The sequence below is a fragment of the Pseudomonas sp. FW305-E2 genome (assembly GCF_058782925.1).
The window spans coordinates 1-57092 of sequence record NZ_JBYSYE010000037.1 but is presented as its reverse complement, the minus strand read 5'-3'; the positions used below and the strand labels follow the sequence as shown (position 1 = coordinate 57092).

Below are 57092 nucleotides of genomic sequence, written 5' to 3'. Positions count from 1 at the left end.
GCCCCCTTATGGCTATTGGTTGGCATAGATCTGGTCAAACACCCCACCGTCATTGAAGTGGGTCTTCTGCACGGTACGCCAGTCACCGAAGGTTTTCTCCACCGACAGGAAGTCCACTTTCGGGAAGCGGTCGGTGTACTTGGCCAGTACCGTCGCATCACGCGGGCGCAGGTAGTTGTTGGCGGCGATCTCCTGGGCTGCGGGTGACCACAGGTACTTCAGGTATTCCTCGGCCACGGCCTGGGTGCCTTTTCTGACCACCACCTTGTCGACCACCGTCACCGGTGGCTCGGCTTCGGCCGATACGCTTGGGTAGACCACTTCGAACTGGTCGCGGCCGAACTCGCGGGCGATCATCTCGGCTTCGTTCTCGAAGGTGACCAGCACGTCACCGATCTGGTTGGTCATGAACGTGGTGGTGGCGGCACGGCCACCGGTGTCCAGCACGGGTGCCTGTTTGAACAGCTTGCCGACGAAGTCGCGGGCTTTGCTTTCATCGCCGCCTTGCTTGAGTACGTAGCCCCAGGCCGACAGGTAGGTATAGCGGCCATTACCCGAGGTTTTCGGGTTGGGCACGATCACCTGCACACCGTCCTTGAGCAGGTCGGGCCAGTCTTTGAGGGCTTTCGGGTTGCCCTTGCGCACGATGAACACAGTGGCCGAGGTGAACGGCGCGCTGTTGTTCGGCAGGCGGGTTACCCAGTTGTCGGGCACCAGCTTGCCGTTGTCTGCCAGGGCGTTGATGTCGGTGGCCATGTTCATGGTGATGACATCGGCCGGCAGGCCATCGATCACTGCACGGGCCTGCTTGCTCGAGCCGCCGAAGGACATCTGCACGTTGACCTTCTCGTTGTGCTCGGCTTCCCAGTGCTTCTGGAAGGCCGGGTTGTAGTCCTTGTAGAAGTCGCGCATCACGTCGTAGGAAACGTTGAGCAGGGTGGGGGCGGCCTGGGCGAGGTTGCCCAGGGCCAGGCCTGCGGCGAGCAGCGAGGCGGTGAAGAGTTTTTTCACGTTGCTTCCTTGTTCTTGAAGGGTGTTGGGGCAGATTGCCAGCGACTATAGCGGGTGGGTTTATACGGGTTAAAGAACAAAAAATGCTTTGGTTATGCTTCTGCCTGTGCCGGCCTCTTCGCGGGTGAACCCGCTCCTACAGGGACCGCGCACGGTCCGCGCCTGTTGTAGGAGCGGGTTTACCCGCGAAGAGGCCGGCGCAGGCGCTATCATGCTTTGGGAAACAACCCATTCCCACAGCGAGAACAGAACGCTGCCCCATGCTCGTGGGTCTTCTTGTGGCAGGTCGGGCAATCATGCTGCAGCTGCTCCCCACGCATGGCATTGGCCAGCTCGGCGGTAAAGATGCCGGTTGGCACGGCAATGATCGAGTAACCGGTAATCATCACCAGCGACGACAGCACCTGCCCCAGCGGGGTCTTGGGCACGATGTCGCCAAAGCCCACGGTGGTCAGGGTAACGATGGCCCAGTAGATGCCTTTGGGGATGCTGGTAAAGCCATGCTCAGGCCCTTCGATCACGTACATCAGCGTGCCGAACACCGTTACCAGCGTCGATACTGTCACCAGGAACACGATGATCTTCTGCTTGCTGCCGCGCAGCGCCTCCATCAGGTAATGGGCCTGCTTGAGGTACGGGCTGAGCTTGAGTACACGGAAGATCCGCAGCATCCGGATGACACGGATGATGAGCAGGTACTGGGCGTCGCTGTAGTAAAGCGCGAGGATCCCCGGCACGATCGCCAGTAAATCGACCAGGCCGTAGAAACTGAAGGCATAGCGCAACGGCTTGGGCGAGCAGTACAGGCGGGTGATGTATTCGGCCAGGAAGATTGCGGTAAAGCCCCACTCGATGCCGGCCAGCAGGCCGGCGTAGCCCTGGTGCACCTCATCGATGCTGTCGAGGATCACCGTGACCAGGCTGGCCAGGATGATCAGCAACAGGATCTTGTCGAAGCGGCGACCGGCTACGGTGTCGGTCTGGAAGACGATGACGAAGAGCCGCTCGCGCAGGCTCGCTGGGTTGTTCATTGGCTCGTTCCACAAAAGCGATGGGCTGAGCCTAGGGGTTGCGTATCAGCCGTGCAAGCGGCTGGCGTTGCGCTGCCTGGGTTGCGCCAGGTGACTGCCCAAGTGCATCAGCCAGCAGGCGGCAACGAAGGGGGCGGTCAGGCCAGGCACTGGCAGCAGCTTGAACAGCGGTTGCAACAGCAGGGCCAACGCTATCGCCAGCAGCGTCACCCAAGGTTTTTCACCTTGCCTGCTGAAGGCCAGTGCCGCCAGTGCGCCATTGAAGCCATACAAACCCAGCCACGCTCCCTGTGCCTGGTCGGCGAGCAACGCCACCCCGCCGCCAATGGCCGAGCCGATCACCGCCCACAGCGCCGCATAGGGGTTGGCGATGAACATGCCCACGATGATCAGCAACCCGGCCAAGGGCTGGTCGAGCAGGAAGATCTGGCCCACGCCGCGGGCCAGCGCGTACAGCGGGTCAGCTTCGACGAAGCCGCTGGGTGAGGGGCTGACGACTAGCAGTGTGCCCCAGCCCAGCAGCACGAATGGCGCGGTGTAGGCGACCAGCAACTTGCCGCCGCGCTTGCGCCACTGGTGGGTGATGATGCTGGACAGGCCGCCGGCGGCGATGACCAGGGGGGGCAATATGACCGACCAGGGCAGCACGGCGCTGATCAGGATGCCGATCAGCACACCGTTGTAGCAGTACAGCCCGGCCTGGCGGTCGGCACGGTCATAGCCGCGTGCCTGGGCGGTGAGCAGGCCGGCCAGGGCGCCAAGCAGGGCGCCGCCGACCAGGTTGGGTGCGGTCAGCAGGATAGCCAGCAGGCAGCACAGGCCGCACAGGGGGTTGCGCAGCAGCAGCACTTGGCTGAAGCCGTTGAGTAACGCCGTGGCCCAGTCGGGGCACGGGTTGACGAAATTTTTGGTGTACATGGGGCAGTCAGTGAGGTTGATGGGGGAGCGGTGGGCCTCTTTGGGCCTCGGTTTTCCGCGGTCGGGTAAAGCGGTATTCAGGGAGGGCTTTGCCCTCCAATCGCGACACGAGGCCGCTCCCACAGGGATCGCATTCCCTTGTGCCAGCGTGGCCCTGTGGGCGGCCTTGTGTCGCGAAAGGGGCGCAACGCGCCCCCGGCAATCTCAGATCAAAGTCTCGATCCGCAGTGTGTTAGTCGTACCCGGCTTGCCGAAAGGCACGCCAGCGGTGATCAGCAGCGTGTCGCCACGGCTGGCCATGCCTTGCGCCTGGGCAATCTCCAGGGCGGTGGAAACCACCTCGTCGACCTGACGCAGGCGGTCGTTGACCACCGAATGCACACCCCAAGCCACGCTCAGGCGGCGCGCGGTGTTCAGGTTCGGCGTCAGGTTGAGGATCGGTGCCCGTGGCCGTTCACGTGCCGCGCGCAGGGTCGAGGCACCCGACTCGCTGTAGTTGACCAGCACCGCCACTGGCAGGATGCCGCTGATGCGGCGGATCGCGCAGCTGATGGCGTCCGACACGGTGGCCTCGGCCTTTGGCCGGCCGACGTCGAGCTGGGCCTGGTAGTCCGGGCCGTTCTCAACCTGGCGGATGATCTTGCTCATCATCTGCACGGCTTCCAGCGGGTAATCACCCGAGGCGGTTTCGGCCGACAGCATCACTGCATCGGCACCTTCGGCCACCGCGTTGGCCACGTCGGTGACTTCGGCACGGGTTGGCGCTGGCGAGAAACGCATCGACTCGAGCATCTGCGTGGCCACCACCACGGGTTTGCCCAGCTGGCGGCAGGTGCCGATGATGCGCTTCTGGATCTGCGGCACGCTCTCGGCCGGTACTTCCACGCCCAGGTCACCACGGGCCACCATGATCGCGTCTGCCAGCTCGGCGATGGCTTGCAGTTGCTCGACGGCCGATGGTTTCTCGATCTTGGCCATCAGGTAGGCGCGGTCGCCAATCAGCTGGCGCGCTTCGACGATGTCTTCAGGGCGCTGCACGAACGACAGGGCGACCCAGTCCACACCCAGCTCCAGGCCAAAGGCCAGGTCGCGGCGGTCTTTTTCGGTGAGCGGGGAGAGGTCGAGCACCGCTTGCGGTACGTTGACGCCCTTACGGTCGGAAAGCTCGCCACCGTTCAGCACCTCGGTGTCAATCGCGTCGCTGTGCTTGGCGGTCACGCGCAGGCGCAGTTTGCCGTCGTCCAGCAGCAGGTCCATGCCGGGCTCGAGGGCGGCGATGATTTCGGGGTGCGGCAGGTTGACCCGGCGGCTGTCGCCCGGGGTTTTGTCCAGGTCCAGGCGCAGGGCCTGCCCGCGTTGCAACTGCACTTTGCCTTCGGCGAAGCGGCCAACGCGCAGCTTCGGCCCTTGCAGGTCCATGAGGATGCCCAGCGGGTAGTTCAGTTGCTGCTCGACTTCGCGGATCCACTGGTAGCGCAGGGCGTGGTCGGCATGCTCGCCATGGCTGAAGTTGAGGCGAAAGATGTTCACCCCGGCTTCGACCAGCTGGCGGATATCGTCGATGCCGTTGATCGCAGGGCCAAGGGTGGCGAGGATCTTAACTTTTTTATCAGGCGTCATGATTGGGCAGTCTCGAGGATCAGGATGGCGCGGAAGTCGTTGACGTTGGTGCGAGTCGGTTCGGTGACGATCAGCGCATCCAGCGCGGCGAAGTAGCCGTAGCCGTTGTTGTTGTCCAGCTCGTCGCTGGCCGACAGGCCCAATGCTTCGGCGCGGTCGTAGCTGGTTGGGGTCATCAAGGCGCCGGCGTTTTCTTCCGAGCCATCGATGCCGTCGGTGTCACCGGCCAGGGCGTACACGCCCGGCAGGCCTTTCAGGCTTTCGGTGAGGCTGAGCAGGAACTCGGCGTTGCGCCCGCCACGGCCATTGCCGCGCACGGTCACGGTGGTTTCGCCACCCGACAGGATCACGCAGGGTGCTTTGAGCGGCTGGCCGTGCTGAACGATTTGCCGGGCGATACCGGCATGCACCTTGGCCACTTCGCGCGATTCACCTTCAAGGTCGCCGAGGATCAGCGGGCTGAAACCGGCCTGACGGGCTTTGACCGCGGCGGCCTCGAGCGACTGCTGGGGTTTGGCGATCAACTGGAAGTGGCTGCGGGCCAGGGCCGGGTCATCGGCCTTGACGGTTTCCGAGGCCGGGTTGTTCAGCCAGTCGATGACCGCTTTGGGCGCTTCGATGTTGTAGCGTTTGAGGATGGCCAGGGCGTCGGCCGAGGTGCTCGGGTCGGCCACGGTGGGGCCGGAAGCGATGACCGTGGCGAGGTCGCCCGGTACATCGGAAATGGCATAGGTGTAGACCGTGGCCGGCCAGCAGGCCTTGGCCAGGCGCCCGCCCTTGATCGCCGAGAGGTGCTTGCGCACGCAGTTCATCTCGCCGATGGTGGCGCCGGATTTCAGCAGTGCCTTGTTGATCTGCTGCTTGTCGGCCAGGGTCAGGCCTTCGGCAGGCAGGGCCAGCAGCGCCGAGCCACCGCCAGACAGCAGGAAGATGACGCGGTCTTCTTCGTTGAGGTTGCTGACCAGTTCCAGCACGCGCTTGGCCACCGCCAGGCCGGCAGCGTCCGGGACCGGGTGGGCGGCTTCGACCACCTCGATCTTCTGGCAGTTGGCGCCGTGGCCGTAACGGGTCACGACCAGGCCGGAGACTTCGCCCTGCCAGCTTTTCTCGACCACTTCGGCCATGGCGGCTGCGGCCTTGCCGGCGCCGATGACGATAACCCGGCCGCTGCGATCGGCGGGCAGGTAGGGTTCGAGGACTTGACGGGGGTGGGCGGCGGCGATGGCTGTGTCGAACAGTTCGCGGAGAAGTTTTTGCGGATCGACCGACATGGCAGGCTCCCAATTATTGTTGTTCTGCAGAATCAAAAACGCCCCTGGAACTGCCTCCGTGCAGGCCGAACCAGGGGCGGGTGTTGCTCGATGCCACCATTGGGCCTGTGGTCGCAGGTTCAACGGCGTTGGCTTCTTCGCGGACAAGCCCCGCTCCTACATGCACAGCTCTGAGCGATTGTGCGGTCTTTGGTAGGAGCGGGTTTACCCGCGAAGAGGCCAGTGAAGGCTAAAAACGTCTTATTTGTCGTCGCGGATCGAGAAGTTGGCCATGTGCTCCAGGCCTTTGATCAGCGCCGAGTGGTCCCAGTTGCCGCCGCCCAGGGCCTGGCAGGTGTTGAACACTTGCTGGGCATTGGAGGTGTTGGGCAGGTTGATGCCCAGTTCCTTGGCGCCTTGCAGGGCCAGGTTCAGGTCCTTCTGGTGCAGGTTGATGCGGAAGCCTGGGTCGAAGGTGCCCTTGATCATGCGCTCGGCGTGCACTTCGAGGATTTTCGACGAAGCAAAGCCGCCCATCAGTGCTTCACGCACCTTGGCAGGGTCGGCGCCGTTCTTGGCGGCGAACAGCAGGGCTTCGGCCACGGCCTGGATGTTCAGGGCGACAATGATTTGGTTGGCGACCTTGGCGGTCTGGCCGTCACCGTTGCCACCGACGCGGGTGATGTTCTTGCCCATGGCTTCGAACAGCGGCAGGGTGCGCTCGAAGGCTTTCGGGCAGCCGCCGACCATGATGCTCAGGGTCGCGGCTTTGGCGCCGACTTCACCACCGGACACCGGGGCGTCCAGGTAGGCGGCGCCGGTGGCCTTGATCTTCTCGGCGAAGGCTTTGGTCGCGGTGGGGGAGATCGAGCTCATGTCGATCACCACCTTGTTCGGGCCCACGCCTTCGGCCACGCCGTTTTCACCGAACAGGACGCTTTCGACCTGCGGAGTGTCGGGAACCATGACGATGATGAATTCGGCTTCCTGGGCAACTTCTTTCGGGTTGGCCAGGGCCACTGCACCGGCGGCGATCAGGTCGGCTGGCGCAGCGTCGTGGTGGGTGGAAACGAAGATGCTGTGACCTGCTTTTTGCAGGTTCTGAGCCATGGGCTTGCCCATGATGCCGGTGCCGATGAAACCGATTTTAGCCATGAGAAATTACCTCTTTGTAATTGTGATATCTCAAGCAAGCTTTGGCCCCCTGTGGGAGCGGGCTCGCCCGCGAAGCAGACAACTCGGTGGATGGCACCGGCTTTGCCGGTGTTCGCGGGCGAGCCCGCTCCCACAGGGTCCCGAGTTGTTCCTCAGATTGCGTTGTGGGTTTTCAGCCAGCCCAGGCCCGCTTCGGTGGTGGTCTTGGGCTTGTACTCCGCGCCCACCCAGCCCTGGTAACCAATGCGGTCCAGGTGCTCGAACAGGAAGCGGTAGTTGATTTCGCCGGTGCCTGGTTCATTGCGGCCGGGGTTGTCGGCCAGCTGGATGTGGTTGATCAGTTTCAGGTTGGCTTCCATGGTGCGAGCCAGGTCACCTTCCATGATCTGCATGTGGTAGATGTCGTATTGCAGGAACAGGTTGTCGCTGCCCACCTCGGCCTGGATTTCCAGGGCCTGCTGGGTGGTGTTCAGGTAGAAGCCTGGAATGTCGCGGGTGTTGATCATTTCCATGACCAGGCGAATACCGGCGCCCTTGAGCTTGTCAGCGGCGTAGCGCAGGTTCTCGACGAAGGTCTTGCGCACGGTGGCGCAGTCCGGGCCTTGTGGGCGGATGCCGGCCAGGGCGTTGACCTGGGTGTTGCCCAGCACCTTGGCGTATTCGATGGCCTTGTCGACACCCGCGCGGAATTCCTCGACGCGGTCAGGGTGGCAGGTGATACCGCGCTCACCTTTGGCCCAGTCGCCGGCCGGCAGGTTGAACAGCACCTGGGTCAGGCCGTTGGCTTCCAGCTGCTGCTTGATGTCGGCAGCGCTGAAGTCGTACGGGAACAGGTATTCGACGCCGCTGAAACCAGCATCGGCGGCAGCCTTGAAGCGGGCCAGGAAGTCCTGTTCGGTGAACAGCATGGACAGGTTGGCAGCGAAGCGAGGCATGAGTTGTCTCCTTGCGATGAAGGCCCCCAGGGCGTGCCTGGGGGCGTCAGGCGATCAGTCCAGCAGCGAGATGGCGGTTGGCGCGTCGTTGCCGACCAGGGCCAGGTCTTCGAACTCGTTGACCGCGTTGATCTCGGTGCCCATGGAAATGTTGGTCACACGCTCGAGAATCACTTCAACCACCACCGGCACGCGGAACTCTTCGGCCATCTTCTGTGCCTTGATCAGGGCAGGGGCGATTTCTGCTGGCTCGAACACACGGATGGCCTTGCAACCCAGGCCTTCGACCACAGCGACGTGGTCGACACCGTAGGTGGCAGCGTCGGTCGAGTTGATGTTCTCGAACGCCAGTTGTACACAGTAATCCATGTCGAAGCCACGCTGCGCCTGGCGGATCAGGCCCAGGTAGGCGTTGTTGACCAACACGTGCACGTACGGCAGGTTGAACTGTGCACCCACCGCCAGTTCTTCGATCATGAACTGGAAGTCGTAGTCACCCGACAGCGCCACAACCTTGCGCTTCGGATCGGCTTTGACCACGCCCAGCGCAGCAGGGATGGTCCAGCCCAGCGGGCCGGCCTGGCCGCAGTTGATCCAGTGGCGAGGCTTGTACACATGCAGGAACTGCGCGCCGGCAATCTGCGACAGGCCGATGGTGCTGACGTAGCAGGTGTCTTTGCCGAATACCTGGTTCATTTCTTCGTAGACGCGCTGCGGCTTGACCGGCACGTTGTCGAAGTGGGTCTTGCGCTGCAGGCTCGACTTGCGCTCCTGGCACTCTTCCAGCCAGGCCTTGCGGCACTTCAGCTTGCCGGCGGCTTTCCACTCACGAGCCACTTCGAGGAACACGTCCAGCGCCTTGCCCGCGTCGGAAACGATACCCAGGTCCGGGGTGAACACACGGCCGATCTGGGTCGGCTCGATGTCCACGTGCACGAACTTGCGGCCTTCGGTGTAGACATCGACCGAGCCGGTGTGGCGGTTGGCCCAGCGGTTACCGATACCGAATACCAGGTCGGACTTCAGCAGGGTTGCGTTGCCATAGCGGTGCGAGGTCTGCAGGCCGACCATGCCGACCATCTGGGCGTGGTCGTCCGGGATGGTGCCCCAGCCCATCAGGGTCGGGATCACGGGTACGCCGGTCAGTTCGGCGAATTCGACCAGCTTGTCGCTGGCATCGGCGTTGATGATGCCGCCACCGGCTACCAGCAGTGGGCGCTCGGCGTCATTGAGCAGGGCCAGGGCTTTCTCGGCCTGTACGCGGGTGGCGGATGGCTTGTTGACTGCCAGTGGTTCGTAGGCGTCGATGTCGAATTCGATTTCGGCCATCTGCACGTCGAACGGCAGGTCGATCAGCACCGGGCCTGGGCGGCCGGTACGCATTTCATAGAAGGCCTTCTGGAAGGCGTAAGGCACCTGGCCTGGCTCCAGAACGGTGGTCGCCCACTTGGTCACCGGCTTGACGATGTTAGTGATGTCGACAGCCTGGAAGTCTTCCTTGTGCAGACGGGCACGTGGCGCCTGGCCAGTGATGCACAGAATCGGGATGGAGTCGGCCGAGGCACTGTACAGGCCGGTGACCATGTCGGTGCCGGCAGGGCCGGAAGTGCCGATGCACACACCGATGTTGCCCGGGTTGGCGCGGGTGTAGCCCTCGGCCATGTGCGAGGCACCTTCGACGTGACGAGCGAGGACGTGATCGATGCCACCGACTTTCTTCAGGGCCGAATACAACGGGTTGATGGCAGCCCCCGGGATGCCGAACGCGGTATCTACACCTTCACGGCGCATGACCAGAACGGCTGCATCGATTGCTCTCATTTTGCTCATGGTTTGTGCCTCATCGATTTTGTAATTGTATACAACTTGCTTTGCGACAGAGTGTATTCACGCCTGGCGGCTCAGGTCAATGGGTTTTCATCGACTAAGCTGGCATTCGTCAGAGCGCCCGTGAAAACGAGGGTTTGCGTCATCGCATACGATCGTTTCAAAATATTGTATACAAAAATATCTCTCGTTGTGTTCTATTTGTTCGATCGGTTTTCAACTGCCCTCCGGGCTTCTCACAACAAGAAGAGGACCTTTCCATGAACGTTCTGAACCTGAAAATCGCCGTCAGCCTGGTGAATGCCGCGCTGGTGGCGGGCCGCAAGATCAATGCCGCGCCACTGACCGTGGCGGTGCTGGATGCCGGCGGGCACCTGCTGGCGCTGCAGCGCGAGGATGGCGCGAGCTTGATTCGTCCTGAAGTGGCCACTGGCAAAGCCTGGGGGGCGATTGCCCTGGGCAAGGGGTCGCGCTTGCTGGCGCTGGATGCGCAGCAGCGGCCGGCTTTTTTTGCCGCGTTGAACGGGATGGGTGAGCGGCCGGTGGTGCCGGCGCCGGGTGGGGTGCTGATTCGTGATCAGGACGGCAAGGTGCTGGGTGCCGTGGGGATCAGCGGCGATACGTCGGATATCGACGAGCAGTGTGCGATCAGTGCGATCGAGGAGGTGGGGTTGCGGGCAGATGCCGGGGTAGCGGCCTAAATCTCTATTGCCTGTTCTGGCCCATTCGCGGGCAAGCCCGCTCCTACAGGGACTCCACAACCTTCAGGCAAGTGGTGATCCTGTGGGAGCGGGCTTGCCCGCGAATGGCCCTTCGGGATGGTTCAGGCTGCCTCAGGCTCACAACCTTTCAAGACCATACGAATAATGGTTTCGGCCGCCGCGTCATAATCACTGTCGGCCAGCTTGGCCTTGCCGGTCACCGCAGAAATCTGCCAGTCGAAGTCCGCATAGGTCTGGGTCGCCGCCCAGATGCTGAACATCAGGTGATGCGCGTCCACATGGGCGATCTGCCCGCGGTCGATCCAGCGCTGGATGCACTCGATGTTGTGCCGGGCCTGCTCGTTCAACTGCTCTACCTGGTTCGGTGACAGGTGCGGCGCGCCATGCATGATCTCGCTGGCGAACACCTTGGACGCATGGGGCAGGTCACGCGAAATGCGAATTTTCGAACGAATGTACGCACTCAGCACTTCCTTCGGGTCGCCGTCTGCATTGAACGGCGTGGATGCCTGCATGATCGGCGCAATGATGCTTTCCAGGACCTCGCGGTAAAGGTTGTCCTTGGACTTGAAGTAGTAGTACACGTTCGGCTTGGGCAGGCCGGCCTTGGCCGCGATATCGCTGGTCTTGGTGGCGGCGAAGCCCTTGTCGGCGAATTCCTCGCTGGCCGCGCGCAGGATCAATTCCTTGTTGCGCTCGCGAATGGTGCTCATGGTCAGGGATCTTCCTCGTGTCTGGCCACCTCTAAGGGGGATCGGGCATGGTAGCACCGGCCTCGACGGGCGCTCAAGGCAGCGGCTTTGGGCTAGAATCCGGCACATTGACTTATTTGGATACAAGCAAACATGGCAGGAAGCAGTCTACTGGTACTGATCGACGATATCGCCACGCTGCTGGACGACGTCTCTCTGATGACCAAGGTGGCGGCAAAAAAAACCGCAGGCGTGCTGGGTGATGACCTGGCGCTGAATGCCCAGCAGGTCACCGGCGTGCGCGCCGATCGCGAACTTCCGGTCGTCTGGGCGGTGGCCAAGGGGTCGTTCGTCAACAAGGCGATCCTGGTACCGGCCGCGTTGCTGATCAGTGCGTTCATACCCTGGGCGGTTACGCCGTTGTTGATGTTGGGTGGCGCGTTCCTGTGCTTCGAGGGTTTCGAGAAGCTGGCGCACAAGTTCTTGCACAGCAAGGAAGAGGATGAGGCACAGCACGCGGCGCGCAAGGAGGCTGTTGCCGATGCCAGTGTTGACCTGGTGGCTTTTGAAAAAGCCAAGATCAAGGGGGCGGTGCGTACCGACTTCATCCTGTCGGCGGAAATCATCGCCATTACCTTGGGTATCGTGGCTGACTCGCCGCTGACCCAGCAGATCATCGTGCTGTCGGGCATTGCGGTGGTCATGACCATTGGTGTGTATGGGTTGGTAGGCGGGATCGTCAAGCTTGACGACCTTGGGCTGTGGATGGCCCGCAAAACCTCCAGGCTGACTCAGGCAGTGGGTAACGGCATCCTGCGGGCGGCGCCGTACATGATGAAAAGCCTGTCGGTGATTGGTACTGCGGCGATGTTTCTGGTGGGCGGTGGGATCCTGGTGCATGGCATCGAGCCGCTGCATCATGCCATCGAGGCGTTCAGCGAAGGGCGTGGCGGGGCGTTGACCGGCGCGTTGCTCAACGGCGGGGTCGGAGTCCTCGCAGGTGCTGTGGTGCTGGCGGTGGTAAGCGTTGCGGGGAAATTGTGGCGGGCGGTTCGGCCGGCCAATTGAGGCGCTTTGCCGGGGCTTTGCCCCGGTTCGCGGGTGAACCCGCTCCTACCAGGTACCGCGTTTGCCTTGAACCCGGCGCGTCCCCTGTAGGAGCGGGTTTACCCGCGAATGGGCCGCAAAGCGGCCCCGCTAACTCAGGTCAGAAGTGAACCTTGACCAAGAAGCTCATGGTGTTCTGGTCGGTAGTGAAGGCATCGCTGTCCTTGATGCCGTACTTGTTTTTCCAGTAGTCATACTCCACACCCACATACAGCTGTTTCTCACCCAGGTGCAATGCCTTGCCCAGGTCGTACTTGATCTGCGGGTTGAAGTGCAGGTTGGCCTGGTAGGTGCCGCGGCGGTTCTCGTCGTTGTCCACCACCCAGTCCATGAAGCCGTCGATCAGCACGTCGGAGTCACCGACCGGAATGGTGTACGACCACACCGGGGTGATCTGCCACACGTTGTCGCCCGCGCGGCTGCCGTCGGTGGTGCGGTTGTAGAAGTTCAGCTGGAAGTAGTCGAAGCCCGGGATGGCCAGGTCGAAGCCCGGACCGATCAGGTAAGACTCGGTGTCACCCTCGCCAAACTCGTAGGTCATCGCCAGCAGCACGTCCTTGACCGGGCCAAACTCGATCTTCTGGTCGAAAATCTTGCCGAACGACAGGCGTGGGCTGATCTCACCGTAGTAGGTGTTCGGGCCGTTGCCGGCGTCTTTCTGGCCCTGGTAGAAGATCTTGTCGACGAAAATGAAGTTGTCGCCGTACTTCCAGCCATCGGCGTGCTCAAAGGTGACGGTTTGCTGAATCGCCGGGTTGACCTTGAAGTTCTTGCCCCACAGGTAGGTCAGGCTGTTGTTCTGCCATTGCAGCAGGTCGCCGCCGAAGGTGGTGCCGCAGGCCAGCAGGCCGCCGGCGAGGATCAGGCTGTTGATGGTACGCATTGCGAGTGTCGCTCCCTTGATTGATCTGTTGTCAGCGCTCGTTGCCGGCGCTTTTTTGTCTTTTGAGTCAGCTTTTTTCGATAGGCCACAGCTGTTTGGCAAGGGTCGAGCCAACTTTTCCGGGTTGGCAAAACCTTCCTGCTCGACTTCGTTCTGAACGGATGAAAAGGGTCTTTCAGGCTGGCAACACGTTGGCCAACCGCCCGTATTCATTGACTGAGCGGTCAGTAAACGCAGGCAGAATCCGTTCTGCCCTGATCGAGGGGGCGCGCAGATTACTGGCTTGCGCGCCGCGCCTCAAGTGCTCCGTCCTGGAGCGGGGTGATTCAAACTTGTGCGTTTGGTCAACTTCCTAGAAGTGCACCTTGATCAGCGCACTGGCCACGCTCTGGTTGCTGTCCAGGTTGCCGCGGCTGTCAATGCCGTACTTGTCTTTCCAGTAGCTGTATTCAAAGCCGACGTAGAGCTGCTTGGCGCCCAGGTTCAGCGCCTTGCCCAGGTCGTATTTGACCTGCGGGTTGAAGTGCAGGTTGGCGTGATAGGTGCCACGGCGGGTCTGGTCGTTGTCGGTAACCCAGTCCATGTAACCGTCGATCAGAATGTCTGACCGGCCGACAGGGAGGGTGTACGACCAGCCAGGGGTAATCTGCCAGACGTTGTCACCGGGGCGGCTGCCTTCGGTGTTGCGCACGTAGAAATTGAGGGTGAAATAGTTGAAGCCGGGGATGTTCAAGTCAAAGCCGGGGCCGATCAGGTAGGCCTCGTTGTCGCCTTCACCGCGCTCGTAGGTCATGGCCAGCAGCACATCCTTGATCGGACCGAAGGCAAGCTTGCGGTCGAAGATCTTGCCCAATGACAGGCGTGGGCTGAACTCGCCGTAGTAGGTGGTCACACCTTTGCCGGGGTCGGCCTTGCCGTTGTAGAAGATCTTGTCGACGAACATGAAGGTGTCGCCGTACTTCCATTTGTTGGCGTGCTCGAAGGTGATGGTCTGCTGGATATCAGGGTTGACCTTGAAGTCCTTGCCGTACAGGTAGGTCAGGCTTTCGCCGTGCCACTGCAGCCATTCGCCTGCGTGCGAGGGTAGGGTGGCCAGCAGGCTGCTGCCCAACAACAGGGACGTGGTGATGCGCTTCATGTTGTGATTCCCGGACTTATTGTTTTTGTTGGCGGTTTTTTTGGCGCGCAGGCGCCCCGGGCGACCCATTCCGGCGGGTCGACGGCGTAGCGGTTACTGCAGAGGTAAATGAGGGGCGGTCATGCACCGCCCCTTTTGGCTCAATGCTGGTGACAGACGTCGTTGTGCATTGCGCGGTCGGCACCGCCAAGGATGTTGAACAGAACGTTCAACACCAGGGCACAGACCGTGGCCATGGCGATACCGCTGTGGGTGATGGGTTCCATCCACTGTGGCATCTGGGCAAAGAACTCCGGACGCACCACGGGGATCAACCCGAAGCCGACGCTCACGGCAACCAACAGCTGGTTGCGGCGGTCGCCGATGTCCGCCTCCTGAAGAATCTTGATCCCGGTGGCGGTGACCATGCCGAACATGGCGATGGACGCGCCGCCCAGTACTGCGGGCGGGATCGAGGCAATCAGGAAGGCCGCCTTGGGCAGCAGGCTGAGCAGGATCAGCAGTGCACCGGCCACGATGGTGACATAGCGGCAGCGCACCCCGGTCATCTGCACCAGGCCGATGTTTTGGGCGAACGAGGAGTGGGTGAAGGTGTTGAAGAAGCCCGCAATGAACGACGCACCGGCATCGCACAGCAGGCCGCGACGCAGCATGCCAGGGGTGACTTCGCGATCGGTCACCTTGCCCAGGGCCAGGAACATGCCGGTGGACTCGACGAAGATGATCACCACTACCAGGCACATGGACAGGATCGGCGCCAGGCTGAAGGTCGGCATGCCAAAGTGCAGCGGGGTGACCACCTGCAACCACGGTGCTTCATTCAGACCCGACAGGTCGACCATGCCGATGGAGCCGGCCAGGATGTAGCCAAGGCCCATGCCCACCAGTACCGACACGTTGACCCAGAAACCGCGCATGAAGCGGTTGATCAGCAGGATCACGGCCAGTACCAGGCCGGCCACCAGCAGGTAGATCGGCGACCCGAACGTTTGAGCGTCTTGGCCGCCACCGGCCCAGTTGACGGCCACCGGGAACAGCGACAGGCCAATCGAGGTGATCACCGTACCGGTGACCAGTGGGGGAAAGAAGCGGACAACCTTGGACATGAACGGCGCGATCAGCATGCCGAAGAACCCGGCAGCGATGGTCGCGCCGAAGATCCCCTGCAGGCCCACGCCGGGCATGCCGGCCATGGCCACCATGCTGCCGACGGCAGCGAAACTGGCACCCATCATCACCGGCATGCGGATGCCCACCGGGCCGATACCGAACGACTGGATGATGGTAGCGACGCCAGCGACCAGCAGGTCGGCGTTGATCAGGAAAGCGACTTCTTCACGGGACAAACCGGCGGCCTGGCCGATGATCAACGGCACGGCGATCGCGCCACCGTACATCAGCAGAACGTGTTGCAGGCCAACCAGGAACAGTTGGAACAGGGGCAAGGGTTCTCGCGGCGGCGCAATGGGGATATACGCCTTGCGTGACTCGGACATGCAGCACCTCGAGTTTTGTTTTTATTCTCGGATCCAAGCGGCAGGCCTCATGCCTGCGCGCTCGATGCTTGCTTGTTGCGTAACACATGGAGCTTGAGGCCGGGGCTTCCGGCCTCTTCGCGGGCAAGCCCGCTCCTACAGGGGAAGGTGATTCCCTTGGGGGCGGGTTGCCTGGCGAGGTGCTGTCAGTTGACCTGGGCGCCTTTGGCGATCCAGTCGCCGACGAGCTTGCGCTCTTCGGTGGTCATCTGGGTAATGTTGCCCAGCGGCATGATCTGGCTGGCAACCGCTTGCGCCTGAATGCGCGCGGCCTGGGCCTGGATCTGCTGCGGAGTGTCGAACATCACGCCGGCAGGAGCGGCGCTGAACAGTGGGCTGGTCGGCTTGGACGAGTGGCACACAGTGCAGCGTTCCTGGATGACATTGTGGATCTTGTCGAAGTCGCCACCTCCGGCCTGGGCAGCGGCCTGGGCCGGTGCCTGCGCAGGTGCGGCGGGTGCTTCGGCAGCCTTGGCGGCGTCCTCGGCACGCTGCTCGGCAGCGGTCTTGCCGCCTACGGCAGTTGCCGGCAGCGGTTGGTACTCGATCTTCGTTGCGGCTTGCTCAGGGCTTACGGCCATCGGTTTCGGGCCGGTAACGTAGGCCAGGCAGATCATCGCCAAGGCGCCGACGGGCAGGGTCCAGGCGTACTTGTTGCTGTCGTGGCGGGTGTTGAAGTAGTGGCGGATCAGCACCGCGGCTACTGCGATACCGGCCAGGATCAGCCAGTTGTACTGGCTACCGTAGGTGCTCGGGAAATGGTTGCTGATCATGATGAACAGCACCGGCAGGGTGAAGTAGTTGTTGTGACGCGAGCGCAGCAGGCCCTTGGCCGGCAGTACCGGGTCGGGCGTCTGGTTGTTCTCGATCGCCGCCACCAGCTGGCGTTGGGCCGGCATGATGATGCGGAACACGTTACCGACCATGATGGTGCCAATGATCGCGCCGGTATGCAGGTAGGCACCACGGCCGCTGAACACCAGGCTGAAGCCCCAGCAGGCAGCGATGATCAGCACGAACAGCACACCACCGAGCAGCGCTGGCTTCTTGCCCAAGGGCGAGTCGCACAGGAAGTCGTAGATGAACCAGCCCGCGATCAGCGAGCCGATACCGATGGCCACGCCTTCGGCACCGCTCAGGGTGCTGCCAGGTGCCAGCAGGTACAGGGTCGGGTTCCAGTAGAACACCACGCACAGCAGGGCGATACCGGACATCCAGGTGAAGTAGGCTTCCCATTTGAACCAGTGCAGGTTCTCGGGCATTTTCGGGGGGGCGAGCTTGTATTTCTCCAGGTGGTAGATACCACCGCCGTGAATCGCCCAGAGATCACCCGACAACCCATCGCGCGGGTTGCTTCGGTTCAGGTGGTTCTCCAGCCAGACGAAGTAGAACGATGCACCGATCCAGGCGACGCCGGTGATCATGTGAACCCAGCGAATGCTCAGGTTCAGCCATTCGTGAAGGTGTGCTTCCACAGTATGTACCTCTGCCAGTCACCGAGAAGATGACTGACCTTTTCTTATTGGTGGGGATTGAGGATCAGCATCTGTTCCTCGGTGAAGTAATGCTCATCGCAGTTGTTGCCAGAACCACTGCGATCAACCACCAGGAAATCATCCCGCTTTTCGATCGTCAGCACCGGGTGGTGCCAGACGCCGCGATGGTAATTAACGCCCTGCCTGCCATTACTGCGGAAGGCTCGGACCAAGCCTGATACAGGTGCATCGCCAACGGGCGCGACCACGATCAGAAAGGGGTTGCCGAGCAGCGGGATAAAAGCCTGGCTGCCCAGCGGATGGCGTTCCAGCATGCGCACGGTCAGCGGCATGTCCTGCGCGTCGGCGCGGAAGATGCTGATGATCGCCTTGTCTTCAGGCTCGGCGGTTTCGACCGTGGCGAGCTTGTGAAAGCGCATGGTCGAGCCGTTGTTGATCATGAAGTGGTCGCTGCCGTCGGTTTCGATCACGTCTCCGAACTGGGCGAAGGCTTCTTTGGTCAAGGGCTCGATCATCAGGGTGCGCATGCGGTTATCTCTTCTATTGTTCGTTTTCTGAATAAGGTTCGGCTGTTGCTTACAGCTGCAGCAGGCGGAACAGGGCGATCAGGTTGATCTGCGCCAGGGCTTCCTTGAATTCGGCATCGGCATCGTTGTGGATGCGTTTTTCAAAGGCGGCGAGAATCTGGTGCCGGTTACTGCCCTTCACCGCCATGATGAACGGGAACTGAAACTTGGCTTTATAGGCATCGTTCAGTTCGGTGAACCGGGCGAACTCTTCGGCGGTGCACTGGTGGATACCGGCACCGGCCTGTTCGTTGGTGCTCGATTCGGTCAGCTCGCCCTGGATGGCGGCCTTGCCTGCCAGGTCCGGGTGAGCATTGATCAGCGCCAGCTGGTCAGCGTGGTTGGCGCTGAGCAGGATGTCGCTCATGCGCTGGTGCAGCGCCTCGATCTCGTCCAGCTCGCCCAGTTGGCCCAGGTCATAGGCTTTTTCGGCAACCCACGGCGAGTGCTCGTAGATGTCGGCGAAGGCCTTGACGAAGGCGTCGCGGTCCAGGGTGGAGGGTTTGAGGGTATTGAAGGCGGTCATCAGGCGTTCTCTTTCTTGTACGGGTGGGTGGCGTGCCAGTGGCGGGCGATATCCACGCGACGGGCGAACCAGACCTGGTCATGACTTTTTGCGTAATCGACGAAGCGCTTCAGTGCAGCCAGACGTGCCGGGCGGCCGACCAGGCGGCAGTGCAGGCCGATGGAAAGCATTTTCGGTGCTTCGGCGCCTTCGGCGTACAGCACATCAAAGGCGTCTTTCAGGTACTGGAAGAACTGCTCGCCGCAGTTGAAGCCCTGTACCTGGGTGAAGCGCATGTCGTTGGTGTCCAGGGTGTAGGGGATCACCAGGTGCGGCTTGCCGGTGGGGTTGTTCGGCTCCCAGTAGGGCAGGTCGTCGTCGTAGGTGTCGCTGTCATAGAGGAAGCCACCTTCCTCCATCACCAGGCGGCGGGTGTTCGGGCCGGTACGGCCGGTGTACCAGCCCAGCGGGCGCTCGCCGGTGAGTTCGGTGAGGATACGGATGGCTTCGAGCATGTGCTCGCGCTCCTGGGCCTCATCCATGTTCTGGTAGTCGATCCAGCGGTAGCCGTGGCTGCAGATCTCGTGGCCGGCTTCGACCATGGCGCGGATCACGTCGGGGTGGCGCTGGGCGGCCATGGCCACGGCGAAGATGGTGAGTGGCACGCCGCTGTCCTTGAACAGCTTCAGCAGGCGCCATACACCGGCACGGCTGCCGTATTCATACAGCGACTCCATGCTCATGTTGCGCTGGCCCTGCAGGGGTTGGGCAGCGACCATCTCGGACAGGAAGGCTTCGGATTCCTTGTCACCGTGCAGGATGTTGCGTTCGCCACCTTCCTCGTAATTGAGGACGAAAGACAGCGCGATGCGGGCGTTACCCGGCCATTGCGGGTGAGGAGGGTTGTTGCCGTAACCGATCAGGTCGCGAGGGTAATCAGCGCTCACTGCAGTCTTCCTTCTTGTGCGTTAGTGCGGGGGGTGGGCGGGCCGCGTCGGTATGTCGCACCACCGGATGGGCTGATTGTATACAACTTCTGAAATCTTTTGTAAGCCTGTTTTTCCGCATTTCTTCCATTTTGTCGCCTGACAGCGACCTGGAAATACAGTGCAAGAAACCTGCCTGTTTGGTCAGCTAATGAGGTTGGCATCGTTATGGTGCGTGTATTTGCGACCGATGGGTCGTTTATGGGCAGCAAAGGGAGGGTGTGACAGAGGGGATCAAAAAATTGTGTACAATCCTTGGCTGGAATGTCTTAATAACGTCATTCCCGCCTGCCGCAGGCGCTAAGCTGGTGCGATGGCTGAGTATTTTTTGCCCACAGATTGAACAAGAGGCGACACGCAATGGGACGTTTGACCACACACGTACTGGATGCCGCGCATGGCTGCCCGGGTAGCTCGATCAAGGTCGAGCTGTACCGCGTCGAAGGCCAGCAGCTGGAGCTGGTGAACACCGCCCTGACCAACAGCGATGGCCGCGTCGACGCGCCGCTGTTGCAGGGGGACGATTACCGCACTGGCGTTTACCAGTTGCAGTTCAGCGCTGGGGATTACTACCGCGCCCGTGGCGTGCAATTGCCGGCCCAGGCGTTTCTGGATGTTGTCGTGCTGCGCTTTGGCATCGACGAGTCGCAGGAGCATTACCATGTGCCGCTGCTGATTTCGCCGTACAGCTATTCGACCTATCGTGGAAGCTAGTTGGTCGCTAGAAGAATCTTCGTAGGTCCTTTGGCCCGCTCTCACACTGGCGGGCTTTTTTTCGTCTGCTGTTTTTGTGTGGCCTGTGCCGGCCTCTTCGCGGGTGAACCCGCTCCTACGGCGGCCTGCGCCCAATCACCGATGTGTGTCCACCCCAGATCAGGTGTAGGAGCGGGTTTACCCGCGAATACGGTAGCGGCGGCAACGGTGAACGGCGGGTGGAGATTGGCCAGCAGGCCCGGCCCTTTCGCGGGTGAACCCGCTCCTACGGCGGCCTGTATCCAACTGTTCACCCCCGTTGTAGGAGCGGGTTTACCCGCGAATACGGTGGTGGCGGCAACGCTGAGCGGCGGATGGAGATTGGCCGGCAGGCCCGGCCCTTTCGCGGGTAAACCCGCTCCTACGGGCGACCGCGCAGGCCTTTCAAATGTTGAGCAAGGGCGCCATATCGTGGCGTCCCAACAAGGCGTTCGCGCGTCCCTCGCAGGCATTAATGGGCCGGAACAAGCGTAGGAGCGACCTTGCTCGCGATGCGCCGCGCGTGCGGCGCTCGATTTCGAAAACACTGGAAATCTAAAGCCAAGCGCCCTTGCTCAGAGGAACACGAACTTGGCAATGAAGATTGCGCACAGTACCCACAGGCTGGCCGAGATTTCCTTGTACTTGCCGGTACCTGCCTTCAACGCGACGTAGGTGATGAAACCCAGCGCGATACCATCGGCAACGGAGAAGGTCAGCGGCATCATGATGACCGTGACAATCGCCGGAATGCTGTCGGTGGCTTCGTCCCAATGGATGTGCGCCATGCTGCCCATCATCAGCATTGCCACGTAGATCAGCGCGCCTGCTGTCGCGTAGGCCGGGATCATCCCCGCCAGCGGGGCGAAGAACATCGCTGCGACGAACAGCAAGCCGACCACCACCGCCGTCAAACCGGTACGGCCACCTGCGGCGACACCTGCGGCACTCTCCACATAACTGGTCACTGGGGGCACGCCGACCACAGCACCGAATACGCTGGAAGCACTGTCGGCCTTCAAGGCGCGTGACAGGCCTTCGATACGCCCGTCCGGCGCTACCAGGTTCGCTCGCTGGGCAACCCCCATCAGCGTGCCGGCAGTGTCGAACATGTGCACGAACAGGAACGCCAGCACCACGCTGATCATGCTGACATTGAACACGCCAGCCACGTCCATGGCCATCCAGGTCGGTGCCAGGCTTGGGGGCATCGACATCACCCCGCCAAACTTGACCAGGCCCAGGCCCCAGCCCGCCAGGGTGACACCAATGATGCTGATCAGGATCGCGCCGAATACCCGCTTGTAGCTCAGGATGGCGATCAGCAGGAAGCACACGGCCGCCAGCAGCGGCCCCGGCTCATGCAACGAGCCCAGCTTGATCAGGGTGGCGGGGCTGTCGACGATGATGCCTGCGGTCTTAAGGCCGATCAGCCCGAGAAACAATCCGACGCCGGCCCCCATGGCATGGCGCAGGCTGACCGGGATGCTGTTGAGCAGCCATTCGCGCACTTTCGACAAGGTCAGGAACATGAACAACACGCCGGAAACGAATACCGCCCCCAGCGCCGTTTCCCAGTTGTAGCCCATGGTGCCGACCACGGTGTAGGTAAAGAAAGCATTGAGCCCCATGCCCGGCGCCAGGCCCACCGGCCAGTTGGCGTACAGGCCCATCAGCAGGCAGCCCAGCGCGGCGGCGATGCAGGTGGCGACAAAAGCGGCACCATGGTCGATGCCGGCGTCGGCCATGATGTTGGGGTTGACGAAGATGATGTAGGCCATGGTGATGAAGGTGGTCACCCCAGCGATCATTTCGGTTTTGACAGTGCTGCCGTGTTGCTTGAGTTTGAAAATCCGCTCCAGCCAGCTCGTTTCGAGCGGCGGGGCGAGATCCAGCGTAGGGGCTTCGGATTTGCGGCTTTCCACAGCGGGTACTCCTCAAGTCTTTCTTGTTGTTATGGAGCCAGTTTCCTGCGCAATGCACTTGGCGGCTCCGCGAGGGAAGGCAGACGTCTGACCTTTTTGTTGACTCATGGGTCAAGAAGTTGCTCGATGGATTATGCTTTTGTGTACAAATAAAGCAAATAATGTTTTATGTTTTGTATGCGCAATGCGTCGTACAACGGCTATATAGGTAAAACGCCCCCTGCGGAATCGCCTCAGCCTGTGTACAATGGCGCCATACTTTCTCTTCGTGCCTCGAGAGCCCATGAACGAACAGCTGCAACCTCTGAAAAAACCTGCACGAGTCGGCAAGGCCGGCCGCAGCGGTACCCAGGACGACATCGTCTACGCGCATATTTTCGAGGCGATCCTCGAGCAGCGTCTGGCTCCGGGCACCAAGTTGAGCGAGGAAGCGCTGGGCGAGATCTTTGGCGTCAGCCGCACCATCATCCGCCGCGCCTTGTCGCGCCTGGCCCACGAAAGCGTGGTGCTGCTGCGGCCGAACCGCGGCGCGGTGGTGGCCAGCCCGACTGTAGAAGAGGCGCGCCAGGTGTTCTTCTCACGGCGCATGGTCGAACGCGCCATCACCGAGCTGGCGGTGCAGCATGCCACCCCCGATCAGCTCAACGAGCTGCGGCAGATGGTGCGTGAGGAGCGCGACAGCTTTTCGCGCGGTGACCGGGGTGCCGGCATTCGCCTGTCCGGTGAGTTCCACCTCAAGCTGGCCGAAGCGGCGGGCAATGCACCGCTGGTAAGTTTCCAGCGCAGCCTGGTATCGCAGACTTCGCTGATCATTGCCCAGTACGAAAGCGGCAACCGCTCGCACTGCTCTTACGATGAGCACATGCAGCTCATCGATGCCATCGAGGCGCGCGATGCCGAGCAGGCCGTGAGCCTGATGATGCATCACATGGACCACATCGACAGCAAGCTGAACCTGGACGAGGAGAGCGCCTCGGACGATTTGCATGCGGTGTTCTCGCATTTGCTGAAAAAGCCCAAGGTTTCCGTCAAGGGTTGAACGTTTGCCGGTGTGATCGAGGGGCTGCAAATCAGCCCCTAGCCACAACTGGCCATAACCCAAAGGTCTGCTAAATTCTTGTGAGCAAACCTTCATCAAGCAGTTGGGCTTGCGCATTCGCTGCGTTCAACTTCTTGAGGAATGGATTCATGAGCATGTCCCTCGGTAAACGCATGGGTGCCGAACTGATCGGCACCTTCTGGCTGGTCCTTGGTGGCTGTGGCAGTGCGGTACTCGCAGCCAGTTCCCCCGTCGGCATCGGTGTGCTCGGTGTCGCCTTCGCCTTCGGCCTCACCGTACTGACCATGGCCTTTGCCATCGGCCATATCTCGGGTTGCCATCTAAACCCTGCCGTGTCGTTCGGGCTGGTGGTCGGCGGGCGCTTCCCGGCCAAAGAGCTGCTGCCTTATGTGATCGCCCAGGTGATCGGTGCCATCCTGGCGGCCGGGGTGATCTACCTCATCGCCAGCGGCAAGGCCGGGTTCGAGCTGTCTTCGGGGTTGGCTTCAAACGGCTACGCCGACCATTCGCCCGGTGGCTATACGCTGGGTGCGGGTTTTGTCAGTGAAGTGGTGATGACGGCGATGTTCCTGGTGGTCATCATGGGGGCGACCGACGCCCGCGCACCGGCAGGTTTTGCACCGATCGCCATCGGCCTGGCCCTAACCCTGATCCACCTGATCTCGATCCCGGTGACCAATACCTCGGTCAACCCCGCGCGTAGCACGGGGCCGGCCTTGTTCGTCGGTGGCTGGGCCCTGCAGCAGCTGTGGCTGTTCTGGGTGGCGCCGCTGATCGGTGCTGCAATCGGCGGCGCGCTGTATCGGGGCCTGGCGAAAGAACCTTAGCGCTGGTGCACGCAGCGCCCGGCGGCGTAGGTTTCACGCACGGTACGGTCATCGCCCAGGGTGGTGAGCACGAACAAGGTTTCTTCGATGCTGTTGGACTGCTGGATGCGGTAGTCCAGCAGTGGTGTGGCCTTGTAGTCCAGCACCACGAAGTCGGCATCGTTGCCTGGGCGCAGGCTACCGATACGGTCGTCCAGGCGCAGTGCGCGGGCGCCGCCGAGGGTGGCCAGGTACAGCGATTTGTACGGGTGCAGGCGCGCGCCTTGCAGCTGCATCACCTTGTATGCCTCGTTCAGGGTGTTGAGCAGAGAGAAGCTGGTGCCGGCGCCAACGTCGGTACCCAGGCCCACGTTGACCTTGAACCGCTCGGCCTGGGGCAGGTTGAACAGGCCGCTGCCGAGGAACAGGTTGGAGGTGGGGCAGAAGGCCACGGCCGAGCCGGTTTCTGCCAGGCGCTGGCACTCGTCGTCGCACAGGTGCACGCCGTGGGCAAACACCGAGCGCTCGCCCAGCAGCTCGAAGTGGTCGTAGACGTCCAGGTAACCCTTCTGCTCGGGGAACAGCGACTTGACCCAGTCGATTTCCTTGAGGTTTTCCGACAGGTGCGTGTGCATGTACACGCCCGGGTGCTCCTTGAGCAATTGGCCGGCCAGGGTCAATTGTTCCGGCGTGCTGGTTGGGGCGAACCGCGGGGTAACGGCATAATGCAGGCGGCCCTTGCCATGCCAGCGCTCGATCAGTGCCTTGCTTTCGGCATAGCCCGATTCGGCGGTGTCGGTCAGGTAGTCCGGCGCGTTGCGATCCATCATCACTTTGCCGGCGATCAGGCGCAGGTCCAGGCGCTCGGCCTCTTCGAACAGGGCGTTGACCGATTCCGGGTGCACGCTGCCGAATACCAGCGCAGTGGTGGTGCCGTTGCGCAGCAGTTCCTTGAGGAAGATTTTCGCCACCTGGTCGGCGTGGCCTTTGTCGGCGAACTGCTTTTCGCATGGGAAAGTGTAGGTGTTCAGCCAGTCCAGCAACTGCTCGCCGTACGAGCCGATCATGCCGGTCTGCGGGAAGTGGATGTGGGTATCGATGAAGCCCGGGGTGATCAGCGCGTCCTGGTAGTGCTCGACCGGGATGCCGGCATCCAGCGTCGGCAGCAGTTCACTGGCGTGCCCAACGGCGCTGATGCGGCCATCGTCGACCACCAGCAGGCCGTCTTCGTAGTATTCATGGGAAGCCTCCAGGCCCACCTCGGCCGGGTCGGCAATGCTGTGCAGGATGGCGGCACGGTAGGCTTTGCGGGTAACGGTCATAACACACTCGTCAAATGGCTTGGCTGCGGCGGGAGGGCGGCAGCAATTGGGCAATGGGGCCGGCATTGGCGGCAGCGTCGTGCTGGCCGAAGCAGGCGTTGTAAGTGGCAATGATTTCACCGGCGATAGACACGGCGATCTCGATGGGCAGCTTGCCCTTGACCTCGGCCAGGCCCATCGGGCAGCGCATGCGTGCCATGACGGCCTCGTCGAAGCCTCGCTCGCGCAGGCGGTGCTCGAACTTGACCCGTTTGGTCTTCGAGCCGATCAGGCCGAACCAGGTGAAATCGTTGCGCTTGAGAATGGCGGCGGTCAGTTCCAGGTCGAGCTGGTGGTTGTGGGTCATGACGATGCAGTAGCTGCCGGGCGGCAGGTCTGCGACTTCGTCGACCGGCTCTTCACTGACCACCTTGGTCACCCCGTTGGGGATGAGCTCGGGGAATTCCTGTTCACGCGAGTCGATCCAGCGCACCCGGCAGGGGAGCGCGGCGAGCAAGGGTACCAGAGCCCTGCCGACATGGCCCGCGCCGAACACGGCGATCTGAGCCTGCACGGCGGCCATGGGTTCGAACAGCAGCACGGTCACGCCGCCGCAGCACTGGCCCAGGCTGGCGCCGAGGCTGAAGCGCTCAAGGTGCGGCGTGGTGCGCTGCGCTTCGAGCATTTGCCGGGCGATGTGCAGCGCCTTGTATTCCAGGTGGCCGCCGCCGATGGTGTCGAACAGACCGCTGGCGCTGACCACCATCTTCGAGCCGGCATTGCGCGGGGTCGAGCCGCGTTCCTCGATGATGGTCACCAGCACGCACGCTTCGCCACGGGACTGGTGGTCGGCGAGGGCGTTGATCCATTGGTGCATGATGCAGATCCTCTTCAGGTCAACGCGGTCCGCTTCTTTGTGGGAGCGGCCTTGTGTCGCGATAGGGGCGCGAAGCGGCCCCAGAATATTTAAAGCAACATACATATTTGGGGCTGCTGCGCAGCCCTTTCGCGACACAAGGCCGCTCCCACAGAAAAAGCGGAGCGCGGCGTTACTGGGTGACGGTTTCCAGCTCCGGTTCTGCGGACTGAGTGGCAGCCACCGCCTTGCGCATCTGCTCACAGCCCCACAGCACCCGCTCCGGTGTTGCCGGCGCGTCCACCTGTGGCTGCACGCGGTAGTTGGCGAGGCTGGCCACGGCATCCTTGATCGCGCACCAGGCGGCAATGCCCAGCATGAACGGCGGCTCGCCCACGGCCTTGGAGTGGAACACGGTGTCTTCCGGGTTCTTGCGGTTTTCCACCAGCTTCACCCGCAAGTCCAGTGGCATGTCGGCCACGGCCGGGATCTTGTAGCTGGCCGGGCCGTTGGTCATCAGCTTGCCTTTGGCGTTCCACACCAGCTCTTCGGTAGTCAGCCAGCCCATGCCCTGGATGAAACCGCCCTCTACCTGGCCGATGTCGATCGCAGGGTTCAGCGAATCGCCTACGTCGTGCAGGATGTCGGCGCGCAACATCTTGTATTCGCCGGTCAGCGTATCGACGATCACTTCCACGCAGGCAGCGCCAAAGGCGAAGTAGTAGAACGGCCGGCCGCGTGCCTGGCTGCGGTCGTAGAAGATTTTCGGCGTGCGGTAGAACCCGGTGCTGGACAGTGACACCTGAGCGAAGTAAGCCTGCTGCACCAGTTGCTCGAAGCTGACGATCTGGTCGCGCACCCGCACATGGCCGTTGCGGAATTCGACGTCTTCCTCGGTCACCTGATAGTGCCGTGCGGCAAACTCGGTCAGGCGTTTCTTGAGGATTTCGGCCGCGTTCTGCGCCGCCTTGCCGTTCAGGTCTGCACCACTCGACGCTGCGGTTGGCGAGGTGTTGGGTACCTTGTCGGTGTTGGTGGCAGTGATCTGGATGCGGCTGAAATCAACCTGGAAGATCTGCGCCACCACCTGAGCCACCTTGGTGTTCAGGCCTTGGCCCATTTCGGTGCCGCCGTGGTTCAGGTGAATGCTGCCGTCGGTGTAGATATGGATCAGTGCACCGGCCTGGTTGAGGAAGGTGGCGGTGAACGAAATGCCGAACTTGACCGGTGTCAGTGCCAGGCCTTTCTTCAGGATCGGGCTGTTGGCGTTGAAGCGGCGGATCGACTCGCGGCGTTCGGCGTAGTCGCTGCTGGCTTCCAGTTCGGCGGTCATCTCCTCGAGCATGTTGTGCTCGACGGTCTGGTAGTAGTGGGTGACGTTGCGTTCGGTCTTGCCGTAATAGTTGGCCTTGCGCACGGCCAGTGGGTCACGGCCCAGATGACGGGCGATATGGTCCATCACCTGCTCGATGGCGACCATACCCTGTGGGCCGCCAAAGCCGCGGTAGGCGGTGTTGGAGGCGGTATTGGTCTTGCAGCGGTGGCCGTGGACGGTGGCATCGCCCAGGTAGTAAGCGTTGTCGGAGTGGAACATGGCACGGTCGACGATCGAACCGGACAGGTCGGGCGAATAGCCGCAGTTGCCGGCCAGGTCGAAATTGATACCGTGCAGCCGGCCGTTGTCGTCGAAGCCCACGTCATACTCGACGTAGAACGGGTGGCGCTTGCCGGTCATGGTCATGTCTTCGACCCGCGGCAGGCGCATCTTGGTTGGCTGGCCGGTCAGGCGCGCGACTACCGCGCACAGGCATGCCGGGCTGGCGGCCTGGGTTTCCTTGCCGCCAAAACCGCCACCCATGCGGCGCATGTCCAGCACCACCTTGTTCATCGGCACGTCGAGCACTTCGGCGACCAGTTTCTGCACTTCGGTGGGGTTCTGCGTGGAGCAGTAGACGATCATGCCGCCGTCTTCGGTGGGCATGACCGAGGAAATCTGCGTTTCCAGGTAGAAGTGCTCCTGGCCGCCGATGTGCAGGGTGCCCTGAATGCGGTGCGGGGCGCTGGCCAGGGCGGCAGCCGAATCGCCGCGCTGGTGGGTGTGGCTGTCGAGCACGAAGTGCTTCTTGCGCAGTGCATCGACCACGTCCAGCACCGGCTCCAGGTCTTCGTACTCGACGATGGCGGCCATGGCCGCTTTGCGTGCGGTTTCAAGATCGCGGGCAGCGACAGCGAGCACCGGCTGGCCGAAGAACTCGACCTTGTCGATGGCCAGCAATGGGTCGCCGGCCACCACCGGGCCGATGTCCTTCAGGCCGGGGATGTCTTCGTGGGTGATGGCAATGCGCACGCCCTCGAAGGCGTAGCACGGCGTGGTGTCGATGCGCAGGATGCGCGCATGGGCGCGGTCGGCGGTGCGGGCGTAGACGTGCAACTGGTTGGGGAATTCCAGGCGGTCGTCGATGTACACAGCCTCGCCGGATACATGCTTGTCGGCGCTGTCGTGCTTGACGCTGCGGCCGACCCCGGTGGTCAGGTCCTGGCTGAACAGTTCGGCCATCTCGGCCTGGCTTTTGGCTACGTGATGGTTAGACATAAGCGGTCACCCGGGTTTCGATGTGCGGCGTTTGCTGTTCGATGAAGTACTTGCGCAGCAGGTTCTGCGCGGTCAGCAGGCGGTATTCCTTGCTGGCGCGGAAGTCGCTGAGTGGGGTGAAGTCCTCGGCCAAGGCCTGGCAGGCGCGCTCGATGGCGGCCTGGTTCCACGGCTTGCCGCGCAACGCTGCCTCGCAGGCACGGGCGCGCTTGGGTATCGCCGCCATGCCGCCGAAGGCGATCCGCACACCGCTGACCACACCGTCTTCGATGCTCAGGTTGAAGGCTGCGCACACGGCGGAGATGTCGTCGTCCAGGCGTTTGGACACTTTATAGGCGCGGAACGCCCAGTCACTGGAGGCGCGCGGTACGATGATCTTCTCGATGAACTCGCTGTCCTGGCGAGCCGTGATGCGGTAGTCGATGAAGTAGTCTTCCAGTGGCATCACCCGTTGGCGTTCACCCTGGCGCAGCACCACCTGCGCGTCCAGGGCGATCAGCAGGGGTGGCGAGTCGCCGATTGGCGAGGCGTTGCCGATGTTGCCGCCGAGGGTGCCCTGGTTGCGGATTTGCAGCGAGGCAAAACGATGCAGCAGGGCGCCGAAGTCAGGATATTCCTCGTTAAGCGCGCCATAGCAGTCGGTGAGCGGGGTGGCGGCGCCGATTTCCAGGTGGCTGGCGGTTTTCTCGATGCGCTTGAGCTCGGCCACGTGGCCGACGTAGATCATCACGGGCAAGGTCTTGTGGAACTGGGTGACTTCCAGCGCCAGGTCGGTACCACCGGCCAGCAGCCGCGCTTCGGGGTGCGAGCTGTACAGGTCGGCCAGATCCGCCACGGTCAGCGGCACCAGGCAGCGCTTGTCGCCGCTGTTCAGCTCGCCGGTCTGCGTCGGGGCAATGGCCTTGAGGCGGCTGATGGTTTGTGCCTGCTGGGCATCGAACTGGTCGCGGCAGGGCTGGCGGCAGCTCTGCTCGGCGGCGTCGAGGATCGGCCGGTAACCGGTGCAGCGGCACAGGTTGCCAGCCAGGGCTTCCTGGGCCTGGTGCAGGTCAGGGCCGCTGCTGTTCTTTTGCAGAGCGAACAGCGACATGACAAAGCCAGGGGTGCAGAAGCCGCACTGCGATCCATGGCAATCGGCCATGGCCTGTTGCACGCTGTGCAGTTGGCCTTGGTGCTTGAGCCCCTCGACGCTGATCAGTTGCTTGCCGTGCAGCGACGACACAAAGGTCAGGCACGAATTGAGGCTGCGGTAGCGCAGGCTGTCGTTGCCGTGGTCGTCCTGGCTCAGTTCACCGACCACCACGGTGCACGCACCGCAGTCACCACTGGCGCAGCCCTCCTTGGTGCCGGGTTTGCCCAGGTGCTCGCGCAGGTACTGCAGCACTGTCATGTTAGGGTCCAGGGCGTGCTCACTACGCAGCTCCTGGTTGACGAGAAACTGGATCACGGGGATGGCCTCGCAATGGTTTTATTGTTGTTGGGCGGACTCTAAGCAAGACCTGTCTAGCAGGTCAATATTTTTCTGACTCAAGGGTCAAGAAAATGCACATGTCCATGCCCAGCCGCACACACTGCCTCTATTCCAAGCATAGATCGCGCCGGGCGCGTGGCTGTCTGAAAGGTCAAATAAACCACCTGGCCCCTCTGCGCGATTACCGCCCAAGTACGCTACAATTCGCCCCTTGTGCCCAGTTCAATGATTTTGAAGGAAAACCATGACGTTCAAGGCCCCGGACAGCCTCTCCGAGCAGATTGCCGATTACCTGGCCGAACGCATCATCCGCGGCGAGCTGGCGCCAGGCGAACGTATCCAGGAGCAGAAGGTTACCCAGGCGCTCAACGTCAGCCGCGGCTCGGTGCGCGAAGCACTGCTGATCCTCGAACGCCGCCATCTGGTGGCGATCCTGCCGCGACGTGGTGCCCATGTCACCGAACTGGACGAACGCAGCGTTCGTAGCCTGTGCTCGCTGATGGGCGAGTTCTACATCCTGCTGGGCAATGCGGTTGCGCAAAAATGGCGCACCGAAGCCGACCTGCGCCCGTTTCTGGAGATCCAGCAGCGGCTGCAGCGTGCCCATGACCAGCTCGACATCAAGACCTTCGTCGCCGACAGTTTTGCGGTCATGCGTGCGGCCTATCCGTTCGCCGACAACCCGTTCCTGCAGGAAACCGTGGAAAACCTGCAGCCGGCCATGAGCCGTGCCTATTACCTGTCGCTGGACCAGCGCCAGGCCAACATGATCGACTATCTCGACCTGTTCGCCCGCCTGCTCGAAGCCGTGGTCTCCCGCGACCTGCCGCGCATTCGCGAGGTGCTCACCGCCTATGGCCAGCGCAGCTGCGAACTGGTGCTGGCGGCACTGGCCAGAGGCTGACCGATGCGCCTGAAGTGCATTCGCCTGGCCGGGTTCAAGTCGTTCGTCGACCCGACCACGGTCAACTTCCCCAGCAACATGGCGGCCGTGGTCGGCCCAAACGGCTGCGGCAAGTCCAATATCATCGACGCGGTGCGTTGGGTGATGGGCGAAAGTTCGGCAAAAAACCTGCGCGGCGAGTCGATGACCGACGTCATCTTCAACGGCTCCAGTGGCCGCAAGCCGGTCAGCCAGGCCAGTATCGAACTGGTGTTCGACAACAGCGAAACCACCCTGGTCGGCGAGTATGCCGCCTACGCCGAGATTTCGATCCGCCGCAAGGTTACCCGCGACGGGCAGAACAGCTATTACCTCAATGGTACCAAGTGCCGCCGGCGTGACATCACCGATATCTTCCTCGGGACGGGGCTGGGGCCGCGCAGCTACTCGATCATCGAGCAGGGCATGATCTCCAAGCTGATCGAGGCCAAGCCCGAGGAGCTGCGCAACTTCATCGAGGAAGCGGCGGGCATTTCCAAATACAAGGAGCGCCGCCGCGAAACCGAGAACCGCATCCGTCGCACCCAGGAAAACCTGGCGCGCCTGACCGACCTGCGCGAAGAGCTCGAGCGCCAGCTGGAGCGTCTGCATCGCCAGGCCCAGGCCGCCGAGAAGTACCGTGAGTACAAGGCTCAGGAGCGGCAGATGAAAGCGCGCCTGTCTGCCTTGCGCTGGCGAGACCTGGACGAACAAGTACGCCAGCGCGAATCGGTGATCGGCGATCAGGGCGTTTCTCACGAGGCACTGGTGGCCGAGCAGCGCAATGCCGATGCCAGTATCGAACGCCTGCGCGACGGTCATCACGAACTGTCCGAACGCTTCAACCAGGTGCAGGGCCGTTTCTATTCGGTGGCCGGTGACATCGCCCGGGTCGAGCAGAGCATTCAGCATGGCCAGCAGCGCCTGCGGCAGTTGCAGGACGACTTCAAGGAAGCCGAGCGCACACGCCTGGAAACCGAATCGCATCTGGGGCACGACCGTACCCTGCTGGCGACTTTGGGCGAAGAGCTGGCCATGCTCGAACCCGAGCAGGAAATGACCCTGGCGGCTGCCGAGGAAGCCGCTGCCGCGCTTGAAGAGGCCGAGCTGGGCATGCACGGCTGGCAGGAACAGTGGGACAGCTTCAACAGCCGCTCCGCCGAACCGCGCCGCCAGGCCGAAGTGCAGCAGGCGCGCCTGCAGCAGCTGGAAACCAGCCTTGAGCGCCAGGCCGAGCGCCAGCGCAAGTTGGTCGAGGAGCGCGAGCAACTGGGCGGCGACCCGCAGGATGCCGCCATGCTCGAACTGGCCGAGCAACTGGCCAGCAGCGAAATGCTGCTGGAGGAACTGCAGCTCTGCGAAGAGCAGGTGATCGAGCGCCTGGAAAGCGCGCGCGAGCAAATGCAGCAGGCCACCCAGGCGCAACAGCAGGCACAGGGTGACCTGCAGCGTCTGGGCGGGCGTCTGGCCTCGCTTGAAGCCTTGCAGCAGGCCGCCCTGGAGCCGGGCGCAGGTGCTGCGCAATGGCTGCACGGCCAAGGGCTGGAGCAACAGCCGCGGCTGGCCGAAGGCTTGCGGGTGGAGCCGGGTTGGGAGCTGGCGGTAGAGACGGTGCTTGGCGCCGATCTGCAGGCTGTGCTGGTGGACGATTTCAACGACCTCGATTTTGCGGGCCTGGAACAGGGTGAGCTGCGTTTGCTGCTGGCCGTCGGCGCGGGGGCGACGTTGCCCGGCAGCTTGCTGGAGAAGGTTGAGAGCCGTATCGACCTGGCGCCCTGGCTGGGCCAGGTCAGGCCTGTGGAAGACCTGGCTCAGGCACTGGAGCAGCGCGCGTCGCTCGGCGAAGGGCAGAGCCTGGTCAGTCGTGATGGCTACTGGGTCGGCCGGCACTTCGTGCGGGTACGCCGAGGTGGCGAGGCCGAAGGCGGCGTGCTGGCGCGCGGCCAGGAAATCGAACGCCTGGGCCAGGAACAACTGGAGCAGGAAGCGGCGCTGGAGCAACTCGATCAACAGTTGCAGGCGCTGCGCGAGCAGCAACTGGACCTGGAGGAGCAGCGCGAACAGTTGCGCCGCCGCACACAGGATGAAAACCGCCTGCACGGCGAGCTGAAGGCCAGTCTTTCGGCCAGCCGCGCGCGCGCCGAGCAGGTCGAGTTGCGCCGCCGCCGCTTGCACGAAGAGCTGAGCGAGCTGGAAGAGCAGCGCGCCCTGGAACACGAGCAACTGGGCGAAGCACGCCTGCTGCTGCAAGAGGCTCTGGAGCTCATGGCCCAGGACACCGAGCAGCGCGAACAGTTGATGGCCCGCCGCGACACCCTGCGCGAAAGCCTTGACCGGGTGCGTCAGGAGGCCCGCCAGCACAAGGACCACGCTCACCAGCTGGCGGTGCGCCTGGGGTCGTTGCGTGCCCAGCACGACTCCACCCGCCAGGCGCTGGAGCGTCTGGAGCAGCAAGCTGCGCGCCTGACCGAGCGCCAGGAACAACTGAGCCTGAACCTGGAGGAGGGTGAAGCCCCGCAGGAAGAACTGCGCCTGAAGCTGGAGGAGCTGCTGGAGCGGCGCATGAGCGTCGACGAGGAAATGCGCCTGGCTCGCCTGCACATGGACGAAGCTGACCGCGAACTGCGCGATGCCGAAAAACGCCGCACCCAGGCCGAGCAGCAGGCCCAGCTGCTGCGTGGTCAACTGGAGCAGCTGCGCCTGGAGTGCCAGGGCCTGGATGTGCGGCGCAAGACCCTGCAAGAGCAGTTGCTGGCCGACGGCTATGACCTGCAAGGCGTGCTCGCCACCCTGGAAGCCGAGGCCAGCGAGCAGGGCACCGAGCAGGAGCTGGAACAGCTTGAAGCGCGCATCCAGCGCCTGGGGGCGATCAACCTGGCGGCCATCGAAGAATACGAGCAGCAGTCCGAGCGCAAACGATACCTGGACGCTCAGGACGCCGACCTGGTCGAAGCGCTGGAGACCCTCGAAAACGTCATCCGCAAAATCGACAAGGAAACCCGCAACCGCTTCAAGGATACCTTTGATCAGATAAATGCCGGATTACAGGCACTTTTCCCAAAAGTTTTCGGTGGTGGCAGCGCTTATCTGGAACTGACGGGCGAAGATCTACTCGATACAGGGGTAACGATCATGGCGCGACCGCCGGGCAAGAAGAACAGCACCATCCATCTGCTGTCCGGTGGCGAGAAGGCACTGACCGCTTTGGCGCTGGTGTTTGCCATCTTCAAGTTGAACCCCGCACCGTTCTGCATGCTCGACGAGGTCGATGCACCGCTGGACGATGCCAACGTCGGGCGCTACGCGCGTCTGGTCAAGGAAATGAGTGAAAGCGTGCAGTTCATCTACATCACCCATAACAAGATTGCCATGGAGATGGCGGACCAATTGATGGGGGTGACCATGCATGAGCCGGGTTGTTCACGCCTTGTTGCAGTTGATGTGGAGGCGGCCATGGCCATGGTCGACGCTTGATGCACGACGATAGGGGCACATTCTGCAGCGAAATGCCCCCGCCGTGTGCGACAGACGGTGTAAAGTTGTCTTTGGTCGTGCTAGCTTAATGTCACTCGTTTTTTGCGTGGGTAAAACGCCTGTCAGAACATAGAGTTGGCGCCACGTGTTAAAGGGCTTTGAACCCTTTGTTTTCAAGCATATTTTTATAGAGGCACGGGATTACATGGAAATCGGTCTGCGCGAGTGGCTGATCCTCATCGGCATCATTGTTATCGCCGGGATTCTTTTCGACGGCTGGCGCCGCATGCGCGGCGGGAAAGGCAAGTTGAAATTCCGTCTGGATCGCAGTTATTCCAACCTGCCGGACGAAGAGGGTGGCAGTGCCGAAGTGCTCGGCCCGTCGCGAGTGCTCGATACCCACAAGGAGCCTGAGCTGGACGAAAGCGACCTGCCGTCCCTCAGCGCGTCTGCGCGTGATCGCGAGCGTGAGCCCAAGCCGGTCAAGGCCAGCAAGCGCGGCAAGCGAGCCAGTGCGGCTGCCGATGTGCAGCAGGGTGACCTGAACCTGAGCGCCGAGCAGCGCGAGCCCGACCTGTTTGCCGACAGCGATGACGACTTTGCCGCCGACAACAACCGTAGCAGCGGCGCAGCGTCTGCCAGCAGCAGCGTCAAGGAGTTGCCACCCGCCGAAGAGGTGCTGGTCATCAGCGTGATCTCCCGCGACGAGGGTGGCTTCAAGGGCCCGGCGCTGCTGCAGAACATCCTGGAAAGCGGCTTGCGCTTCGGCGAAATGGACATCTTCCACCGCCACGAGAGCATGGCCGGTCACGGCGAGGTGCTGTTCTCGATGGCCAACGCAGTCAAGCCTGGCGTGTTCGATCTGGACGACATCGATCACTTCAGCACTCGCGCTGTGAGCTTCTTCCTCGGTTTGCCGGGCCCGCGTCATCCGAAGCAGGCTTTCGACGTGATGGTTGCCGCGGCACGCAAGCTGGCCCACGAACTGAACGGTGAGCTCAAGGATGACCAGCGCAGCGTGCTGACTGCCCAGACCATCGAGCACTACCGCCAGCGTATCGTCGAGTTCGAGCGCCGCGCGCTGACCCAGAAACGCTGACAGATCCAGACGAAAGAGCAGCCTGAGGGCGTGCTGGCCGGTTCGGGTATCGTCGTTGCCTGTTCCGGCCTCTTCGCGGGTAAACCCGCTCCTACAGGTACATCACCGCCCTAGGCATGTGACGCCCTTGTAGGAGCGGGTTTACCCGCGAAGAGGCCGGCACAGTCAACAGACACCTGGAACCCCACGCACCACCCCAAGCTGCTCTTTTGCTTTGCAAGAGAAGACAAATCCCATGACCGCCGAAACCCGTATCCTCGAACTGCGTGCCGAGCTCGATCAGCATAACTATCGCTACTACGTGCTCGACGAGCCCAGCGTGCCCGATGCCGAATACGACCGCCTGTTCAACGAGCTCAAGGCGCTGGAAGCTGAACACCCGCACCTGGTAACCCCTGACTCGCCCACCCAGCGCGTTGGCGGCGCTGCCTTGGCTGCGTTCAGCCAGGTGCGCCACGAAGTGCCCATGCTCAGCCTGGGCAACGCCTTCGAAGAAGCCGATCTGCGTGAGTTCGGTCGCCGTGTGGTAGAAGGCCTCGATCAGCCGGGTGCGGTCGACTACAGCTGCGAACCCAAGCTCGATGGCCTGGCCGTGAGCCTGCTGTACCGCGACGGACAGCTGGTGCAGGGCGCCACCCGGGGCGACGGCACCACTGGCGAAGACATCAGCGCCAACGTACGCACCGTGCGCAACATCCCGCTCAAGTTGCAGGGCAAGGGCTGGCCGGCAGTGCTGGAGGTGCGCGGCGAGGTGTACATGAGCAAGGCCGGTTTCGACCGGCTCAATGCCGCCCAGGCCGAGGCCGGTGGCAAGACCTTCGCCAACCCGCGCAATGCCGCCGCTGGCAGCTTGCGCCAGCTGGACTCGAAAATCACCGCCAGCCGCCCGCTGGAGTTCTGCTGCTATGGCGTCGGCCAGTTGTCCGAAAGCATCGGCGACAGCCACATCGGCATCCTCGAGCAACTCAAGGCCTGGGGCCTGCCGATCAGCCGCGAGCTCAAGCATGCGGCGGGCATCGAAGAATGCCTGGCCTACTACCGCGACATTGGCGAGCGGCGTAACAGCCTGCCGTATGAGATCGACGGTGTAGTGTTCAAGGTCAACAGCCTGGCCGCCCAGCGCGAGCTGGGCTTCCGCGCCCGAGAGCCGCGCTGGGCGATTGCCCACAAGTTCCCGGCCATGGAAGAGCTGACCGAGGTGCTGGACGTTGAGTTCCAGGTTGGCCGTACGGGTGCCGTAACGCCTGTGGCGCGGCTGAAGCCGGTCAAGGTGGCCGGTGTGACCGTGTCCAACGCCACCTTGCACAACATGGACGAAATCGCCCGCCTGGGCCTGCGCATCGGCGACACGGTGATCATTCGCAGGGCCGGCGACGTGATCCCGCAAGTGATGCAGGTGGTGCTGGAGCGTCGTCCGCAAGACGCCCGCCCGGTAGAGGTGCCAAGCGAGTGCCCGGTGTGTGGTTCGCAGGTCGAGCGCACCCAGCTGGTCAAACGCAGCAAAGGCAAGGAAACCACCAGCGAAGGTGCGGTGTACCGCTGCGTCGGCCGCCTGGCCTGTGGCGCGCAGCTCAAGCAGGCGATCATTCATTATGTGTCGCGCCGTGCCATGGACATCGACGGCCTGGGTGAGAAGAGTGTCGAGCAGTTGGTGGATGAAGGCCTGATCGGCTCGCCGGCTGACCTGTACAAGCTGCAGTTCGAGCAGGTCGTCGGCCTTGAAGGCTTTGCCGAGGTGTCGACCCAGAAGCTGCTGGATGCCATCGAAGCCAGCAAGCGCCCGAGCCTGGCGCGCTTCATCTACGCGCTGGGCATCCCGGATGTCGGCGAGGAGACTGCCAAGGTGCTGGCCCGCTCGCTGGGCAGCCTGGCGCGCGTGCAGCAGGCATTGCCGCAGGTGCTGACCTATTTGCCGGACATCGGTCTCGAAGTGGCCTACGAGATCCACAATTTCTTTGAAGACGAGCACAACCAGAAGGTTATCCAGCAGCTGCTCGACAGCGGTATGCAGTTGCAGGACGAAGGTGAGCTGGCCGCCGAATTTGCCGCCAGCACCACCTTGGCCGGGATGATCGCCAAGCTCGACATTGCCTCCGTCGGCCCGACCGGTGCCGAGAAGTTGGTGGCCAAGCTCGACAGCCTGGACAAGATCATCGCCGCCGACGGCATTGACCTGCGCCAGGCCCTGGCGGCCAAGCAGGCCGACGCCGTGCGTGAGTTCTTCAAGGATGAAGCAAACCAGAAACTGGCCCGGGACATCGAAGCGCAGCTGCTGGCATTCGGCATGCACTGGAGCAGCGAGAAGAAGGTGGCCGAAGGCTTGCCGCTGGCCGGCCAGACCTGGGTGCTGACCGGTACGCTGGAGCGCATGAGCCGCGACATTGCCAAGGACAAGCTGGAAAGCCTGGGGGCCAAGGTTGCCGGCTCCGTTTCCGGCAAGACCCACTGCGTGGTGGCAGGGCCGGGGGCAGGTTCCAAGCTGGCCAAGGCTGCTGAGCTGGGTGTGAAGGTACTGGACGAAGATGCCTTCGTCACATTCCTGGCCGAACAGGGCATAGCGGTCTAGGCATCCGTGCCCCCCCTGTGGGGGGCAACGGCCTTGCTCAAAACTCGAAAAGCCTGCGCGGTCCCCCGTAGGAGCGGGTTTACCCGCGAAGAGGCCCGTCCAGGCCGTCTCGCCCCTGACAAGTCATTGAGAAATGATGACTTTTTCTGCCGCAGTGGTTGTATCTGCCCCAAAGACCGGTACAATGGCGCCACTCGCTGCTCAGCGAGGCATGTAGTGGTGGCCCCATCGGTCCCCCCGCATTGATTACCCGTTAACCTGGTCAGGCCCGGAAGGGAGCAGCCATAGCGGGAACATCGAGTGCCGGGGTGTGGCTGGTGGGGCCGCCTCCATTTCTGGGGTCGGAAAACCTCAATCTGTAACGAACGTCTTCGTTCTTTTCTGCTTTTCGCCCAATGCTCCTGCCGCCGACAGCTTCATCAGCTGCTGGAATTTCGGGCATGTCAGATGATCTTTCTCAGGGCATTGCGCGGCATGCCGCAAGCCTTTGCTCATCGCTTGCAATCGTTTGATTCTTGCATCCAGTTCATCAGCTTTGGCATTCAGCATCTGCCGGTCGACCTGCAGGTCCACCAGCATCGCCCCCACTTCATCCAGCGAAAACCCCGCAGCCTGCCCCAGGGCGATCAGCGCTAGCCTGTCCGCCACGTCGGCTGCAAACTGTCGACGCTGACCGTGCCCGGCAAGCGACTTGAGCAAGCCTTTCTTCTCGTAGTAACGCAGTGTCGATGCGGGTACGCCTGTGCGTTTGGCGACGTCGGCAATGTCCATTTCGGGCCCTTGACTTGAAGTTGACTTCAACTTCTATGCTGCGCGGCATGGGTAATGACCGTCAACCTTCGAGGGCTTGTTCAAATGACGTTTACTGCGATGTTTCTAGCTGCATTGCCGATTGGCATTGGTGCCACTGTAGTGATGGACCTATGGGGGCTGCTGCTGAGGCGGTTGGGTGTGGCAACGCTGAACTTTGCCATGGTCGGGCGTTGGGCGGGGCACTTGCTAGGCGGGCGTGTTTCGCACCAAGCGATTGCCAAAGCGGAACCGGTGCGTAATGAGTTGGCGTGGGGATGGGGGATTCACTACGCCACCGGCGTGCTTTTCGCGATGCTGCTGCTTGTGATCGTAGGGGAGGGCTGGTTGCGGTCGCCTACTCTTTTACCTGCAGTAGTTGTGGGTGTGGGTACAGTCGTGGCGCCGTTTTGCCTCATGCAGCCGGCGATGGGGGCAGGGTTCTTTGCGTCCAGAACGCCGACACCTGCGCGGAACTGTCTGAAGAGCCTGGCCACGCATTTTGTGTTTGGTGTGGGGTTGTTCTTGAGTGCGTATTTACGGGCTTTGGTGTGAAGACAGGGAGCCCGATAACAGTAAGCACATGATCAGAGTGCCCACTTTAAGATAGGTCTGATAACAGTCTAGGAAAGCCCCTACACGTCAGGCAGGCATAGCGAATTATCCTACGTGTTCCGTCGACTCCCGTCTGATTGTCCCGGTAAACCTCGCCCACTAGGCTTTCGCGGTCGCTGTCAGTTCAGCGATCGGGTGTGGAAGCCTGGGTGGTTTGGCGGCTGTCGATATGACAGTTGTGCGTGGGAGGCCTTCGGGCCTGCCGGGTTTGCCATACCCCTGGTCTTCCACCCCGCGTACAACTGTCACCCTAAGTGTGGAAGCGAAAGGGTGCTCTCAGCCCGGTATGGTGAACTCATGAAAAAACTGGTCCCCGATCCGCTCCACGTCTTTGATCTTCCCCAAGGCAAATCCCTTTCCCGCGCGATCAGCGAAGGCATCGTCCCGATGGAGTTCGCGTTGATGAATGTTTCCCACTACCTGATGTTCGCCTACAGCGATAGCCGGCGGGCGCTTGAGCGTATTCAGGACGAAGAAACCAGGCAGTTGTTGGAGCATGGTTTGCGGGCCATGCAGATTGCCTGGGGGCAGGCGGATGCTGTCAGCTTGGCGTTTGAACGTAAAGGCCGGTGACGTTGAGTTTGTGATAGCGATTGTGAATGTGCCGCACAATGCTGTGGGAGCGGGCATGCCCGCGAAGAATATAGCGCGGTGGATGGCACGGGCTTCGCCCGTGTTCGCGGGCAAGCCCGCTCCCACAGGGATCGCGCCAGCTTTTAGAAATTGAGCAAGACAGTTGCTCCAGCAGTGTTTGCGCAAGCGTTCGCGAAATGAGCAGGACGTTAGTTGCGCTGGCTGTGTGCCGGCATTTTGCTGGGTATTTCGGGCCGGGCCACAGACCTACTGTCCGGGTCGCCCGTCCCTCCATACCGCTGCAAAATCCGCTCGATCTCCCCCGACTGCTTCATCCTTACCAACGCCCGCAACAGCCCTTGTGTCGGTATCGCCGGATCGTTGCGCACCATGCACCCCAAATCCTGTTCGTCCAGCACCGCCAGCGCTTGCAATTGCTGCTCCGCTGGCAACCCTTGGTTGAACCACTGCAACGACAACTGGTTGCTCACCGCATGGCGATACCGGCCGGCCTGCAGCTTTTGCAGTACCAGCAACTGGTTGCGGCTGTCCTCACGGTGCAACTGGCCGTGGTCCAGCAGTGGTTGCAGGGTTGAATAGGTGTAGCCCAGTACCGTGCCGATCGCCTGGGCTGGCAGTTGCTCCGGGGGTATCGGGGTGCTGTCGCTGGCGCGGCCGACCAGTACGTCACGCTGATGAATCAGCGGGATACTCCACACAAAATCCCTTGGGCGGTCGTTGAGCCATTGGGTACTGACGTAGCAACGGACATCAATATCGCCGCTGCTCATGGCCTCCTCCAGGCGCAAGCGGGCCATGACGTGGAACTCGGGGCGAGCGCCCACTTGCCTGGCAACGGCTTGCATCAGGTCGTAAAGCAATCCCTCCACTGGCTGATCGCCTTCGATGCGTACCAGGGGCATGCTCCAGCTCTCGGCTACGGAGAAGCGCAGCACCGGCTGGTCAGCCAGGCTGTTTGTAGACCACAGCAGTAACAGGGCCAGCAGTCTTCGCAAAGGCAATCCTCCCTGGACAATGCGCCATTCCAAGCTTAGACGAGTTGCGCAGGGTGCAATTTTGCCCCCGCTCCGCTAGCATTAGCGATCTTCCGCTCGATCAGGCTACGATGGTTTTTCGATGAGTTATCAGGTTCTTGCACGAAAATGGCGTCCGCGCTCGTTCCGCGAAATGGTCGGCCAGACCCATGTGCTCAAGGCCTTGATCAATGCCTTGGACAACCAGCGCCTGCACCATGCCTACCTGTTCACCGGTACCCGCGGCGTGGGCAAGACGACCATCGCCCGTATTATCGCCAAGTGCCTGAACTGTGAAACCGGCATCACCTCCACGCCCTGTGGCACCTGTTCGGTGTGCCGTGAAATCGACGAAGGCCGTTTCGTCGACCTGATCGAGATCGACGCCGCCAGCCGTACCAAGGTCGAGGACACTCGCGAACTGCTCGATAACGTGCAGTACGCCCCCAGCCGTGGGCGCTTCAAGGTCTACCTGATCGACGAAGTGCACATGCTCTCGACCCACTCGTTCAACGCCTTGCTCAAGACGCTGGAAGAGCCGCCGCCCTACGTCAAGTTCATCCTCGCCACCACCGACCCGCAGAAGCTGCCGGCCACCATCCTGTCGCGCTGCCTGCAGTTCTCGTTGAAGAACATGAGCCCGGAGCGGGTGGTGGAGCACCTCAGCCACGTACTGGCCGCCGAAAATGTGCCGTTCGAGGAAGATGCCCTGTGGCTGCTGGGGCGTGCGGCCGACGGCTCCATGCGGGATGCCATGAGCCTGACCGACCAGGCCATCGCCTTCGGTGAAGGCAAGGTACTGGCTGCCGATGTACGTGCCATGTTGGGTAGCCTCGACCATGGCCAGGTGTATGGGGTCTTGCAGGCACTGCTCGAAGGCGATGCCAGGGCTTTGCTGGAGGCCGTGCGTAATCTGGCCGAGCAAGGGCCGGACTGGTCGGGCGTTCTGGCCGAAATGCTCAATGTGCTGCACCGTGTAGCCATTGCCCAGGCGCTGCCCGAAGCGGTAGACAACGGCCAGGGTGATCGCGAGCGGGTATTGGCGCTGGCTTCGGCGCTGCCGGCCGAGGATGTGCAGTTCTATTATCAGATGGGCCTGATTGGCCGCCGTGACCTGCCCCTTGCGCCGGACCCGCGCGGTGGCTTCGAGATGGTGCTGTTGCGCATGCTGGCGTTCCGCCCGGCAGACACGGACGACGCACCGAAGCCGGTGCTAAAGCCAGCGGGGATCAGCCAGGCCACAGCTGATCCTGCAGGGCAGGTGGCAGCCGCGGCGCCGGTCGAGCCTTCATCACCTGTCGCGGCTGTGCCGGCGGAGCCTGTAGCGCAAGCCCCGCAGCTGGAGGTGCCTGCACCCGCGACGGCTGATCATGAGCCGGAGGCCGAGGCAGATGTTGAGCTGAAGGCCGAAGCCGAGGCCATCTCCGTACCTGAGCCTGTTGCCGAAGTGGTCGACTTGCCGTGGGAAGAGCCTGCCGTTGCGCCCGCGCCGTTAGCGGCTGAACTCGCGCCCGAACCGGCACCTGCACCCGAGCCCGAGCCTGTTGCCCCGGTGGCGCCCCCACAGGCCACCCCGGCACACGACGAGCCGCCTTTCGACCCGTCTGCCTACGCTGCCGTGGGGATGGAGCGCGACGATGAGCCGCCGCTTGACGAAGACTATTACGGCGGCGAAAGCGATCCGGCAGGCTTCAGCTACCTGGACGAGCTGGCCGAACATGTTCAGGAAGACGTGTCCAAACCGGCGGCCGAACCGTTGCCGGCAGCCAAACCGGCCACCGGTCTGGCCCTGCAATGGCTGGAATTATTCCCACAGTTGCCTGTGTCCGGGATGACAGGCAACATCGCGGCAAACTGTACGCTGATTGCCGCCGATGGCGACGACTGGTTGCTGCATCTGGACCCGGGCCAGGGTGCGTTGTTCAACGCCACCCAGCAGCGGCGCCTGAACGAAGCGCTCAACCAGCACTTGGGGCGCACGCTGAACCTGCGCATCGAGCTGATCCTGCCCGAGCAGGAAACCCCGGCTCAGGCCGCAGCGCGCAAGCGTGCCGAGCGCCAGCAGGACGCCGTCGCGTCGATCGAGCAGGATCCGTTGATCCAGCAGATGATCAAGTTGTTCGGCGCCAAGGTGCGGCAGGATACTATTGAGCCTGTAGAAGCCCTGGCCAGTCAGGGCCAGTAACGGATAACCATGCGGCCGGCCCGGTGCCGGGCCGCATCACATGACCCAATCGAGGTATACCCCATGATGAAAGGTGGCATGGCCGGCCTGATGAAGCAGGCCCAGCAGATGCAGGAAAAAATGCAGAAGATGCAGGAAGAACTGGCCAACGCCGAAGTCACCGGTCAGTCCGGTGGCGGTCTGGTGAGCGTGGTGATGACCGGTCGTCACGACGTCAAGCGCGTCAGCATCGACCAGAGCCTGATGTCGACTGATGAAGACGACAAGGAAGTTCTGGAGGACCTCATTGCCGCTGCGCTGAACGACGCCGTGCGCAAGGTTGAGCAAAGCAGCCAGGAAAAGATGGGCGGCATGACCGCCGGCATGCAACTGCCGCCAGGCTTCAAGATGCCGTTCTAAGGCATTGAGGTACTCAAAAACGCCGCTGTTATCAGCGGCGTTTTTTTTTGCGTAGATTTCACCCGGCTGCGGTCTGCTCCTTATGTGGAGGCGGCCTTGTGTCGCGAAAGGGGCGCGAAGCGGCCCCCGGATTCCAGCTTTGCAGCATAGAGTGCCGGGGCTGCTTAGCAGCCCTTTCGCGACACAAGGCCGCTCCCACAAAAAAGCAGACCTTGCAGGCTTTGGGCGAGGTGATTTGACGCCACCGCCCCCGCTGGGTATAAACCGCCTCTTATTGAATTGTCAGGCCTTTCCCATGAGCTTCAGCCCTCTCATCCGCCAACTGATCGACGGCCTGCGCATCTTGCCAGGCGTTGGCCAGAAAACCGCCCAGCGCATGGCCCTGCAACTGCTCGAGCGCGACCGCAGTGGCGGGCTGCGCCTGGCTCAGGCCTTGACCCAGGCCATGGAAGGGGTAGGGCATTGCCGCCAGTGTCGCACCCTCACCGAGCAGGAACTGTGCCCGCAGTGCGCCGACCCGCGCCGTGACGACACCCAGCTGTGCGTGGTCGAGGGGCCGACCGATGTGTATGCGGTGGAGCAGACGGGCTACCGTGGCCGTTACTTCGTGCTCAAGGGGCACCTGTCGCCGTTGGATGGCCTGGGGCCTGAGGCGATCGGTATTCCGCAGCTGATGGCACGGATCGAAGAGCAGGGCACCTTTACCGAGGTGATCCTGGCGACCAACCCGACGGTGGAGGGGGAGGCGACGGCGCATTACATTGCCCAGTTGCTGAGCGAGAAAGGCTTGGTGGCGTCTCGGATTGCCCATGGTGTGCCGCTGGGCGGTGAGCTGGAGATGGTGGACGGTGGTACCTTGGCCCATGCCTTTGCAGGGCGCCGGCCCATTTCGCTCTGATTCATTGGGGCCGCTTGGCGGCCCATTCGCGGGTAAACCCGCGCCTACAAAAAATGCGCGGCCTTTGTAGGCGCGGGTTTACCCGCGAATGGGCTGCAAAGCAGCCCCAAAAGCCCACTCAGTACTCGCTGAGGGAAAACTCGGTCAGGCAGAAGGTAGGCACCCCGGCCGCCTGCAACCGGCGCGACCCGTCCAGTTCCGGCAGGTCGATGATCGCTGCCGCCTCGAACACCTGCGCCCCAGTACGACGCACCAGGTTCGCCGCCGCCAGCAGCGTACCGCCAGTAGCAATCAGGTCATCGAAGATCAGCACCGAGTCGCCTTCACACAGGCTGTCGGCATGCACTTCCAGGAAGGCCTCGCCGTACTCGGTCTGGTAACCCTCGCTCAACACGTCAGCCGGCAGCTTGCCCTGCTTGCGGAACAGGATCAGCGGCTTGTTCAGCTGGTGGGCGATGATCGAGCCGATCAGGAAACCCCGCGCGTCCATGGCGCCGATGTGGCTGAATTCAGCCTCGACATAGCGCTCGATGAACTGATCGGCCACATAGCGCAGCCCGCGTGGCGACTGGAATAACGGGGTAATGTCGCGGAAGATCACACCCGGTTTGGGGAAGTCCACTACCGGGCGGATCAGGGCTTTGAGGTCGAAGGCGTCGCTGTGCATTGTTGCGGGTATCCTGGGAAAACGAATGCCCAAGTATACCCGCTAAAGACCGGCCTCAGGCCTCGATTGCACCACCGGCCAGCGCGCACAGCTGGATCGGGTCGAGGATGTGCACTTCCTTGCCCTCGGCGCGCAGCAGGCCGTTCTGCTGGAAGCGGGTGAACACCCGCGACACGGTTTCTACCGCCAGGCCAAGGTAGTTGCCGATTTCGTTGCGCGACATGCTCAGGCGGAACTGGTTGGCCGAATAGCCACGGGCACGGAAGCGCGCCGACAGGTTGACCAGGAAAGTGGCAATGCGCTCGTCGGCGGTTTTTTTCGACAGCAGCAGCATCATTTGCTGGTCGTCGCGGATTTCGCGGCTCATCACCCGCATCAGCTGGCGGCGTAGCTGTGGCAGCTGTACCGACAGCTCGTCCAGCCGCTCGAAGGGGATTTCACACACCGAAGTGGTTTCCTGGGCCTGGGCCGATACCGGGTAGGCCTCGGTATCCATGCCTGACAGGCCGACCAGTTCGCTGGGCAGGTGAAAGCCTGTGATCTGCTCTTCGCCGCTGTCGCTGAGGCTGAAGGTTTTCAGGGCCCCGGACCGTACTGCGTAGACCGAGCCAAAACTGTCACCCTGGCGGAACAGGAACTCGCCTTTCTTGAGCGGCCGCCCGCGTTTGACGATTTCATCCAGCGCGTCCATGTCTTCCAGGTTCAGCGAAAGAGGCAGGCACAGGGGGGCCAGGCTGCAATCCTTGCAATGGGCCTGGTTGTGTGGGCGCAGTTTGACTGGCTCGGACATTTGAATCGATCCTTGTGGGAAAGCACACATAAGTCGTAAGGGTAACTCACGACACAGGGTGTAGGCCAGTGTGCGCAATGATGGTGCGCGCTGGCGAAACCCCGGCAGGTGGCCTGCCGGGAGTCCTTGTGTGCTCATAGTGTGCCTGACAAGGAAGCTTGTCCATGCGGTTGAACGCCTTGTTTTTCAGATCACTCGCGAGAAACGCTGGCGGTTGTGCATCGCCAGATACGCGTCGAACACCATGCATACCGAGCGCGCCAGCAGCCGGCCGGCGGGCAGGATGCGAATGCCCTTGTCGTCCAGGCTGATCAGGCCGTCGCGCTGCAAGGTCAGCAGCTCGGGCCAGAGGTCGTTGAAGTAGCCGCGAAAATCCAGGGTGAAAGCCTGTTCGATGGGTTCGAAATCCAGCTCGAAATGGCAGATCAGTTGCTGGATCACTGCCCGGCGTATGCGGTCGTCGTGGTTGCACAGCAAGCCGCGCTGGGTAGCCAGCTGGGCGTTGGACAGGCTGTCCTGGTAGGTGTTGAGGTCACTGCTGTTCTGGCAGTACAGGTCGCCGATCTGGCTGATCGCCGACACGCCCAGGCCAATCAGGTCGCAGTGCCCGTGGGTGGTGTAGCCCTGGAAGTTGCGCTGCAAGGTGCCTTCTTCCTGGGCAATGGCCAGTTCGTCGTCGGGCAGGGCGAAGTGGTCCATGCCGATGTAGCGGTAACCGGCGGCGGTCAGTTGGTCGATGGTGGCGTGCAGCATCTCCAGCTTGGCGGCCGCGCTGGGCAGATCGTTGCTGTCGATGCGCCGTTGCGGCATGAAGCGCTCGGGAAGGTGGGCATAGTTGAACACCGACAGGCGGTCGGGCTGCAGGCGGATCACTTCTTCCACGGTGCGGGCAAAGCCTTCCGGGGTTTGCTTGGGCAGGCCGTAGATCAGGTCGAGGTTGACCGAGCGAAACTGCAGCGTGCGCGCAGCCTCGATCAAAGTGCGGGTCTGCTCCAGGCTCTGCAGGCGGTTGATTGCGCGCTGCACGGCCGGGTCGAGGTCCTGCACGCCAAGGCTGACGCGGTTGAAGCCCAGTTCGCGAAGCAGGCCCATGGTCGACCAGTCGGCTTCGCGAGGGTCGATCTCGATGCCGTAGTCGCCGGAATCGTCGTCCAGCAGGTGGAAGTGCTGGCGCAGGGTGGCCATCAGCTGGCGCAGTTCCACATGGCTGAGGAAGGTCGGTGTGCCGCCGCCAAAATGCAGCTGTTCAACACGTTGTTTAGGGTCCAGGTGGCAGGCGATCAGCTGGATTTCCTGCTCCAGGCGCTGCAGGTAGGGCGCGGCGCGCGCACGGTCTTTGGTAATGACCTTGTTGCAGGCGCAGTAGTAGCAGATGTTGGCGCAGAACGGCACATGCACGTACAGCGACAGCGGGCGCACGGCCCGTCGGCTCTCGCGCAGGGCGTTGAGCAGGTCGAACGAACCCACCTCGCTGTGCAGTTGCACAGCGGTTGGGTAAGAGGTGTAGCGTGGCCCGGCGAGATCGTAGCGGCGGATCAGGTCGGTATCCCAACGGAGGTCGTCGAGCATGAGGGTAGTCCCCGGAAAGAGCAGCAGTGCACCGGAGTCTATGGCCGTCTGTAGGAAACTGTGTTGATTTGTATCAAGGGCATTGGGGCTGCTTTGCAGCCCCCGTCAATGCCCCATCAGCCAGTGCTGGTGTGGGCCCGGCAGGGTCCAGATACCGAATAGCATCACCAGCACGCCGCCCGCCACGCGCACGCTGCGTCGCCGCAACAGGGCGTTTACCCGTTCGGCAGCCAGCCCGGTTGCCAGCAACACCGGCCAGGTGCCCAACCCGAACGCGAGCATCAATACCGCGCTGTACCCGGCGTTGCCCTGGCTGGCGGCCCACAGCAGGGTGCTGTACACCAAACCGCACGGCAGCCAGCCCCACAAGGCGCCCAGCAGCAACGCCCGGGGCAGGCTGGACACCGGCAGCAAGCGCGACGCCATCGGCTGGATATGCCGCCACAACCCGCGGCCCAGCGCCTCGATACGGGTCAGCCCGCTCCACCAGCCGGCCAGGTACAGGCCCATGGCAATCAGCAGCAGCGCTGCAGCCACCCGCAGCGCCAGCGCTGCCGGGCTGCTGGCCACGGCCCAGCCGGCCAGGCCCAGCAGCAGGCCGGCGCAGGCATAGCTGAAAATGCGCCCCAGGTTGTACGCCAGCAACAGGCGCAGGCGCTTGCCGCGTTGTTCGGGGGGGATGGCCAAGGTCAGTGCGCCCATCAGGCCACCGCACATGCCCAAGCAGTGACCGCCCCCTAGCAGGCCAAGGACCAGTGCCGAGCCCAGCAGCGCAAGCAGGTCAGGCACGGGGCGGTGGTTCCTTGTCGGTGTCGGCCGGGGCATCGTCAAGCTTCACTGCCGCCTGGTGGCGCGGGTCCTGATCGTCGAACAGGATGCTGTGGGCGGGGCCTTCAAGGTCATCGTACTGACCGCTGTCGACCGCCCAGAAGAAGATGTACACGGCCACGCCGACCAGCAGCAGGGCTGCCGGGATCATGACATAGAGGGCGGGCATGGCGACTTCCTCCCGGGTAAAGGGGCTTCGTGGGGCAGCGGGCCCGAGGCCACTGGCATACGGGTCAGGCGCAAGGCATTGAGCACCACGATCAGCGAGCTGACCGACATGCCGATGGCGGCCCACACCGGCGTGATCCAGCCGAGCGCGGCGAACGGCAACATCAGGCCATTATACAGGGTCGCCCACAGCAGGTTCTCGAGGATGTTGCGGCGGGTGCGGCGGGCCAGCTCGAACGCCTGCACCAGCGCTTGCAGGCGGTTGGACAGCAAGACGGCGTCGGCACTGGTCTTGGCCAGGTCGGTGGCGCTGCCCATGGCGATGCTGATATCGGCGGCGGCCAGTACCGGTACATCGTTGACCCCGTCGCCGAGCATCAGCACCTTGCGCCCGTCAGCCTGCAGGGCTTTCAGGCGGTCCAGTTTGTCATCCGGGCGCAGGCCGCCAATGGCCTGCTCGATACCCAGCTGCGCGGCCACTTCGGCAACCATCGGCGAGCTGTCGCCCGACAGCAGCAGGGTGTGCCAGCCGCGCGCCTTGCAGGCAGCGAGCAGGGCCGGGGCATCGTCGCGCAGGCGGTCATCCAGGCCGAACCAGGCCATGGGTCCCTGGCGGTCGCCCAGCAGCAGCCACTGGCCGCGCGGCTCGGGCACAGCGGGGATTTCCGCACCACTCAAGGCGCAGACGAAGGTAGCCTGACCAATGCGCAGGCGCTGGCCGTCGACCAGCCCCTCCAGGCCCAGGCCGGGTACGCTCTGTACGTCATCGGCAGGCGTGGCGGTACGACCAAAGGCGCGAGCGATGGGGTGTTCGGAGCGGTTTTCCAGCGCCGCGGCCAGGGCCAGGCAGCGGTCGGCGGCCTGGCTGCCGAGCGGGCGGATGCTGCGCAAGGTCAGGCGGCCTTCGGTCAGTGTGCCGGTCTTGTCGAAAATCACCGTGTCGATGTGGTTCAGGCCTTCCAGCACGTGGCCGCGGGTGACCAGCAGACCAAGCTTGTGCAGGGTTCCGGTGGCGGCGGTCAGTGCGGTTGGCGTAGCCAAAGACAGGGCACAAGGGCAGGTGGCCACGAGCATGGCCAGCACGATCCAGAACGCCCGTGCCGGATCCAGGTGCCACCACCACAGGCCGATGGCTACCGAGGCCAGTAGCGAGAACAGCAGGAACCACTGCGAGGCGCGATCGGCGATTTCCGCCAGGCGCGGTTTTTCAGTCTGGGCGCGTTCCAGCAGGCGGACGATGGCCGACAAGCGTGAGTCATGGCCGAGGGCTTCCACTTCCACATTCAGCGCGCTTTCGACGTTCAGCGTACCGCCAGTGACCCGCTCACCCACCCGGCGTGGTTGCGGCAGATACTCGCCGGTCAGCAGCGATTCGTCGACGCTGGAGCGGCCCTCGACGATGCGCCCGTCGGCAGGAATGACCGCGCCGGGCAGCACCTGCACGGTGTCGCCGCACTGTAACTCGCTGAGCAGGATGCGTTCGCTGCGCCCGATGGCGTCCAGGCGCAGGCATGAGGCGGGCAGCAGGTTGACCAGCTGCGCAGTGGCCGCCGCTGTGCGCTCGCGGGCGCGGCGCTCCAGGTAGCGGCCGGTCAGCAGGAACAGGGCGAACATGCCCACCGTGTCGAAATAAAGCTCGCCGCTGCCCGTGATGGCTGTCCAGATGCCGGCGCCGAACGCCAGGCCAATGGCCAGCGACACCGAAACGTCCATGGTCAGGTGGCGCGTTCGCAAGTCGCGCGCCGCGCCCTTGAAGAAGGGCGCGCAGCTGTAGAACACGATGGGAATGGTCAGGAACAGCGCCACCCAGCGCAGGATGGTATGCAACTCGGGTGTCAGGTCGATGTTGAATTCCGGCCAAGTGGCCATGGTCGCCATCATCGCCTGGAACCACAGCAGCCCGGCCACGCCCAGGCGGCGTAGGGCGCTGCGGTTTTCCCGGGCCAATTGCTCGGCGGCCTGGTCAGGCTGGTAGGGGTGGGCGGCGTAGCCGATCTGGCGAAGTTCGGCGAGCAGGCGCGACAGCGGTAGCTGCTTGTCGTCCCAGTTCAGCGCCAAGCGGTGGTTGGACAGGTTCAACCGGGCTTCGGCGACACCGGGCAGGTTGCGCAGGTGCTTTTCGATCAGCCAGCCGCAGGCGGCGCAGCTGATGCCCTCGACAAGCAAGGTGGTTTCGGCCAGCTCGCCCTGGTGGCGGACGAAGGTTTGCTGCACGTCGCTGCGGTCGTACAGGGCCAGTTCGTCCTGCAGTTGCTTGGGCAGGGCTTCGGGGTTGGCGCTGTTGTCGCTGCGGTGCTGGTAGTAATGTTCCAGGCCACCCGCGACGATCGACTCAGCCACCGCCTGGCAACCGGGGCAGCAGAACTGCCGCGGCTGGCCGAGGACCACGGCGGTGAAGCGGCTGCCGGCCGGGACGGGCAGGGCGCAGTGGTAGCAGGGGGTCGGTTGGGTCATAGGGCAGACACTGCTCAGGCAGATAGGAAACCCTGTGGGAGCGGGCGCGCCCGCGAATGCGTCAGACCTGGAAATACCTTTGCCTGAGCTATCGCATTCGCGGGCGTGCCCGCTCCCACAGGGATTTGCGGTGTTGCTACTGTTGGTGTTCGGCGCCTTGCAGGGCTTCGTCACCCAACTGCAAGGTCACACCATGCGCCACTTTTTCCTCTTCGAACAGGCGCCACACCTGGCCCCCTTCGTTGCCCAGCAGTTCCACAAAGCGCCGCCCGTCGACCTTGTCCTCCAGTTGTCCCACATAGCGCCCTGCTTCGACACGGCTCAGCAGCACCTTGCGGTCCTTCTCTGGCTGGGTTGGCGAAATCAGGTTCAGCTCCAGGTTTTGCGGGCCACTGCTACCGGTCAGGCGCAGGTCCACTTCGCCGGTCAGTTCGTCCAGATGCACGCTGGCTTTCAGGCCAAGCTGCTGCGCCAGCAGCTCGCGGTCCAGCGAGCGGTTGATGCCCTTGCCGGCCTCGTAGTAGTTGTCATTCACCAGGTTGTCCGGGTTGTGCACAGCGATGCTGACCATGGTCAGGCTCAGGCACACCGAGGTGGTGAGAATGCCGATGATGATCCAGGGCCAGAGGTGCTTGTACCAGGGGCTGGCGGCGGTGGCGGCAGGCATTGTGCGTTATCTCTCTTAGCGGATCTGTGGGCCGATGAAACGGCTCTTGGCTTCAACCTGGGCGTCGCTGTCGTCGGCGCTCTTGAGGATGAAGGTGATTTCGTTGGTGGTCGATGGCAGCTTCTCGGGGGCAACCGACAGCTGCACAGGAAGGCTGACGATGTCACCGGCGGCCACGCGGATCTCGCGCTGGCCTTCAAGCTTGAGGTCCGGCAGGCCGGCGGCGTCCAGCACGTAGACGTGATCGCGCTGATCCTTGTTCATTACCTTCAGGCTGTAGACGTTCTCGATCCGGCCCTGGGCGTTTTCGCGGTACAGCACGCGGTCTTTGCTGACGTCGAAACCGACCAGCGAACGGGTGGCGAAGGCCGTCGCCAGCCCGATCATCATCACCAGCAGTACCACGGCATAGCCGATCAGGCGCGGGCGCAGCAGGTGGGTCTTCTGCCCGGACAGGTTGTGTTCGGTGGTGTAGCTGATCAGCCCTTTGGGGTAGTTCATCTTGTCCATGATGCTGTCGCAGGCATCGATACAGGCGGCGCAGCCGATGCACTCGATCTGCAGGCCGTCACGGATGTCGATGCCGGTCGGGCAGACCTGCACGCACATGGTGCAGTCGATGCAGTCACCCAGGCCCTGGGCTTTGTAGTCGGTATCTTTCTTGCGCGGGCCGCGGGTTTCGCCACGGCGCGGGTCGTAGGACACGATCAGCGTGTCCTTGTCGAACATCACACTCTGGAAACGTGCATACGGGCACATGTACACACACACCTGTTCGCGCAGCCAGCCGGCGTTGCCGTAGGTGGCGAGGGTGAAGAAACCGACCCAGAAGTAGGCCCAGCCATCGGCCTGGCCCGTGAAGAATTCGACCACCAGCTCACGGATCGGCGAAAAGTAGCCGACAAAGGTCATGCCGGTGACAAAGCCGATCAGCAGCCACAGGCTGTGCTTGGTGAATTTGCGCAGGAACTTGTTGCCGCTCATGGGGGCTTTGTCGAGCTTCATGCGCTGGTTGCGGTCACCCTCGGTGACCTTTTCGCACCACATGAAAATCCAGGTCCACACGCTTTGCGGGCAGGTGTAGCCACACCACACCCGGCCGGCGAACACCGTGATGAAGAACAGGCCGAAGGCGGCGACGATGAGAATGCCCGAGAGCAGGATGAAGTCTTGCGGCCAGATGGTGGCGCCGAAGATGTAGAACTTGCGTTCGGGCAGGTTCCACCACACGGCCTGGTGCCCTCCCCAGTTCAGCCACACGGTGCCGAAGTACAGCAGGAACAGTGCGGCACCCCCAACCATGCGCAGGCGACGGAACAGGCCGGTGAAGGCGCGGGTGTAGATCTTTTCCCGGGAAGCGTAGAGGTCGACGGAATCCTTCCCTTTGCTGGCAGGCGGGGTGACATCATGTACCGGAATTTGCTTGCTCATCATCAAGTCCCACGGCAGTGGAGAAACGCCGCGGCCTGTGCGTGCGGGCCGCAGTCTCGCGCAATCTGCTAGCGCTCTGCGGTCCATGATACGCCGCTGAGGGCGGTATGGGATCGCACTGCGACCTTTAGTCGCGTTGGGTTCGTGGTGTGAAACGTGTTATGGCGGGTGTCAATTGATCCAGGTCATCAGCCTGCGAGAAACGCTGTGCCAGTACCGGCCTCTTCGCGGGTAAACCCGCTCCTACAAGGATCCTGTGTAGGAGCGGGTTTACCCGCGAAGAGGCCAGGCCTGCCTTACTCAGCCTTGGCCGGCTCAGCCTGGTGCGACAGGCTGTACACATAAGCCGCCAGCAAGTGCACCTTGTCGTTGCCCTGCAGCTGTTCCTGGGCCGGCATCTGCCCCTGGCGGCCATAACGAATGGTCTGCTGCAGCTGGGCAAAGCTCGAGCCGTAGATGAACGCCTGCGGGTGGGTCAGGTTCGGTGCGCCCATGGCGGGCGTGCCTTTGCCTTCCGGCCCGTGGCAGGCCACGCAGTTGGCTGCGAAGATCTTCTGCCCGTTCTCCACATCGGCCTTCGCACCCTCAGGCAATGTGCGGCCATCGAGTTTGCTGACCACGAATGCAGCCACGTCGGCCACGCCCTGGTCACCGATCACTTCGGCCCAGGCCGGCATCACGCCATGACGACCGCCCATGATGGTGGTCTTGATGGTGTCCGGTTCGCCGCCCCAGCGCCAGTCGTTGTCGGTCAGGTTGGGGAAGCCGAAGGCGCCCTTGGCGTCGGAGCCGTGGCACACCGAACAGTTGGAGGCGAACAGCCGCGCACCCATTTTCAATGCCTGTGGGTCCTTGGCCACTTCTTCGATCGGCATGGCCGCGAACTTGGCGAAGATCGGCCCGAAGCGGGCGTCGGCCTTGGCCATTTCCTTTTCCCATTCGTGCACGCCGGTCCAGCCCGGCTGGCCGTTGGAAAACTCGGTCTGCTTGTCGTTATCCAGGTACGAATAGCCCGGCAGGACGCCTTTCCAGTTGCCCAGGCCCGGGTATAGCACCAGGTAGCCGAGGGCAAAGATGATGGTGCCGACGAACAGCCAGAACCACCATTTCGGCAGCGGGTTGTCGTATTCCTCGATGCCATCGAAGGCATGCCCGACGGTTTCGTCGGTAACCTCTTCGCGCTGGCCCTTGCGGGTCGACAGCAGCAGCCAGGTCAACGAGAAGATGGTGCCCAGGGTCAGGACGGTAACGTACAGACTCCAGAAGGTTGTCATTGTTGTTTGCTCCCAGAAGCTTTTGCTTGCTCGACGTGCCGAGTGGCCTCGGGGTCATCCGCGAAGGGCAGTTGGGTCGCTTCGTCGAAGTCCTTTTTACGCCGTGGGTTGAACACCCACAGCGCCAGGCCCACGAAGGCCACCATCACCACGACGGTGCCCAGGCCGCGAATCATCCCGATATCCATCAGCGTCACCGTTTGCTCTTGATGATGGTGCCAAGACCCTGCAGGTACGCGACGATGGCGTCCATTTCGGTCTTGCCCTTGACCGCGTCACGTGCGCCGGCAATGTCGGCGTCGGTGTACGGGGTGCCGAGTGTGCGCAGCACTTCCATCTTCTTCGCGGTGTCTTTGCCGTCGAGCTTGTTCTCGACCAGCCACGGGTAGGACGGCATCTTCGATTCCGGTACCACGTTGCGCGGGTTGTACAGGTGCGCACGGTGCCAGTCATCGGAGTAGCGGCCGCCGACGCGGGCCAGGTCCGGCCCGGTACGCTTGGAGCCCCACAGGAACGGGTGATCCCACACGCTTTCACCGGCTACCGAGTAATGGCCGTACCGCTCGGTTTCGGCACGGAACGGGCGGATCATCTGCGAGTGGCAGCCTACGCAGCCTTCGCGGATGTAGATATCGCGGCCTTCCAGCTCCAGCGCGGTGCGCGGCTTCATGCCCTCGACCGGCTTGTTGGTGACGTCCTGGAAAAACAGCGGGACGATCTGGGTCAGGCCACCGACGCTCACGGCGATGACCATGAAGAAGGCCAGCAGGCCTATGTTCTTCTCGACGGCTTCATGCTTCATCAGTGCGCTCCCACAACGACGATCTTGGCGGCCTCTTCAGCCTGTGCCGGGTTGGCGGCACGTACGGTACGGAACACGTTGTAGGCCATCAGCAGCATGCCGCTGGCGAAGAACGCACCGCCCAGGGCGCGGACGATGTAGCCGGGGTGGCTGGCCTGCAGGGCTTCGACGAAGGAGTAGGTGAGGGTGCCGTCATCGTTGATGGCGCGCCACATCAGGCCCTGGGTGATGCCGTTGACCCACATCGAGGCGATGTACAGTACGGTGCCGATGGTGGCCAGCCAGAAGTGCGCGTTGATCAGGCCGATGCTGTGCATCTGCTCGCGGCCGTAGAGTTTCGGGATCATGTGGTACACGGCGCCGATCGAAATCATTGCCACCCAGCCGAGAGCGCCGGCGTGGACGTGGCCGATGGTCCAGTCGGTGTAGTGCGACAGTGAGTTCACGGTCTTGATGGCCATCATCGGGCCTTCGAAGGTGGACATGCCGTAGAACGCCAGCGACACCACCAGGAAGCGCAGGATCGGGTCGGTGCGCAGTTTGTGCCAGGCGCCCGACAGGGTCATCATGCCGTTGATCATGCCGCCCCAGCTTGGCGCCAGCAGGATGATCGACATCACCATGCCCAACGACTGCGCCCAGTCAGGCAGGGCGGTGTAGTGCAGGTGGTGCGGGCCGGCCCAGATGTACAGGGTGATCAGCGCCCAGAAGTGCACGATCGACAAGCGATACGAGTAGATCGGCCGCTCGGCCTGCTTGGGCACGAAGTAGTACATCATCCCCAGGAAACCGGTGGTGAGGAAGAAGCCCACGGCGTTGTGGCCGTACCACCACTGGATCATCGCGTCGGTGGCGCCGGAGTAGGCCGAGTACGACTTGAACAGGCTCACCGGCAGCGAGATGTGGTTGACGATGTGCAGCATCGCGGTGACCACGATGAACGCACCATAGAACCAGTTGCCGACATAAATGTGCTTGGTCTTGCGCTTGACGATGGTGCCGAAGAACACCAGGCCGTAGGTAACCCAGACGATCGCCAGCAGGATCGCCAGCGGCCACTCGAGCTCGGCGTATTCCTTGGTGGTGGTGTAGCCCATCGGCAGGGTGATCAGCGCGCCGACGATCACGGCTTGCCAACCCCAGAAGGTGAAGGCGGCCATGCTGTCGGAGATCAGCCGGGTCTGGCAGGTGCGCTGCACCACGTAGTAGCTGGTGCCGAACAGCGCACAGCCCCCGAAGGCGAAGATCACCAGGTTGGTGTGCAGCGGGCGCAGGCGGCCGAAGCTGGTCCAGGGAAGGTCCAGGTTCAGCTGCGGCCACACCAGCTGCGAGGCGATGAAGACGCCGAGGCCCATGCCAAGGATCCCCCAGACCACCGTCATGATGGCGAACTGGCGGACGACCTTATAGTTATAAGCAGTCGGACTGATTGCTGTGCTCATTCTAAGGTTCCACGGTTTTGATGTTCTTGTTGGTCGAAAAATCGGCGCCAGTATTGATAACCAGCAAGGTTACCGCAACGCAACTTTGGTACGCCGACCCGTGTCCAGACCCGTTCACTGATGTCCCGCAGGGATCGGGTCTGGGCGATTGTACACAAATAAATATTTGTAATGTGTACCGTTTTTCATATTTTTCTGATCGATCGGTCAAGCTTTTTCTGGGGCGGCGACAGGCCATGCGCCGCGTCTGCTCCGGTCCTTTCGGAGCGAAGCCCACTGAGGCAACAAGCTTAGTTGTGTTCGGTGGGGGTGCAAGGGAAGGGGG

General features: G+C 62.5%; 50 protein-coding genes and 1 other RNA gene. 16 read left to right on the top strand and 35 right to left on the bottom strand.

The genetic code is table 11. The features are described 5' to 3' along the window. Positions 1-12 precede the first annotated feature (12 nt). From AC3WLP_RS21970 to gcl, 8 genes are all read right to left on the bottom strand, one after another. Positions 13-1011, bottom strand: a complete 999-nt coding sequence (locus AC3WLP_RS21970) for a sulfate ABC transporter substrate-binding protein (RefSeq protein ID WP_012051669.1) — start codon at positions 1009-1011, stop codon at positions 13-15. A 209-nt stretch (positions 1012-1220) separates the two neighbouring features. Further along, entirely contained in the window at positions 1221-2042 is an 822-nt protein-coding gene (locus AC3WLP_RS21965; protein ID WP_012051670.1) for an ion transporter, read from the bottom strand. A 45-nt stretch (positions 2043-2087) separates the two neighbouring features. Next, complete coding sequence (locus AC3WLP_RS21960) at positions 2088-2960, bottom strand: urea transporter (RefSeq protein WP_088513765.1); 873 nt, start codon at positions 2958-2960, stop codon at positions 2088-2090. A 204-nt stretch (positions 2961-3164) separates the two neighbouring features. Beyond that, positions 3165-4580 carry a pyruvate kinase gene (pyk, locus tag AC3WLP_RS21955; RefSeq protein WP_003254349.1) on the bottom strand — a complete coding sequence of 472 codons (1416 nt, stop codon included), beginning with the start codon at positions 4578-4580 and terminating at the stop codon, positions 3165-3167. Beyond that, positions 4577-5851 carry a glycerate kinase type-2 family protein gene (locus AC3WLP_RS21950; protein ID WP_014590193.1) on the bottom strand — a complete coding sequence of 425 codons (1275 nt, stop codon included), beginning with the start codon at positions 5849-5851 and terminating at the stop codon, positions 4577-4579. Before AC3WLP_RS21950 ends, pyk begins: the two co-directional genes overlap by 4 nt. 240 nt (positions 5852-6091) lie before the next feature. Continuing rightward, positions 6092-6985, bottom strand: coding sequence for a 2-hydroxy-3-oxopropionate reductase (locus AC3WLP_RS21945; protein WP_003254347.1), 894 nt, complete (start codon positions 6983-6985; stop codon positions 6092-6094). Positions 6986-7137: 152 nt separating this feature from the next. Beyond that, positions 7138-7920 (bottom strand): hydroxypyruvate isomerase, encoded by a 783-nt coding sequence (gene hyi, locus AC3WLP_RS21940; protein WP_012051673.1) that lies wholly within the window; start codon positions 7918-7920, stop codon positions 7138-7140. 54 nt (positions 7921-7974) lie between these two features. Then, positions 7975-9750 (bottom strand): glyoxylate carboligase, encoded by a 1776-nt coding sequence (gene gcl, locus AC3WLP_RS21935; RefSeq protein ID WP_003254345.1) that lies wholly within the window; start codon positions 9748-9750, stop codon positions 7975-7977. A 257-nt stretch (positions 9751-10007) separates the two neighbouring features. On the opposite strand from gcl, the gene AC3WLP_RS21930 reads away from it, so the two are divergent. After that, on the top strand, positions 10008-10448 hold the full coding sequence (locus AC3WLP_RS21930) for a GlcG/HbpS family heme-binding protein (protein ID WP_012051674.1): 441 nt from the start codon (positions 10008-10010) through the stop codon (positions 10446-10448). Positions 10449-10570: 122 nt separating this feature from the next. On the opposite strand, the gene AC3WLP_RS21925 is transcribed toward AC3WLP_RS21930, so the two are convergent. After that, positions 10571-11182, bottom strand: coding sequence for a TetR/AcrR family transcriptional regulator (locus AC3WLP_RS21925; RefSeq protein ID WP_010955036.1), 612 nt, complete (start codon positions 11180-11182; stop codon positions 10571-10573). Positions 11183-11314: 132 nt separating this feature from the next. Here AC3WLP_RS21925 and AC3WLP_RS21920 point away from each other — a divergent pair, with 132 nt between their 5' ends. Beyond that, positions 11315-12229 carry a DUF808 domain-containing protein gene (locus tag AC3WLP_RS21920; RefSeq protein ID WP_088513764.1) on the top strand — a complete coding sequence of 305 codons (915 nt, stop codon included), beginning with the start codon at positions 11315-11317 and terminating at the stop codon, positions 12227-12229. A gap of 139 nt (positions 12230-12368) precedes the next feature. On the opposite strand, the gene AC3WLP_RS21915 is transcribed toward AC3WLP_RS21920, so the two are convergent. From AC3WLP_RS21915 to puuE, 7 genes are all read right to left on the bottom strand, one after another. Further along, on the bottom strand, positions 12369-13151 hold the full coding sequence (locus AC3WLP_RS21915; protein WP_012051676.1) for an outer membrane protein OmpK: 783 nt from the start codon (positions 13149-13151) through the stop codon (positions 12369-12371). Between the two features lie 352 nt (positions 13152-13503). Then, positions 13504-14289 (bottom strand): outer membrane protein OmpK, encoded by a 786-nt coding sequence (locus AC3WLP_RS21910; RefSeq protein WP_003254337.1) that lies wholly within the window; start codon positions 14287-14289, stop codon positions 13504-13506. Between the two features lie 140 nt (positions 14290-14429). After that, entirely contained in the window at positions 14430-15785 is a 1356-nt protein-coding gene (locus tag AC3WLP_RS21905; protein ID WP_003254336.1) for a nucleobase:cation symporter-2 family protein, read from the bottom strand. A gap of 185 nt (positions 15786-15970) precedes the next feature. Further along, positions 15971-17299, bottom strand: coding sequence for a urate hydroxylase PuuD (locus AC3WLP_RS21900; protein ID WP_088513763.1), 1329 nt, complete (start codon positions 17297-17299; stop codon positions 15971-15973). Between the two features lie 44 nt (positions 17300-17343). Further along, positions 17344-17847 carry an ureidoglycolate lyase gene (locus tag AC3WLP_RS21895; protein ID WP_003254333.1) on the bottom strand — a complete coding sequence of 168 codons (504 nt, stop codon included), beginning with the start codon at positions 17845-17847 and terminating at the stop codon, positions 17344-17346. Positions 17848-17896: 49 nt separating this feature from the next. Continuing rightward, positions 17897-18412 (bottom strand): 2-oxo-4-hydroxy-4-carboxy-5-ureidoimidazoline decarboxylase, encoded by a 516-nt coding sequence (uraD, locus tag AC3WLP_RS21890; protein ID WP_010955031.1) that lies wholly within the window; start codon positions 18410-18412, stop codon positions 17897-17899. Continuing rightward, on the bottom strand, positions 18412-19338 hold the full coding sequence (gene puuE / locus AC3WLP_RS21885; protein WP_012051678.1) for an allantoinase PuuE: 927 nt from the start codon (positions 19336-19338) through the stop codon (positions 18412-18414). The genes uraD and puuE overlap by 1 nt, the downstream gene beginning before the upstream one ends. Before the next feature lie 399 nt (positions 19339-19737). Between puuE and uraH the strand changes: the two genes are divergently transcribed. Then, positions 19738-20091 (top strand): hydroxyisourate hydrolase, encoded by a 354-nt coding sequence (uraH, locus tag AC3WLP_RS21880; protein ID WP_003254328.1) that lies wholly within the window; start codon positions 19738-19740, stop codon positions 20089-20091. 593 nt (positions 20092-20684) lie between these two features. Here uraH and AC3WLP_RS21875 read toward each other — a convergent pair. Beyond that, positions 20685-22034 carry an NCS2 family permease gene (locus AC3WLP_RS21875; RefSeq protein WP_004577064.1) on the bottom strand — a complete coding sequence of 450 codons (1350 nt, stop codon included), beginning with the start codon at positions 22032-22034 and terminating at the stop codon, positions 20685-20687. Positions 22035-22317: 283 nt separating this feature from the next. Here AC3WLP_RS21875 and AC3WLP_RS21870 point away from each other — a divergent pair, with 283 nt between their 5' ends. After that, positions 22318-23073: a GntR family transcriptional regulator gene (locus AC3WLP_RS21870; RefSeq protein WP_004577063.1), complete on the top strand. Its 756-nt coding sequence runs from the start codon at positions 22318-22320 to the stop codon at positions 23071-23073. Positions 23074-23222: 149 nt separating this feature from the next. Beyond that, a complete protein-coding gene (gene aqpZ / locus AC3WLP_RS21865) occupies positions 23223-23921 on the top strand; it encodes an aquaporin Z (protein WP_012051680.1) in 699 nt (232 codons plus the stop codon). On the opposite strand, the gene guaD is transcribed toward aqpZ, so the two are convergent. The 4 genes from guaD to xdhA all read right to left on the bottom strand — a co-directional run bounded on the left by guaD (position 23918) and on the right by xdhA (position 30097). Then, positions 23918-25222 (bottom strand): guanine deaminase, encoded by a 1305-nt coding sequence (gene guaD / locus AC3WLP_RS21860; protein ID WP_088513761.1) that lies wholly within the window; start codon positions 25220-25222, stop codon positions 23918-23920. The genes aqpZ and guaD overlap by 4 nt on opposite strands. A gap of 10 nt (positions 25223-25232) precedes the next feature. Further along, on the bottom strand, positions 25233-26078 hold the full coding sequence (xdhC, locus tag AC3WLP_RS21855; protein WP_003254321.1) for a xanthine dehydrogenase accessory protein XdhC: 846 nt from the start codon (positions 26076-26078) through the stop codon (positions 25233-25235). Between the two features lie 172 nt (positions 26079-26250). Continuing rightward, entirely contained in the window at positions 26251-28650 is a 2400-nt protein-coding gene (gene xdhB / locus AC3WLP_RS21850) for a xanthine dehydrogenase molybdopterin binding subunit (RefSeq protein ID WP_088513760.1), read from the bottom strand. Further along, positions 28643-30097, bottom strand: a complete 1455-nt coding sequence (xdhA, locus tag AC3WLP_RS21845; RefSeq protein ID WP_088513759.1) for a xanthine dehydrogenase small subunit — start codon at positions 30095-30097, stop codon at positions 28643-28645. The genes xdhB and xdhA overlap by 8 nt, the downstream gene beginning before the upstream one ends. Positions 30098-30365: 268 nt before the next feature. On the opposite strand from xdhA, the gene AC3WLP_RS21840 reads away from it, so the two are divergent. The 5 genes from AC3WLP_RS21840 (at position 30366) to ffs (ending at position 38505) form a co-directional block, all read left to right on the top strand. Further along, positions 30366-31025, top strand: coding sequence for a GntR family transcriptional regulator (locus AC3WLP_RS21840; RefSeq protein WP_003254317.1), 660 nt, complete (start codon positions 30366-30368; stop codon positions 31023-31025). Positions 31026-31028: 3 nt separating this feature from the next. Beyond that, the gene (gene smc / locus AC3WLP_RS21835) at positions 31029-34517 is read left to right on the top strand and encodes a chromosome segregation protein SMC (RefSeq protein WP_088513758.1); all 3489 of its coding nucleotides are present in this window, start codon (positions 31029-31031) and stop codon (positions 34515-34517) included. 205 nt (positions 34518-34722) lie between these two features. Continuing rightward, complete coding sequence (gene zipA, locus AC3WLP_RS21830; protein ID WP_060546455.1) at positions 34723-35616, top strand: cell division protein ZipA; 894 nt, start codon at positions 34723-34725, stop codon at positions 35614-35616. A gap of 235 nt (positions 35617-35851) precedes the next feature. After that, entirely contained in the window at positions 35852-38182 is a 2331-nt protein-coding gene (gene ligA / locus AC3WLP_RS21825; RefSeq protein WP_003254312.1) for an NAD-dependent DNA ligase LigA, read from the top strand. A 226-nt stretch (positions 38183-38408) separates the two neighbouring features. Further along, positions 38409-38505: signal recognition particle sRNA small type (gene ffs / locus AC3WLP_RS21820), an RNA gene on the top strand. 28 nt (positions 38506-38533) lie between these two features. Here the strand turns inward: ffs and AC3WLP_RS21815 are convergent. Beyond that, positions 38534-38953, bottom strand: a complete 420-nt coding sequence (locus AC3WLP_RS21815) for a helix-turn-helix domain-containing protein (RefSeq protein ID WP_088513757.1) — start codon at positions 38951-38953, stop codon at positions 38534-38536. Between the two features lie 84 nt (positions 38954-39037). Between AC3WLP_RS21815 and AC3WLP_RS21810 the strand changes: the two genes are divergently transcribed. Both AC3WLP_RS21810 and AC3WLP_RS21805 read left to right on the top strand, forming a co-directional pair. Then, positions 39038-39526, top strand: coding sequence for a DUF2938 domain-containing protein (locus AC3WLP_RS21810; protein WP_088513756.1), 489 nt, complete (start codon positions 39038-39040; stop codon positions 39524-39526). Between the two features lie 357 nt (positions 39527-39883). Then, positions 39884-40159 carry a hypothetical protein gene (locus tag AC3WLP_RS21805; protein WP_088513755.1) on the top strand — a complete coding sequence of 92 codons (276 nt, stop codon included), beginning with the start codon at positions 39884-39886 and terminating at the stop codon, positions 40157-40159. A 209-nt stretch (positions 40160-40368) separates the two neighbouring features. On the opposite strand, the gene AC3WLP_RS21800 is transcribed toward AC3WLP_RS21805, so the two are convergent. Further along, entirely contained in the window at positions 40369-41175 is an 807-nt protein-coding gene (locus tag AC3WLP_RS21800) for a substrate-binding periplasmic protein (RefSeq protein WP_088513753.1), read from the bottom strand. Positions 41176-41296: 121 nt separating this feature from the next. On the opposite strand from AC3WLP_RS21800, the gene dnaX reads away from it, so the two are divergent. The 3 genes from dnaX to recR all read left to right on the top strand — a co-directional run bounded on the left by dnaX (position 41297) and on the right by recR (position 44675). Beyond that, a complete protein-coding gene (gene dnaX, locus AC3WLP_RS21795; RefSeq protein ID WP_088513752.1) occupies positions 41297-43378 on the top strand; it encodes a DNA polymerase III subunit gamma/tau in 2082 nt (693 codons plus the stop codon). A gap of 63 nt (positions 43379-43441) precedes the next feature. Then, a complete protein-coding gene (locus AC3WLP_RS21790; RefSeq protein ID WP_003254305.1) occupies positions 43442-43777 on the top strand; it encodes a YbaB/EbfC family nucleoid-associated protein in 336 nt (111 codons plus the stop codon). 295 nt (positions 43778-44072) lie between these two features. Further along, positions 44073-44675 carry a recombination mediator RecR gene (gene recR / locus AC3WLP_RS21785; protein ID WP_003254304.1) on the top strand — a complete coding sequence of 201 codons (603 nt, stop codon included), beginning with the start codon at positions 44073-44075 and terminating at the stop codon, positions 44673-44675. A gap of 118 nt (positions 44676-44793) precedes the next feature. Here recR and AC3WLP_RS21780 read toward each other — a convergent pair whose 3' ends face one another. The 12 genes from AC3WLP_RS21780 to ccoN all read right to left on the bottom strand — a co-directional run bounded on the left by AC3WLP_RS21780 (position 44794) and on the right by ccoN (position 56767). Then, the gene (locus AC3WLP_RS21780) at positions 44794-45342 is read right to left on the bottom strand and encodes an adenine phosphoribosyltransferase (protein WP_009683910.1); all 549 of its coding nucleotides are present in this window, start codon (positions 45340-45342) and stop codon (positions 44794-44796) included. 55 nt (positions 45343-45397) lie between these two features. Beyond that, on the bottom strand, positions 45398-46132 hold the full coding sequence (gene fnrA, locus AC3WLP_RS21775) for a Crp/Fnr family transcriptional regulator FnrA (RefSeq protein WP_003254301.1): 735 nt from the start codon (positions 46130-46132) through the stop codon (positions 45398-45400). A gap of 186 nt (positions 46133-46318) precedes the next feature. Continuing rightward, positions 46319-47701, bottom strand: a complete 1383-nt coding sequence (hemN, locus tag AC3WLP_RS21770) for an oxygen-independent coproporphyrinogen III oxidase (RefSeq protein WP_014755840.1) — start codon at positions 47699-47701, stop codon at positions 46319-46321. 105 nt (positions 47702-47806) lie between these two features. Continuing rightward, entirely contained in the window at positions 47807-48526 is a 720-nt protein-coding gene (locus AC3WLP_RS21765) for a sulfite exporter TauE/SafE family protein (RefSeq protein ID WP_219732908.1), read from the bottom strand. Further along, complete coding sequence (gene ccoS, locus AC3WLP_RS21760; protein ID WP_003254296.1) at positions 48483-48698, bottom strand: cbb3-type cytochrome oxidase assembly protein CcoS; 216 nt, start codon at positions 48696-48698, stop codon at positions 48483-48485. The genes AC3WLP_RS21765 and ccoS overlap by 44 nt, the downstream gene beginning before the upstream one ends. Next, a complete protein-coding gene (locus AC3WLP_RS21755) occupies positions 48677-51151 on the bottom strand; it encodes a heavy metal translocating P-type ATPase (protein WP_087535591.1) in 2475 nt (824 codons plus the stop codon). Before AC3WLP_RS21755 ends, ccoS begins: the two co-directional genes overlap by 22 nt. A gap of 136 nt (positions 51152-51287) precedes the next feature. Further along, complete coding sequence (locus AC3WLP_RS21750) at positions 51288-51818, bottom strand: FixH family protein (protein ID WP_012051692.1); 531 nt, start codon at positions 51816-51818, stop codon at positions 51288-51290. Between the two features lie 15 nt (positions 51819-51833). Then, positions 51834-53249 carry a cytochrome c oxidase accessory protein CcoG gene (gene ccoG, locus AC3WLP_RS21745; protein ID WP_004577070.1) on the bottom strand — a complete coding sequence of 472 codons (1416 nt, stop codon included), beginning with the start codon at positions 53247-53249 and terminating at the stop codon, positions 51834-51836. A gap of 296 nt (positions 53250-53545) precedes the next feature. Next, positions 53546-54523 carry a cytochrome-c oxidase, cbb3-type subunit III gene (ccoP, locus tag AC3WLP_RS21740; protein WP_014859407.1) on the bottom strand — a complete coding sequence of 326 codons (978 nt, stop codon included), beginning with the start codon at positions 54521-54523 and terminating at the stop codon, positions 53546-53548. Then, the gene (locus AC3WLP_RS21735) at positions 54520-54711 is read right to left on the bottom strand and encodes a CcoQ/FixQ family Cbb3-type cytochrome c oxidase assembly chaperone (RefSeq protein WP_003254287.1); all 192 of its coding nucleotides are present in this window, start codon (positions 54709-54711) and stop codon (positions 54520-54522) included. Before AC3WLP_RS21735 ends, ccoP begins: the two co-directional genes overlap by 4 nt. Positions 54712-54716: 5 nt before the next feature. Next, on the bottom strand, positions 54717-55325 hold the full coding sequence (gene ccoO / locus AC3WLP_RS21730; RefSeq protein ID WP_003254286.1) for a cytochrome-c oxidase, cbb3-type subunit II: 609 nt from the start codon (positions 55323-55325) through the stop codon (positions 54717-54719). Next, positions 55325-56767, bottom strand: coding sequence for a cytochrome-c oxidase, cbb3-type subunit I (gene ccoN / locus AC3WLP_RS21725; RefSeq protein WP_003254284.1), 1443 nt, complete (start codon positions 56765-56767; stop codon positions 55325-55327). Before ccoN ends, ccoO begins: the two co-directional genes overlap by 1 nt. 20 nt (positions 56768-56787) lie before the next feature. Between ccoN and AC3WLP_RS21720 the strand changes: the two genes are divergently transcribed. Beyond that, a partial coding sequence (locus tag AC3WLP_RS21720; protein WP_218279752.1) for a hypothetical protein occupies positions 56788-57092 on the top strand: 305 nt, incomplete at its 3' end.

Coding starts and splice junctions, on each gene's coding strand:
- fnrA (WP_003254301.1), bottom strand. CDS start 46,132: ATGTCCGAGCCAGTCAAACTGCGCCCACACAACCAGGCCCATTGCAAG.
- ccoG (WP_004577070.1), bottom strand. CDS start 53,249: ATGAGCAAGCAAATTCCGGTACATGATGTCACCCCGCCTGCCAGCAAA.
- AC3WLP_RS21870 (WP_004577063.1), top strand. CDS start 22,318: ATGAACGAACAGCTGCAACCTCTGAAAAAACCTGCACGAGTCGGCAAG.
- AC3WLP_RS21780 (WP_009683910.1), bottom strand. CDS start 45,342: ATGCACAGCGACGCCTTCGACCTCAAAGCCCTGATCCGCCCGGTAGTG.
- uraD (WP_010955031.1), bottom strand. CDS start 18,412: ATGACCGCCTTCAATACCCTCAAACCCTCCACCCTGGACCGCGACGCC.
- hemN (WP_014755840.1), bottom strand. CDS start 47,701: ATGCTCGACGACCTCCGTTGGGATACCGACCTGATCCGCCGCTACGAT.
- recR (WP_003254304.1), top strand. CDS start 44,073: ATGAGCTTCAGCCCTCTCATCCGCCAACTGATCGACGGCCTGCGCATC.
- AC3WLP_RS21925 (WP_010955036.1), bottom strand. CDS start 11,182: ATGAGCACCATTCGCGAGCGCAACAAGGAATTGATCCTGCGCGCGGCC.
- AC3WLP_RS21750 (WP_012051692.1), bottom strand. CDS start 51,818: ATGCCTGCCGCCACCGCCGCCAGCCCCTGGTACAAGCACCTCTGGCCC.
- pyk (WP_003254349.1), bottom strand. CDS start 4,580: ATGACGCCTGATAAAAAAGTTAAGATCCTCGCCACCCTTGGCCCTGCG.
- AC3WLP_RS21810 (WP_088513756.1), top strand. CDS start 39,038: ATGACGTTTACTGCGATGTTTCTAGCTGCATTGCCGATTGGCATTGGT.
- AC3WLP_RS21915 (WP_012051676.1), bottom strand. CDS start 13,151: ATGCGTACCATCAACAGCCTGATCCTCGCCGGCGGCCTGCTGGCCTGC.
- ccoN (WP_003254284.1), bottom strand. CDS start 56,767: ATGAGCACAGCAATCAGTCCGACTGCTTATAACTATAAGGTCGTCCGC.
- AC3WLP_RS21735 (WP_003254287.1), bottom strand. CDS start 54,711: ATGGATATCGGGATGATTCGCGGCCTGGGCACCGTCGTGGTGATGGTG.
- uraH (WP_003254328.1), top strand. CDS start 19,738: ATGGGACGTTTGACCACACACGTACTGGATGCCGCGCATGGCTGCCCG.
- AC3WLP_RS21895 (WP_003254333.1), bottom strand. CDS start 17,847: ATGCGCACCCTGATGATCGAGCCCTTGACCAAAGAAGCCTTCGCCCAG.
- AC3WLP_RS21910 (WP_003254337.1), bottom strand. CDS start 14,289: ATGAAGCGCATCACCACGTCCCTGTTGTTGGGCAGCAGCCTGCTGGCC.
- AC3WLP_RS21905 (WP_003254336.1), bottom strand. CDS start 15,785: ATGTCCGAGTCACGCAAGGCGTATATCCCCATTGCGCCGCCGCGAGAA.
- AC3WLP_RS21755 (WP_087535591.1), bottom strand. CDS start 51,151: ATGACCCAACCGACCCCCTGCTACCACTGCGCCCTGCCCGTCCCGGCC.
- AC3WLP_RS21790 (WP_003254305.1), top strand. CDS start 43,442: ATGATGAAAGGTGGCATGGCCGGCCTGATGAAGCAGGCCCAGCAGATG.
- AC3WLP_RS21815 (WP_088513757.1), bottom strand. CDS start 38,953: ATGGACATTGCCGACGTCGCCAAACGCACAGGCGTACCCGCATCGACA.
- AC3WLP_RS21805 (WP_088513755.1), top strand. CDS start 39,884: ATGAAAAAACTGGTCCCCGATCCGCTCCACGTCTTTGATCTTCCCCAA.
- dnaX (WP_088513752.1), top strand. CDS start 41,297: ATGAGTTATCAGGTTCTTGCACGAAAATGGCGTCCGCGCTCGTTCCGC.
- aqpZ (WP_012051680.1), top strand. CDS start 23,223: ATGAGCATGTCCCTCGGTAAACGCATGGGTGCCGAACTGATCGGCACC.
- ligA (WP_003254312.1), top strand. CDS start 35,852: ATGACCGCCGAAACCCGTATCCTCGAACTGCGTGCCGAGCTCGATCAG.
- AC3WLP_RS21765 (WP_219732908.1), bottom strand. CDS start 48,526: ATGCCCCGGCCGACACCGACAAGGAACCACCGCCCCGTGCCTGACCTG.
- gcl (WP_003254345.1), bottom strand. CDS start 9,750: ATGAGCAAAATGAGAGCAATCGATGCAGCCGTTCTGGTCATGCGCCGT.
- zipA (WP_060546455.1), top strand. CDS start 34,723: ATGGAAATCGGTCTGCGCGAGTGGCTGATCCTCATCGGCATCATTGTT.
- xdhC (WP_003254321.1), bottom strand. CDS start 26,078: ATGCACCAATGGATCAACGCCCTCGCCGACCACCAGTCCCGTGGCGAA.
- xdhB (WP_088513760.1), bottom strand. CDS start 28,650: ATGTCTAACCATCACGTAGCCAAAAGCCAGGCCGAGATGGCCGAACTG.
- AC3WLP_RS21950 (WP_014590193.1), bottom strand. CDS start 5,851: ATGTCGGTCGATCCGCAAAAACTTCTCCGCGAACTGTTCGACACAGCC.
- AC3WLP_RS21930 (WP_012051674.1), top strand. CDS start 10,008: ATGAACGTTCTGAACCTGAAAATCGCCGTCAGCCTGGTGAATGCCGCG.
- AC3WLP_RS21920 (WP_088513764.1), top strand. CDS start 11,315: ATGGCAGGAAGCAGTCTACTGGTACTGATCGACGATATCGCCACGCTG.
- smc (WP_088513758.1), top strand. CDS start 31,029: ATGCGCCTGAAGTGCATTCGCCTGGCCGGGTTCAAGTCGTTCGTCGAC.
- AC3WLP_RS21840 (WP_003254317.1), top strand. CDS start 30,366: ATGACGTTCAAGGCCCCGGACAGCCTCTCCGAGCAGATTGCCGATTAC.
- hyi (WP_012051673.1), bottom strand. CDS start 7,920: ATGCCTCGCTTCGCTGCCAACCTGTCCATGCTGTTCACCGAACAGGAC.
- ccoO (WP_003254286.1), bottom strand. CDS start 55,325: ATGAAGCATGAAGCCGTCGAGAAGAACATAGGCCTGCTGGCCTTCTTC.
- AC3WLP_RS21965 (WP_012051670.1), bottom strand. CDS start 2,042: ATGAACAACCCAGCGAGCCTGCGCGAGCGGCTCTTCGTCATCGTCTTC.
- AC3WLP_RS21945 (WP_003254347.1), bottom strand. CDS start 6,985: ATGGCTAAAATCGGTTTCATCGGCACCGGCATCATGGGCAAGCCCATG.
- ccoS (WP_003254296.1), bottom strand. CDS start 48,698: ATGCCCGCCCTCTATGTCATGATCCCGGCAGCCCTGCTGCTGGTCGGC.
- ccoP (WP_014859407.1), bottom strand. CDS start 54,523: ATGACAACCTTCTGGAGTCTGTACGTTACCGTCCTGACCCTGGGCACC.
- AC3WLP_RS21960 (WP_088513765.1), bottom strand. CDS start 2,960: ATGTACACCAAAAATTTCGTCAACCCGTGCCCCGACTGGGCCACGGCG.
- guaD (WP_088513761.1), bottom strand. CDS start 25,222: ATGACCGTTACCCGCAAAGCCTACCGTGCCGCCATCCTGCACAGCATT.